General features: G+C 72.4%; 45 protein-coding genes, 1 other RNA gene and 1 pseudogene (1 of these 47 running past the window's edge). 12 read left to right on the top strand and 35 right to left on the bottom strand.

Annotated elements, in window-relative coordinates; translation table 11 throughout:
- The 9 genes from AB0I73_RS10045 to AB0I73_RS10005 form a co-directional block, all read right to left on the bottom strand.
- Nucleotides 1–731, bottom strand: partial view of a molybdopterin cofactor-binding domain-containing protein gene (locus tag AB0I73_RS10045; protein WP_363035642.1) — the beginning only. The gene continues 1585 nt to the left of window position 1, outside the view; 731 of the gene's 2316 nt are visible here — the first part of the coding sequence; the start codon lies at nt 729–731; the stop codon falls past the left edge of the window.
- A complete protein-coding gene (locus AB0I73_RS10040) occupies nt 728–2656 on the bottom strand; it encodes a 2Fe-2S iron-sulfur cluster-binding protein (protein WP_363035640.1) in 1929 nt (642 codons plus the stop codon). The genes AB0I73_RS10045 and AB0I73_RS10040 overlap by 4 nt, the downstream gene beginning before the upstream one ends.
- A complete protein-coding gene (locus tag AB0I73_RS10035) occupies nt 2653–3546 on the bottom strand; it encodes an FAD binding domain-containing protein (protein WP_363035638.1) in 894 nt (297 codons plus the stop codon). The genes AB0I73_RS10040 and AB0I73_RS10035 overlap by 4 nt, the downstream gene beginning before the upstream one ends.
- A 301-nt stretch (nt 3547–3847) precedes the next feature.
- Nucleotides 3848–5500, bottom strand: a complete 1653-nt coding sequence (locus tag AB0I73_RS10030) for a beta-N-acetylhexosaminidase (protein ID WP_363035636.1) — start codon at nt 5498–5500, stop codon at nt 3848–3850.
- 1 nt (nt 5501) lies between these two features.
- Nucleotides 5502–6347: a carbohydrate ABC transporter permease gene (locus AB0I73_RS10025; protein WP_363035790.1), complete on the bottom strand. Its 846-nt coding sequence runs from the start codon at nt 6345–6347 to the stop codon at nt 5502–5504.
- A 29-nt stretch (nt 6348–6376) separates the two neighbouring features.
- Nucleotides 6377–7315 carry a sugar ABC transporter permease gene (locus AB0I73_RS10020; RefSeq protein WP_363035788.1) on the bottom strand — a complete coding sequence of 313 codons (939 nt, stop codon included), beginning with the start codon at nt 7313–7315 and terminating at the stop codon, nt 6377–6379.
- A gap of 28 nt (nt 7316–7343) precedes the next feature.
- Nucleotides 7344–8636, bottom strand: coding sequence for an extracellular solute-binding protein (locus AB0I73_RS10015; RefSeq protein ID WP_363035633.1), 1293 nt, complete (start codon nt 8634–8636; stop codon nt 7344–7346).
- A gap of 261 nt (nt 8637–8897) precedes the next feature.
- A complete protein-coding gene (locus tag AB0I73_RS10010) occupies nt 8898–9191 on the bottom strand; it encodes a DUF3039 domain-containing protein (RefSeq protein WP_363035631.1) in 294 nt (97 codons plus the stop codon).
- Between the two features lie 29 nt (nt 9192–9220).
- Entirely contained in the window at nt 9221–9793 is a 573-nt protein-coding gene (locus AB0I73_RS10005; protein WP_181383489.1) for a YqgE/AlgH family protein, read from the bottom strand.
- A gap of 318 nt (nt 9794–10111) precedes the next feature.
- Here AB0I73_RS10005 and murA point away from each other — a divergent pair, with 318 nt between their 5' ends.
- The gene (gene murA / locus AB0I73_RS10000) at nt 10112–11458 is read left to right on the top strand and encodes a UDP-N-acetylglucosamine 1-carboxyvinyltransferase (RefSeq protein WP_109378326.1); all 1347 of its coding nucleotides are present in this window, start codon (nt 10112–10114) and stop codon (nt 11456–11458) included.
- A gap of 227 nt (nt 11459–11685) precedes the next feature.
- On the opposite strand, the gene AB0I73_RS09995 is transcribed toward murA, so the two are convergent.
- The 8 genes from AB0I73_RS09995 to AB0I73_RS09960 form a co-directional block, all read right to left on the bottom strand.
- Entirely contained in the window at nt 11686–11967 is a 282-nt protein-coding gene (locus AB0I73_RS09995) for an HU family DNA-binding protein (protein WP_003990598.1), read from the bottom strand.
- Nucleotides 11968–12418: 451 nt separating this feature from the next.
- Complete coding sequence (locus AB0I73_RS09990; protein ID WP_363035628.1) at nt 12419–13837, bottom strand: NAD-dependent malic enzyme; 1419 nt, start codon at nt 13835–13837, stop codon at nt 12419–12421.
- A gap of 419 nt (nt 13838–14256) precedes the next feature.
- Entirely contained in the window at nt 14257–16563 is a 2307-nt protein-coding gene (locus AB0I73_RS09985; protein ID WP_363035626.1) for a UvrD-helicase domain-containing protein, read from the bottom strand.
- A 59-nt stretch (nt 16564–16622) separates the two neighbouring features.
- Nucleotides 16623–17387, bottom strand: a complete 765-nt coding sequence (locus AB0I73_RS09980; protein WP_363035624.1) for a zf-HC2 domain-containing protein — start codon at nt 17385–17387, stop codon at nt 16623–16625.
- A gap of 74 nt (nt 17388–17461) precedes the next feature.
- On the bottom strand, nt 17462–18073 hold the full coding sequence (locus AB0I73_RS09975; RefSeq protein WP_363035622.1) for a sigma-70 family RNA polymerase sigma factor: 612 nt from the start codon (nt 18071–18073) through the stop codon (nt 17462–17464).
- 300 nt (nt 18074–18373) lie between these two features.
- On the bottom strand, nt 18374–18970 hold the full coding sequence (locus tag AB0I73_RS09970) for an ABATE domain-containing protein (protein WP_363035620.1): 597 nt from the start codon (nt 18968–18970) through the stop codon (nt 18374–18376).
- A 141-nt stretch (nt 18971–19111) separates the two neighbouring features.
- On the bottom strand, nt 19112–20293 hold the full coding sequence (locus AB0I73_RS09965) for a uroporphyrinogen-III synthase (RefSeq protein WP_363035786.1): 1182 nt from the start codon (nt 20291–20293) through the stop codon (nt 19112–19114).
- 258 nt (nt 20294–20551) lie between these two features.
- A complete protein-coding gene (locus AB0I73_RS09960; RefSeq protein WP_363035618.1) occupies nt 20552–21406 on the bottom strand; it encodes a hypothetical protein in 855 nt (284 codons plus the stop codon).
- Between the two features lie 326 nt (nt 21407–21732).
- Here AB0I73_RS09960 and AB0I73_RS09955 point away from each other — a divergent pair, with 326 nt between their 5' ends.
- Entirely contained in the window at nt 21733–22074 is a 342-nt protein-coding gene (locus AB0I73_RS09955; RefSeq protein WP_363035616.1) for a hypothetical protein, read from the top strand.
- A 717-nt stretch (nt 22075–22791) separates the two neighbouring features.
- Here AB0I73_RS09955 and AB0I73_RS09950 read toward each other — a convergent pair.
- The 5 genes from AB0I73_RS09950 to AB0I73_RS09930 form a co-directional block, all read right to left on the bottom strand.
- Nucleotides 22792–23199 (bottom strand): PPOX class F420-dependent oxidoreductase, encoded by a 408-nt coding sequence (locus AB0I73_RS09950; protein ID WP_202277577.1) that lies wholly within the window; start codon nt 23197–23199, stop codon nt 22792–22794.
- Nucleotides 23200–23437: 238 nt separating this feature from the next.
- Nucleotides 23438–24661: an acyltransferase gene (locus AB0I73_RS09945; RefSeq protein WP_363035614.1), complete on the bottom strand. Its 1224-nt coding sequence runs from the start codon at nt 24659–24661 to the stop codon at nt 23438–23440.
- Nucleotides 24658–26874 (bottom strand): glycosyltransferase, encoded by a 2217-nt coding sequence (locus AB0I73_RS09940; RefSeq protein ID WP_363035612.1) that lies wholly within the window; start codon nt 26872–26874, stop codon nt 24658–24660. Before AB0I73_RS09940 ends, AB0I73_RS09945 begins: the two co-directional genes overlap by 4 nt.
- Nucleotides 26874–28055 (bottom strand): hypothetical protein, encoded by a 1182-nt coding sequence (locus tag AB0I73_RS09935; RefSeq protein ID WP_363035610.1) that lies wholly within the window; start codon nt 28053–28055, stop codon nt 26874–26876. The genes AB0I73_RS09940 and AB0I73_RS09935 overlap by 1 nt, the downstream gene beginning before the upstream one ends.
- A gap of 192 nt (nt 28056–28247) precedes the next feature.
- The gene (locus AB0I73_RS09930) at nt 28248–29216 is read right to left on the bottom strand and encodes a LysR family transcriptional regulator (RefSeq protein WP_363035608.1); all 969 of its coding nucleotides are present in this window, start codon (nt 29214–29216) and stop codon (nt 28248–28250) included.
- Between the two features lie 83 nt (nt 29217–29299).
- Here AB0I73_RS09930 and AB0I73_RS09925 point away from each other — a divergent pair, with 83 nt between their 5' ends.
- Nucleotides 29300–30673, top strand: a complete 1374-nt coding sequence (locus AB0I73_RS09925; RefSeq protein ID WP_363035606.1) for an MFS transporter — start codon at nt 29300–29302, stop codon at nt 30671–30673.
- Between the two features lie 168 nt (nt 30674–30841).
- Here AB0I73_RS09925 and AB0I73_RS09920 read toward each other — a convergent pair whose 3' ends face one another.
- The 7 genes from AB0I73_RS09920 to ftsE all read right to left on the bottom strand — a co-directional run bounded on the left by AB0I73_RS09920 (nt 30842) and on the right by ftsE (nt 38254).
- On the bottom strand, nt 30842–31090 hold the full coding sequence (locus tag AB0I73_RS09920; RefSeq protein WP_363035604.1) for a hypothetical protein: 249 nt from the start codon (nt 31088–31090) through the stop codon (nt 30842–30844).
- A gap of 190 nt (nt 31091–31280) precedes the next feature.
- Nucleotides 31281–31684, bottom strand: a transfer-messenger RNA (tmRNA) gene (ssrA, locus tag AB0I73_RS09915).
- A 146-nt stretch (nt 31685–31830) separates the two neighbouring features.
- The gene (smpB, locus tag AB0I73_RS09910) at nt 31831–32310 is read right to left on the bottom strand and encodes an SsrA-binding protein SmpB (protein ID WP_109378307.1); all 480 of its coding nucleotides are present in this window, start codon (nt 32308–32310) and stop codon (nt 31831–31833) included.
- Between the two features lie 364 nt (nt 32311–32674).
- Nucleotides 32675–34951: a choline BCCT transporter BetT gene (gene betT, locus AB0I73_RS09905; protein WP_363035602.1), complete on the bottom strand. Its 2277-nt coding sequence runs from the start codon at nt 34949–34951 to the stop codon at nt 32675–32677.
- A gap of 437 nt (nt 34952–35388) precedes the next feature.
- Nucleotides 35389–36549 (bottom strand): S41 family peptidase, encoded by a 1161-nt coding sequence (locus tag AB0I73_RS09900; RefSeq protein ID WP_363035600.1) that lies wholly within the window; start codon nt 36547–36549, stop codon nt 35389–35391.
- Nucleotides 36550–36617: 68 nt separating this feature from the next.
- Nucleotides 36618–37535: a permease-like cell division protein FtsX gene (gene ftsX / locus AB0I73_RS09895; protein ID WP_109378303.1), complete on the bottom strand. Its 918-nt coding sequence runs from the start codon at nt 37533–37535 to the stop codon at nt 36618–36620.
- A gap of 29 nt (nt 37536–37564) precedes the next feature.
- Nucleotides 37565–38254, bottom strand: a complete 690-nt coding sequence (gene ftsE / locus AB0I73_RS09890; protein WP_109378302.1) for a cell division ATP-binding protein FtsE — start codon at nt 38252–38254, stop codon at nt 37565–37567.
- Between the two features lie 258 nt (nt 38255–38512).
- On the opposite strand from ftsE, the gene AB0I73_RS09885 reads away from it, so the two are divergent.
- Complete coding sequence (locus tag AB0I73_RS09885; RefSeq protein ID WP_109378301.1) at nt 38513–38704, top strand: hypothetical protein; 192 nt, start codon at nt 38513–38515, stop codon at nt 38702–38704.
- Between the two features lie 128 nt (nt 38705–38832).
- On the opposite strand, the gene AB0I73_RS09880 is transcribed toward AB0I73_RS09885, so the two are convergent.
- The 4 genes from AB0I73_RS09880 to AB0I73_RS09865 form a co-directional block, all read right to left on the bottom strand.
- Nucleotides 38833–39495 (bottom strand): hypothetical protein, encoded by a 663-nt coding sequence (locus AB0I73_RS09880; protein WP_363035597.1) that lies wholly within the window; start codon nt 39493–39495, stop codon nt 38833–38835.
- A gap of 307 nt (nt 39496–39802) precedes the next feature.
- Nucleotides 39803–40909 (bottom strand): peptide chain release factor 2, encoded by a 1107-nt coding sequence (gene prfB, locus AB0I73_RS09875; RefSeq protein WP_361448803.1) that lies wholly within the window; start codon nt 40907–40909, stop codon nt 39803–39805.
- A 100-nt stretch (nt 40910–41009) separates the two neighbouring features.
- Entirely contained in the window at nt 41010–42296 is a 1287-nt protein-coding gene (locus tag AB0I73_RS09870) for a protein kinase (protein WP_363035594.1), read from the bottom strand.
- A 155-nt stretch (nt 42297–42451) separates the two neighbouring features.
- Nucleotides 42452–44119, bottom strand: coding sequence for a serine/threonine-protein kinase (locus AB0I73_RS09865; protein ID WP_363035592.1), 1668 nt, complete (start codon nt 44117–44119; stop codon nt 42452–42454).
- 719 nt (nt 44120–44838) lie between these two features.
- Between AB0I73_RS09865 and AB0I73_RS09860 the strand changes: the two genes are divergently transcribed.
- The 4 genes from AB0I73_RS09860 (at nt 44839) to AB0I73_RS09845 (ending at nt 52382) form a co-directional block, all read left to right on the top strand.
- The gene (locus AB0I73_RS09860; RefSeq protein ID WP_363035590.1) at nt 44839–48459 is read left to right on the top strand and encodes an FHA domain-containing protein; all 3621 of its coding nucleotides are present in this window, start codon (nt 44839–44841) and stop codon (nt 48457–48459) included.
- 239 nt (nt 48460–48698) lie between these two features.
- The gene (locus AB0I73_RS09855; RefSeq protein ID WP_363035588.1) at nt 48699–50126 is read left to right on the top strand and encodes a carbohydrate ABC transporter substrate-binding protein; all 1428 of its coding nucleotides are present in this window, start codon (nt 48699–48701) and stop codon (nt 50124–50126) included.
- A 7-nt stretch (nt 50127–50133) separates the two neighbouring features.
- On the top strand, nt 50134–51480 hold the full coding sequence (locus AB0I73_RS09850) for a sugar ABC transporter permease (RefSeq protein ID WP_363035586.1): 1347 nt from the start codon (nt 50134–50136) through the stop codon (nt 51478–51480).
- Nucleotides 51477–52382: a carbohydrate ABC transporter permease gene (locus tag AB0I73_RS09845; protein WP_363035584.1), complete on the top strand. Its 906-nt coding sequence runs from the start codon at nt 51477–51479 to the stop codon at nt 52380–52382. The genes AB0I73_RS09850 and AB0I73_RS09845 overlap by 4 nt, the downstream gene beginning before the upstream one ends.
- A 366-nt stretch (nt 52383–52748) precedes the next feature.
- On the opposite strand, the gene AB0I73_RS09840 is transcribed toward AB0I73_RS09845, so the two are convergent.
- Entirely contained in the window at nt 52749–53171 is a 423-nt protein-coding gene (locus AB0I73_RS09840) for an organic hydroperoxide resistance protein (RefSeq protein ID WP_363035582.1), read from the bottom strand.
- Between the two features lie 136 nt (nt 53172–53307).
- On the opposite strand from AB0I73_RS09840, the gene AB0I73_RS09835 reads away from it, so the two are divergent.
- The 3 genes from AB0I73_RS09835 to galE all read left to right on the top strand — a co-directional run bounded on the left by AB0I73_RS09835 (nt 53308) and on the right by galE (nt 56598).
- Nucleotides 53308–53835 carry a MarR family transcriptional regulator gene (locus AB0I73_RS09835; RefSeq protein ID WP_363035580.1) on the top strand — a complete coding sequence of 176 codons (528 nt, stop codon included), beginning with the start codon at nt 53308–53310 and terminating at the stop codon, nt 53833–53835.
- A 96-nt stretch (nt 53836–53931) separates the two neighbouring features.
- The gene (locus tag AB0I73_RS09830; protein ID WP_363035578.1) at nt 53932–55554 is read left to right on the top strand and encodes a glycosyltransferase family 2 protein; all 1623 of its coding nucleotides are present in this window, start codon (nt 53932–53934) and stop codon (nt 55552–55554) included.
- A 63-nt stretch (nt 55555–55617) separates the two neighbouring features.
- Nucleotides 55618–56598, top strand: coding sequence for a UDP-glucose 4-epimerase GalE (gene galE / locus AB0I73_RS09825; RefSeq protein WP_363035576.1), 981 nt, complete (start codon nt 55618–55620; stop codon nt 56596–56598).
- Nucleotides 56599–56608: 10 nt separating this feature from the next.
- Here the strand turns inward: galE and AB0I73_RS09820 are convergent, their stop codons facing one another.
- Complete coding sequence (locus AB0I73_RS09820) at nt 56609–57235, bottom strand: TetR/AcrR family transcriptional regulator (protein ID WP_363035574.1); 627 nt, start codon at nt 57233–57235, stop codon at nt 56609–56611.
- 270 nt (nt 57236–57505) lie between these two features.
- Between AB0I73_RS09820 and AB0I73_RS09815 the strand changes: the two are divergent.
- Nucleotides 57506–57671: pseudogene (locus AB0I73_RS09815) on the top strand (ABC transporter permease); the annotation flags it as partial.

The following is a 57671-nucleotide window of genomic DNA, read 5'->3' as shown; positions in this document are numbered from 1 at the left end:
ACCTTGACGCGGTCGGGTTCCAGGCCGAACGCGGCAGCGGCGGTGTCCCGGTCGCCGTGCGGGTCGGTGGAGGCCAGGTACAGCTCGACGCCCCCGTCGGGGCGGGGTACGGCGAGTCCGGCCTCGGCGCCGATGGGGGCGGGGTCCTGGCGGCCGATGCGGTACAGGCCCTCGACGACGAGGTCACCGACCGCGTCCGGGTCGCCGTGGCGCAGCGGGATGTGCCGGATCAGGTTGCCGGCGGGGTGCAACGGCTCGGCCTCGAAGGCCTGTTCCGGGTCGATCACCGGGTCGAGCACCTCGTACTCGACGATGACGGCGGCGGCGGCCAGCCGCGCGGTGTCCGGGTGGTCGGCGGCCACGGCGGCGATGGCCTCGCCGTGGTGGCGTACGACGTCGGAGGCGAAGACCGGGCGGTCGGCGCGGCCACGGCCGTACAGCGGGTCGCCCGGGACGTCCTCGTGGGTGACGACGGCGCGCACCCCGGGCATCTCGCGCGCGTGGGTGGTGTCGATGGACACGATGCGCGCGTGCGGGTGGGGCGAGCGCAACACGGCCGCCCACAACAGGCCCTCGGCCCACAGGTCGGCGGCGTACGGGAAGGTGCCCTCGGTCTTCGCGCGGGTGTCCGCGGCCGGCAGGGAGGTGCCCAGTCCGTGCGGGACCGGTTCCGCACGGGGGGCGTCCTCCGCGGCCCGTGCGGCCTGCACGGTGGCGGCTTCGTTGCTCACGCCTGGCCTCCGTCCTGGCCGTGGGGCCGGTCGTGCGGTCCGGGGGGCGGGAACGCGGCGGGGTTGACGCCGCCGGCGCCCGGTCCGGCCTGGTGCGGGATGCGGGGCTCGCCCGGGTCCGTGCCCGGGTCCGGGTCCGGGTCGGATTCGGTGTGCTCGGCGTGCTCGGTGTACTCGGCGTGCGCCTCGCGTTCGGCGACGACCTCCTGGACCGCCTCCACCACGCCCCGGTAGCCGGAGCAGCGGCACAGGTTGCCGCACAGCGCCTGGCGGGTCTCCAGCCGGCTGGGCGCCGGGTTGCCCTCCAGCAGGTCGTGCACGGTCATCGCCATGCCCGGCACGCAGAAGCCGCACTGCACCGCGCCGCACCGCGCGAGTGCCCGCTGCACGTCCGACGGCTGCCCGTCCTGGGCGAGGCCCTCGACGGTACGGACCTCACTGCCGGCCGTGGTGACGGCCGGGACCAGGCAGGACGCCACGAGCCGTCCGTCGACCTGCACGTTGCAGGCCCCGCACTCGCCCTGCGAGCAGCCGTCCTTGGCACCGGCGAGCCCGAGGCGCTCACGCAGCACGTAGAGCAGCGACTCGCCGATCCAGGCGTCGGTGACGGGCCGGTCGGTGCCGTTGACACTCAGCACGTAGGTGGCGAGGGGGTGGTCGTCGTGCGCGGCGCCGGGGAGCGGTTCGGGTCCGGCTGACGAGCCGTCCGGCGCGGGGGGCACAGGGGGCTCCGACGCCTCCGGGACGCCCGGACCGGCCGGGTCCTCCGCGGTGTTCCCGCTGTCCGGTGCGGCCTCGGGGACGGTGGGCGGCGCGGGGGCGGCGGGCGGAGCGGACGTGTCGTCACCGGCGGGGCGTTCCGGGGCTTCCCGGGCTCCGTGAGGGTCTTCGGGGCTCCGGACGTCCTCGGGTGCCCCGGCGGGTTCTCCGGGCCCGGGAGCGGGCCGTACGGCGCCCTCCGTGCCCGGTTGCGGGTGCTCGCGGAGCTCCGGGGCGGACGGCGTCCCGGCCGCCTCCGGGTAAGCCTCCGGCTCGGCCCGCCAGTGGGGCTCGGCGACGGTCGGCTGCGGCAGGCCGGTCGACCGGGGCCCGGCGGGTGACGGCGCCGCGGAGGCGGACTGCCCCGGCGCGGGCGCGCCCTGGCCGTGCTCCGCTCGCCAGTCGGGTTCCGGGCCGTCCTGCTCCCGGCCGGAACCGGGCTCGGACCCGGTCTCGGGGTGGCTCGGGTCCACGCCCGGCACGCCGGGTCCCCACGGCTGTCCGATGGACTGCGTGGCCCAGGGCGCGGGGGCGCCGCCCGGAAGGGTGGCGGGCGGGGTGACCGGTGGGGTGGCGCCCCACTGCTCGGCCAGGGCGGAGGTGGTGAACTCGCCGGACTCGTCCGGGAGATCGCCCTCGGCCACGGGGATCGACCACTGGCCGGTCACGTCGGAACCCGGCGCCGGGTTCCCGGCGGCGGGCGGCTCCTCGAAGGCCCACTGCCCGGAGGCCCCGGGGTCGTACGTGAACCGGTCCTGCCCGCTGTGCCCCTGCGCGGCCCCCGCCCCGGGACCGCCCTGCCTTGACTGGTCGGCCTGCCCGGACTGGTCGGCCTGCGGGTCGTACGGGGACTGCGGGTCGTACGGGGCGTGCCACTGGGTGCCGTCGGCGGGCGCGCCCGGCACGGCGGCGCCCGGCACCGCCCAGCCGCCGGCGGCCGCCGGGTCGGTGCCCGAGGTGGCGGGGGTGACGGTGATCGGCGGCGGCACATAGCCGTGGCCGGGCGCGGCGAGCGGGCTCTCCATCGAGTCCAGCAGGGCGTCGATGCCCCCCTCGGGGAGGTTCACGAAGGCCGTGGCGCCGTCGTCGTAGTCCCCCTGGGGCAACGGGTCCCAGCGGCTTCCGCCGCCCTGGGGCGTGCCCTCTCCGTGCTGGTCGTCGGTCACGACAGCGCCCTCCCCAGTGCTCGTCGGGCCAGCGCGGCGACGGTGCGCCGCAGATGCAGTACCGCGGGGGGCAACGGCGGGACGGAGCCGTCCTCCTCGGGGACCGGGTCGGGGATGCAGGCCGCGGCGACGTACTCCCCGAACGCGTTCAGCGCCTCCGGCACGATCGCGCGGTTGTTGTCCCAGTCGATGAGCTGGGCGACCCACTGCTCGGCGTCCAGGGGCCGCAGCGCCATCGGCGCTATGGCGCCCACCGCGCAGCGGACGCCGCGCCGGGCGGGGTCGAGCACCAGGGCGACGGACGCCATCGCGCGGCCGGGGCCGGTGCGGCCGGTGGCCTTGAGGAACACCTGCGGGGCGTGCAGCAGCGGCACGCGCACGTAGCCGATGAGTTCACCGGCGCGCAGCATGTCCATCCCGGCCAGCAGGTGTGACACCGGGATCTCCCGGCGGGCTCCGCCCGGGCCCGCGATGATCAGCGTCGCCTCCAGCGCGGCCAGCACGGGCAGCGAGTCACCGGTGGGGGCGGCGGAGGCGATGTTGCCGCCCAGGGTGCCCGCGTTGCGGATGTGCGGCGGTCCGGCGGCACGCGCGGAGGCGGCGAGCGCCGGAATGAGGGCGGCGAAGTCGGGGCGGCCCATACGGGCGTGGGTGAGGCCCGCGCCGAGCAGCGCGTGGCCGTCCTGGTACTGCCAGCCGCGGATCTCGCTGATCTTGCCGAGGCCGACCAGCGCCGCGGGCCTGAGCTGCCCGGAGTTGACGGCGGCCATCAGGTCGGTGCCGCCCGCGACGGGCACGGCGGCGGGCACGGCGGTGAGCGCCGCCACCGCCTCGTCCAGCGTCGTGGGCAGCGTCACGGCCTGCGCCGCCTGCGGTGCGTGCGTGCTCAAAACCGGCTGCCCCTTCCCGCGGCCCCACCTGGTCCCACCTGTCGCAGCCGTACGGTACGACCTGACAGGGCGGACGTGGCAACTCTGGCACATCTTCGCGGGCGTCGAAGACAGGGGTCCACTAGGAGGCATTCGCCCACTTCACCGGGCACGACCCGATTTGGCGGGACATCGCCGGTGCAGTCGAATGACATTCTTCAGCGCCCCTTGTGCCCTTTTTTCACGACCTGTTCGGAGTTGGGTGGACTTCATGGCATGGCCGGATCGCTCACCCCCGCACCGGCGGTGTCGGGGGCACGCGCTACCGGTGCGGGGGCGGACCGTCGAGGGGGCGGCCCAGCACTCCGGGGCGCCGCTGCCAGGGGAGCGGTCCGGTGGGCGGGCGGTGGGCGACGCCGAGGGCGTCGAGACGCCGGCGGTGGGCGGTCATCCGCCGTTCGAAATCGGCGAAGTCCCGTTCCGCGGGGGCCGGCAGCGCGCTCCAGGCGACCTCGGCGAAGGCGGCCAGCCGGGGAAAGACCTGGTAGTCCACCCGGTCCTGGTTCTCCATCACCTCGGACCACGCGTTGGCCTGGGCGCCCAGGACCCGCCCGGCCTCCTCGGCCGTCAGTTCCGGCGGTACGGGTTCGAACCGGTAGACGTCCTCCAGGGTGCGCACGTACCCGATCGGCACCGGCTCGTCGGGGCCCGCGTCCTGCCGGTGGTCCAGGTAGACGTGCTGCTCGGGGCACATGACCACGTCGTGCCCCGCGCGGGCGGCGACGACCCCGCCGGCGTAGCCGCGCCAGGACGACACGGCGGCGCCCGGGGCGAGCCCCCCCTCCAGGATCTCGTCCCAGCCGATCAGCCGACGCCCCCGCGCGGCGAGCCAGGTGGCGAAGTGCCCGATGAACCAGGACTGGAGAGCGTCCTCGTCGGCCAGACCGAGATCCCTGATCCGCTGCTGCGCGACGGCCGACGCACGCCACTGGTCCTTGGGGCATTCGTCGCCGCCGAGGTGCACGAACCCCGAAAAGGGGGTGCAAGGGCCGGCGTCCGCGGGGAACAGTTCCAGGACTTCCTCGAGCACCCCTTCGTAGAAGCGCAGGGTGTTGTCGGTGGGGGCGAGTACGTTCGGATTGATCCCCCAGGTGTCCCAGACGGTCAGGGAGGCGGTGTCGATGACATCGGTGTTGCCGAGTTCCGGATACGCGGCGATGGCGGCCTGCGAGTGCCCGGGTACGTCGATTTCCGGTACGACGCTGATATGCCGCTCGGCGGCGTAGGCGACGATCTCGCGGATGTCGTCCTGCGTGTAGTGGCCACCGTGCGGCGTGTCGTCCCACAGCGGTGACGCGCGGTGCCCGACTTTCGTACGGGCCCGCCAGGAACCGACCTCGGTCAGCTTCGGATACCGCTTGATCTCGACGCGCCATCCCTGATCATCGGTCAGGTGGAAGTGGAGGACGTTGAGTTTGTGCGCCGCCATCAGATCGAGATAGCGCAGCACGCCTTCCTTGGGCATGAAGTGCCGGGCGACGTCGAGCATGAGTCCGCGCCAGCGGAAGCGGGGGGAGTCCTCGATCGTCACGTGCGGCACCGCCCACACCCGGTCGCGGCCGAGCGGGGCCCTGCGGTACGCGTCGGGGCCGAGGAGCTGCCGCAGCGTCTGGGCGCCCCGGAAGACACCGGCCGCGCTGCCGCCCTCGATCAGGACACCCGTCCGGTCGCTGACGAGGCGGTGCTCCTCGGGGCCGAGCCCGGGGTCGAGCCGGAGCCCGACACCGTCGCCGTCCGCATCGTCGAGCTCCCGCTCCTCGCGCAGCGGCAAGCCGGTCGCCTGCCAGAGGACGGCGCGCAGCCATCGGCCGACCCCCTCCGTCCCGGGACCGGACTGAAGACGGGAGCGCGCCGTCAGCCGCACCTCGCCGGAACCGGCGACGACGCTGCGGGGCGCTGGAATCAGTTCGGTCACATCAGTCCTTCACCGCACCGCCCAGTCCGGAGACCAGGCGCCGCTGTACGAGTACGAAGAAGACCAGCACCGGGATCGTCATCACGGTGGACGCCGCCATCACGCCGCCCCAGTCCGGGTCGTCCGGCTTGTAGAAGACCAGCAGGGCCATCGGCAGCGTCGACTGCGAGATGTCGCTGATGATGAAGGACTTGGCGAACAGGAAGTCGTTCCAGGTGGAGATGAAGGAGAACACACTCGTGGCCACCAACCCCGGCAGAACGAGCGGGAAAAGGATCTGCCACAGGAACCGCGCGCGGCTCGCGCCGTCGATGTACGCGGCCTCTTCCAGCGCCTCGGGAACGGCTTTCACGAACCCCCGCAGCATCCAGATCGCGAACGGCAGCGAAAACGCGATGTGCGGCAGGATCAGCGACCACAGCGTGTTCAACCGACCGAAGTCCCGCATGAGGAAGAAGAGCGGAATCGTCAGCGCCTCCACGGGCACCATCTGGGCCACCAGAAACATGATCAGCAGGGTGGTCCGCATACGGAACCTGAATCGCGTCACGGCGGTCGCCGCGAGAAAGGCGATCAGCGCCGAGGCGATCACCACGGCGACCGCGACGACCACGCTGTTGACGAAGTACCGGCCGAATTCCTGCTGCCCGAAGACCCGTCGGAAGGAGTCCAGGGTGGGTGTCAGGGTCCACGGCCGGGGCCGGTCCGACTCGATCTCGCCGGCCGGTTTGAAGGCGCCCAGCACCATCCAGTAGAGCGGGAAGGCCACCACCGCCGCGACGAGCAGCGCCGTCGCCTCGGCCGCGAGCCGCCACGGACGCCGTACGAACCGGCGCACAAGATTCACCCGGCGTGCCCCGTCCCGGCCCACGAGACTCACAGTTCCTCCCCCTGGCGGCGCAGCAGCCGCAGGTACACCAGCGTGACCGCGAGCAGGATCAGCAGCATCACCACGCCGATCGCGGCGCCGAGGCCGTACTGCGAGGACGCGAACGCCTTCTGGTAGGCGTAGACGTTCAGGACCAGGTTCTGGCCGGCGATGCCGCCGCCGCCCGTCATGACGTAGATCTGGGTGAAGACCTTGAAGTCCCAGATCACCGACTGGATGGTGACGACCACCAGGATCGGCCGGAGCACCGGGGCGAGCACCGAGCGCCAGACGCGCCACTGTGAGGCGCCGTCCAGGGCGGCGGCCTCCAGCACCTCGGCGGGTACGGCGCGGATGCCGGCGTAGACGGTGACCATCACGAACGGGAAGGAGCACCAGACCACTTCGAGCAGGACGAGGAAGAAGGCGCTGTACCGCCCGTACGTCCACGAGTGGTCGCCGAGGCCCAGCACCCGGTTCACCGGGCCGAAGTCGGCGTCGAAGAGGAACAGCCACACCGTGGAACCGGTGACGGCCGGGGTCGCCCAGGCGCCGAGCGCGGCCAGCATCAGGGCGAGCCGGGGCACGGCGCGCACCCGGGTGAGGAGCACGGCGAGCGCGCAGCCGACGGCCAGGGTGGACACCACGCAGGCCGCCGCGAACAGCAGGGTGGCCAGCAGCACCTGCCAGAACTGGTCGTCGGCGAAGAGCTCGGTGTAGTTGCCGAACCCCTGGAAGGTGGTCGGTTCGCCGCCGCTGACCTGTGCCTGGGTGTAGTGGAAGAGCGAGATCAGGCCGAGTTGACAGACCGGATAGGCGAGCAGTCCCCCGAGGACGGCGAGGGCGGGTGCGAGGTAGAGCCAGGGAGTGAGGCCGCCCCTGCGGCGCCGGGGACCTCGTGACGTGTGGGGGGCGGGAGCCGTGAGGAGCGCGGGGCGCTTCCGCACGGCCACCGTGTCCTGTACGGCCACTGGTTCAGCCCACCGAGCCGAACGCCTCGTTCATCTTCTTCGCGGCGCTCTCCGACGCGGCCCCCACGTCCTTCTTGCCGCTGACGACCTCCTGGAACATCGTCGGCAGTACCAGCGAGGAGTCGATCTGCGCCCAGGCCGGTGAGGCCGGCACGAACTTGGTGTCGGCGGCGAGGGTCTCGACGAACGGCTTCAGGAACGGTTCCTCGGCGGCCGCCCGCTGCCGCACGTCGGAGAAGGTCGGCAGGAAGCCCATCGCGTCGAACAGTTCGCCCTGCGCCTTCTTCGAGGCGAGCCGCCGCATCAGGTCGACGGCGAGGGTGCGGTGCGAAGTCGACTTCAGGACGCCCAGGTTGTTCCCGCCCGCGAAAGCGGGGGCGATGGACCCGGGCCGCACTCCCGGCAGCGGCACCACCGCGTACCTGCCCTTCACCTCGCCGGCCTCGACGGCCGCGTGGCTGAAGTCGCCGCCGATCGCCATGGCGGCCTTGCCCGCGGCGAAGGCGGTCACCGTGTCGTTGCCGCCCATGCCGGCGCACTTGGCGGCCGGGCAGTTGTCGTCGCCGAAGAGGGAGGTGTACGCCTCGATGCCCTTGCGGGCGGCGGGGGTGTCGATCGCGGAGGCGTACGAGCCTCCCTTGCCGGTGGCGAGTTCGCCGCCGTGGGCCCAGATGAAGGGCATCGCGCCGTAGGTGTAGGCACCGCCGACGGCGATGCCGTACAACTCCGGCTTCGCGGCGCGGATCTCCCGGGCCGTGGAGATCAACTCGGCCTGCGACGTGGGCGCTTCGAGGCCGAGTTCCGCAAAGACGTCGGTGCGGTAGTAGAGCGCGCGGACGCCGACGAAGTACGGCGCCCCGTAGACCCTGCCGTCGACGGTGACCGACTGCCGGGCGGTCGGATCGGTGTCCTTCGCCTCGTCCCAGGCGCCGAACTCCTCGGTGACGTCGGCGAGTCCGCCGTCCTTCACATATCCGGCGGTGTCCGTGTTGCCGTACTCGACGAGATCGGGCGCGGACTTCGGGTCGTTGAAGGCGGCCTTGATGCGCTGGGCGCGGGTCTCGACCGGGATGTACTCGACGGTGACCTCGGTGCCGTCGTGCGCCTTCTCGAACCCGGCGACGACGGACTCGACGACCTCTTCCTTGGGCGCGTTGTTGACTTCCTGGAAGAGCCAGACCCGTAAGGTCCCGGTCTTCTCGTCCTTGGCCGAGGAGGAGCCCGAGGAAGTCTGGGGCGCGCAGGCGGCGGTGGCGAGGACGGCCGCGAGTGCGACCAGGCGGACGGACAGCTTCATGGACTGCTTCCTCCGATGAGGTGTTGCACCATACGCAATGAAGGTTTCGCCGTGCACAACAACAACGGAGGTTAGGGACTGGGTGAACCGGCCCACAAGAGGTCTCGACCACTCTGTGACCGGCAGACGCACTCCGCGCAACGCGCGGGCGGTACAAAGGCCCCCGGGGCGCACAAAACGCGCCCGGGGGCCCTGGACGATCCGACCGGCTCGCCGTCCGGACGGCTGAGCGGTCCGGACGACTCCGCGGGAGGGCGGTGGCTACTTGCCGCCCTTGCCGCCCTTCCCGCCCTTGTCGTCGTCGCCGCCGCTCATGGACTCGTAGATCTCCTTGCACATGGGGCAGACGGGGTACTTCTTCGGATCCCGGCCAGGCACCCACACCTTGCCGCACAGCGCCACGACGGGCGTGCCGTCGAGTGCGCTCGCCATGATCTTGTCCTTCTGGACGTAGTGGGCGTAGCGCTCGTGGTCGCCGTCGCCGTGGGAGGTCTGCGGCGTCGGCTCTACGAGGGTCCCCGTACCAGTCCCGCGCTCGGGCTCAAGAGTGCTCATAAGGCAAAGGGTACTGAAGCTCACGCGCATCAGTTGAGCGAAGGGTCGTCCGGATACGTGGCAACCATCGCCAGCTCACCCCTCTGGCGGCGCAGCACCTCGCGCCAGAGCCGCTCGGGCACCGGGGACGAGACGTCGCCGGGCTCCGACTCGACGACGTACCAGGCGCCGTCCGCCAGCTCTTCCTCCAGCTGGCCGGGGCCCCAGCCCGCGTATCCGGCGAAGATGCGCAGCGAGCCGAGGGCGGAGGCGAGCAGCTCGGGCGGCGCCTCCAGGTCGACCAGCCCGATCGCGCCGTGCACCTGGCGCCAGCCCAGCGGTGCGGCCCGGTTCCCGGCCCCGCCGGGGACGACGGCGACGCCGAGGGCCGAGTCCAGCGACACCGGGCCGCCCTGGAAGACGACCCCCGGTTCGCCGGCCAGGTCCCCCCAGCCCTCCAGGATGTCCGCCACGTCCACCGGGGTCGGGCGGTTGAGGACGACACCCAGGGATCCCTCCTCGTCGTGGTCGAGGAGGAGCACCACCGCACGGTCGAAGTTCGGGTCCGCCAGGGCGGGAGTGGCCACGAGCAGCCGCCCTGTGAGCGAGGACACCTCGGTCATGCCAGACATGATCCCGCATCTTCCCTTTCCGTGGGGAGGCAATCGGGGGTATGCGGGTGAACCGGGCCGCGCGGCGGCGGAGCCGCCTGGTGGAGCCGTGTTCCGAGCGGCCGGCGGCCGGGGGCCGGGGTCCGGCGGGCGTACGGGAGCACCCCCGGCGCACAGGACGACGGTGACCCCGAGTGGCCGCCGGGGGACTGCTCGTGTTGTGGGGCGGTGGGACGGCGGCCGGGTCGCACACGGGCTGACAGAGCCCGGGGTGAGGGCGACTACGCTTGCCTTTCTGGCCCCTGCCCCCCTCCACGGAACGCGAGATTCATGACCGTCAACGGAACTGAAGACGTACTGCTTGTCCACGGCGGAACCCCGCTGGAGGGTGAGATCCGGGTCCGCGGCGCGAAGAACCTCGTGCCGAAGGCCATGGTCGCCGCCCTGCTGGGCAGTGAGCCGAGCCGGCTGGGCAACGTCCCGGACATCCGTGACGTCCGGGTCGTGCGAGGGCTGCTGCAGCTGCACGGTGTGACGGTGCGTCCGGGCGACGAGCCCGGTGAACTGGTGCTCGACCCGACGCGGGTGGAGAGCGCCAACGTCGCCGACATCGACGCCCACGCGGGTTCGTCGCGCATCCCGATCCTGTTCTGCGGACCGCTGCTGCACCGTCTCGGACACGCGTTCATCCCCGGTCTGGGCGGCTGCGACATCGGCGGCCGGCCGATCGACTTCCACTTCGACGTGCTGCGGCAGTTCGGCGCGACCATCGAGAAGCGGGCGGACGGCCAGTACCTGGAGGCCCCGCAGCGGCTGCGCGGCACGAAGATCGAGCTGCCGTACCCGTCCGTCGGCGCGACGGAGCAGGTGCTGCTGACGGCGGTCCTCGCGGAGGGCGTCACCGAGCTGTCCAACGCGGCGGTGGAGCCGGAGATCGAGGACCTGATCTGCGTCCTGCAGAAAATGGGCGCGATCATCGCGATGGACACCGACCGGACCATCCGCGTCACCGGTGTGGACAAGCTCGGCGGCTACAACCACCGCGCCCTCCCCGACCGCCTGGAGGCCGCCTCCTGGGCGTCCGCGGCGCTGGCCACCGAGGGCAACATCTACGTCCGCGGCGCCCAGCAGCGCTCGATGATGACGTTCCTGAACACCTACCGGAAGGTGGGCGGTGCCTTCGAGATCGACGACAAGGGCATCCGCTTCTGGCACCCCGGCGGGCAGCTCAAGTCCATCGCGCTGGAGACGGACGTCCACCCGGGCTTCCAGACCGACTGGCAGCAGCCGCTGGTGGTCGCCCTGACGCAGGCGACCGGGCTGTCCATCGTCCACGAGACGGTCTACGAGTCCCGGCTCGGCTTCACCTCGGCGCTCAACCAGATGGGCGCGCACATCCAGCTCTACCGCGAGTGCCTGGGCGGCTCCGACTGCCGTTTCGGCCAGCGCAACTTCCTCCACTCGGCCGTCGTCTCCGGCCCGACCCGGCTCCAGGGCGCCGATCTGGTCATCCCCGACCTGCGCGGCGGCTTCTCCTACCTCATCGCCGCCCTCGCCGCCCAGGGCACGTCCCGCGTCCACGGCATCGGCCTGATCAACCGCGGCTACGAGAACTTCATGGAGAAGCTGGTCGAGCTGGGCGCGAAGGTCGAACTCCCGGGCAAGGCCCTCGGCTGATCCGCTCCCCCGGCCCCCGGCCCCGACCGGCTGGGTGCCCGGGGGTCGCCCCCGGGCAGACACAGCGTGGAGAAGCTGGTCGAGCCGGGCGCGGAAGTCGAACTCCCGGGCAAGGCCCTCGGCTGGCTTGATCCGGGCTCGTCACAAGGGCGGCCACCCGTTCGGGTGGCCGCCCTTGTGACGTCACTGTGCGTCGTACGCCGTCCCGGGACGTACGAACGGCAGGATCACTTGCCCTTGGCGGCTTCCTTGAGCTTCGAGCCCGCGGAGACCTTCACGCTGTAGCCGGCCGGGATCTGGATCGGCTCACCGGTCTGCGGGTTGCGCGCGGTGCGAGCGGCACGGTGGGTGCGCTCGAAGGTCAGGAAACCGGGGATGGTGACCTTCTCGTCCCCCTTGGAGACGATGTCGCCGACGACGTCGGCGAACGCGGCCAGCACGGCGTCGGCGTCCTTGCGGGTCACCTCGGCGCGGTCGGCCAGCGCGGCCACCAGCTCACTGCGGTTCATGTTGTTACTCCCGTGTTCTTCTTGCCGTTGAGGCGTGCCACGCGGCGGGGCCGCACGTAGGGCACGGCCAAGCCGATGCTGCCAGGGTCCTCGGTGAGGGCCCGGACCCGGGTCCGTGTCGGGCCCGCACGCCCCTGGAGGTGCTGCCCCCTGGACGTTGTCCTGGTGCAGCATCCTGCCTCTACCTGCGGCGGTAACGCCAATCCGGCACCCGCAGGAACCGTGAGAACACCCGTGGGAGTCACCCATGGGGGTCACACGGGGAACGCGACGGCCTGATGTCGGTGACACTGCGTCCGCTTCCGGCAGCAGAGCGCGGGAGCCGGGGGCGGAACCCTTGGTGTACGGCCGCCACGATAGAGCGCGGCCGTACACCAAGGGTTCCACGACGCGCCGGTCGCACACCTACCGTGGTGATGGTCACAGCGCTGCCGTCCGGCCCCGGGAGGCCCTAGGAGGCGGAGCTCTGCGTCAGCTTCGCCGCCTCCCGCACGGCGTCGGCGACCGCGCCCGCGACCCTGTCGTTGAACACGCTCGGGATGATGTAGTTCGGGTTCAGCTCGTCCTCGGTGACCACGTCGGCGAGGGCCTGCGCGGCGGCGAGCATCATCTCCGTGTTGACGGTGCGGGACTGGGCGTCCAGCAGGCCGCGGAACACGCCCGGGAAGACCAGCACGTTGTTGATCTGGTTCGGGAAGTCGGAGCGGCCGGTGGCCACCACGGCGGCGGTCTCGCGGGCGACGCCCGGGTCCACCTCGGGGTCGGGGTTCGCGAGCGCGAAGACGATCGCACCCTCGGCCATCGCGGCGATGTCCGCACCGTCGAGGACGTTCGGGGCGGAGACGCCGATGAAGACGTCCGCGCCGCGCACGGCCTCCTTCAGCGTGCCCGTCAGGTTCTCCGGGTTGGTGTGGTCGGCTATCCAGCACAGCGGGGAGTCGGCGGGGGCGTCCACCAGGTCCGCGCGGCCCGCGTGCACCACGCCGTGGATGTCGGCCACGACGGCGTTCTTCACACCGGCCGCGAGCAGCAGCTTCAGGATGGCCGTGCCGGCCGCGCCGGCGCCGGACATGACGACCCGGACGTTCTCGATCGCCTTGCCGGTGACCCGCAGCGCGTTGGTCAGGGCCGCCAGGACGACGATCGCGGTGCCGTGCTGGTCGTCGTGGAAGACGGGGATGTCGAGGGCCTCGCGCAGCCGGGCCTCGATCTCGAAGCAGCGCGGTGCGGAGATGTCCTCCAGGTTGATGCCGGCGAACCCCGGGGCGATGGCCTTGACGATCTCGACGATCGCGTCGGTGTCCTGGGTGTCGAGGCAGATCGGCCAGGCGTCGATGCCGGCGAACCGCTTGAACAGGGCGGCCTTGCCCTCCATCACGGGGAGGGCGGCCTTGGGGCCGATGTTGCCCAGGCCGAGCACGGCGGAGCCGTCCGTCACGACCGCAACGGAGTTGCGCTTGATGGTGAGGCGGCGGGCGTCCTCGGGGTTCTCGGCGATCGCCATGCAGACGCGGGCCACACCCGGCGTGTAGACCATGGAGAGGTCGTCACGGTTGCGGATGGGGTGCTTGGACGCCATCTCGATCTTGCCGCCGAGGTGCATCAGGAACGTGCGGTCCGAGACCTTGCCCAGGGTGACGCCCTCGATGCCGCGGAGCTTCTCCACGATCTCTTCGGCGTGTCCGGTGGAGGTGGCCGCGATGGTGACGTCGATCCGGAGCCGCTCGTGCCCGGAGGCGGTGACGTCGAGGCCGGTGACCGTGCCACCGGAGGACTCCACTGCGGTGGTGAGCTGGGAGACGGAGGTCCCGCTCGACGGCACCTCCAGCCGGATGGTCATCGAGTAGGAGACGCTGGGCGCCGTTGCCATGGCCGACTTCCTCTGCTTTCACCGTGTCGCTGTTCGTGCCGTCCGATCGTCGCACCTACCCCTGAGTACGCGGTAGTCGCCTCCTATTGCGAACGTTTTGTTCGCACGGAAAGCGGGTATCTGCGGCAGCTTTCGGAAAGGCTGTTCCACCATACGAGAGGCGAGGGGCAGCGTGTAAGGCGCTGCGCGGGGGCCGCCCCGGAGCCGGCACGGAAGCAGCGACGCGAGAGGCCCACGTCACCCGGAAGTGACGTGGGCCTCTCGGTCGTTCAGTGACACCGACCCGCCATGCTCGCCTCGCGGCAAGTGGTCGCTCGTAGCGACGAAGGTTGGGCCCGGGGGCTTGGATCGGGCCGGTGTCACTTGCCAGGCTAACAAACGGATGCCGCAGGGCCATTCCCCGAGAACTTTTTCCGGGTTCAGTCCCGGAGCAGGTCCGGCACTCCGGCGGCGTCCGGCTCGTCCCGTTCCGTCGAAACGACGGTGAGCTGCTGGGTCGCCCGGGTCAGGGCGACGTACAGGACGCGCAGGCCGGCCGGGGACTCGTCGGCGATCTCGGCCGGGGAGACCACGATCGTCGCGTCGTACTCCAGGCCCTTGGCCTCCAGGCTGCCGAGGGCCACCGCGCGGTCCCCCAGCCCGTCGAGCCAGCGCCGCGCCTCCTCCCGGCGCTGCATGGCGACGACCACACCGACCGTGCCGTCCACCCGCTCCAGCAGCCGGGCCGCCTCCACGCGCACGGTCTCGCCCAGCGCGCCCTCCGCGACGACGAACCGCGGCTCGACGCCCGTGGAGCGCACCGCCCTCGGCGACTCGGCACCGGGCATGGCGAGCGCCAGCACCTTGGCGGCGAGGCCGGCGATCTCGGCCGGGTTGCGGTAGTTCACGGTGAGCTCGAAGCGGCGGCGGGGCCTGCTGCCGAGGGCCTCGTCGCGGGCCTGGGCGGCCTCGTCGGGGTCGGACCAGGAGGACTGGGCGGGGTCGCCGACGATCGTCCAGGTGGCGTGCCGGCCGCGCCGGCCGACCATGCGCCACTGCATCGGGGTGAGGTCCTGGGCCTCGTCGACGATGACATGGGCGTACTCGGTGCGCTCCTGGGCGAGGCGCTCGGCCCGCTCGCGCTGCGACTCCTCGCGCACCGGCATCAGCTCCTCGAGGCCGGTGAGCTGGTCCAGCGGGTCGAGCTCGCGCTTGCGCCGGGGCCGGGCGGGGGCGCCGAGGACGGCCTGGAGTTCGTCGAGCAGTGCGATGTCGTGCACCGAGCGGCCGTCCCGCCGCAGCGAGCGGGCGACCCTGCGGACCTCGCCCGGGTTGAGGACCCGCCGGGCCCAGCGGCCGAGGCGCCGCTCGTCCGCCATGGCGTCCAGTACGGCGGCCGGGGTCAGCTCGGGCCACCAGGCGTCGAAGAAGGAGAGGAAGTCGTCCTCGGTGGTGATGTCCTCGTCGAAGGAGGAGCGCAGTTCGGCGGCGAGCTCCGGGTCGGTGTGCCGGCCGGCCGCGCCGGAGCGCTCCCACAGCGCGTCCAGCAGCAGCTTGCGGGCACGGGGACGCAGCAGGTTCACCGGTGCGGTGCCGCCGAGGGCGGTGCGGCGGACGGCCGCCAGCTCGTCCGCGTCCAGCTCGATCCGCCGGCCGAAGGCGACGACCCGCAGCCGGGTCGGCGTGCCGCCGTGCTCCAACGCGCCGCGCGCGGCCTTCCTGAGCACCTTGAGCATGCGGTACGAGCCCTTGGCGCGGGCCACGGCCGGGGCGTCGTACAGGGTGGCCCCGGTGCCGGGTGCGTCGTCGGTCAGGGAGCCGATGGCGCGGATGGCGACCTGGCCCTCCTCGCCGAGGGAGGGCAGCACGCCCTCGGTGTAGGCGACCAGCAGCGGGGTGGGCGAGACGATCAGGATGCCGCCCGCGTACCGGCGCCGGTCCTGGTAGAGCAGGTAGGCCGCGCGGTGCAGGGCGACGGCGGTCTTGCCGGTGCCGGGGCCGCCCTCGACGTAGGTCACGGAGGCGGCGGGGGCGCGGATCACCAGGTCCTGCTCGGCCTGGATGGAGGCCACGATGTCCCGCATGCTGTGGGTGCGGGCCTGGCCGAGCGCGGCCATCAGGGCGCCGTCGCCGACCGCGGGCAGCTCGTGGCCGTCCAGGGAGGCCGTCAGCTCGGGGCGCATCAGGTCGTCCTCGACGCCGAGGACCCGGCGGCCCTTGGAGCGGATGACGCGCCGGCGCACCACCCGGCCCGGATCGACCGGGGTGGACCGGTAGAAGGGGGCGGCGGCGGGCGCCCGCCAGTCGATGACCAGCGGGGAGTACTCCTCGTCGAGGACACCGATGCGGCCGATGTGCAGGGTCTCGGCGATGTCGGCGGTGTTGTCGGGGCGGACGGCGCCCTCGGCGGGCTCGACGGCGGTGTAGGCGCCGTCGGGTCCCTTCTTGCCGTCCTTGCCCTGGAGCAGGTCGATCCGGCCGAAGAGGAAGTCCTCGAACTCGTTGTTCAGCCGGTTGAGGTGGACGCCGGCCCGGAAGACCTGGGCGTCCCGCTCGGCGAGTGCGCCGGGTGTGCCGACCTGGCCGCGCCGGGCGGCGTCGTGCATGAGGAACTCGGCCTCGTGGATCTTCTCCTCGAGCCGCCGGTACACCCGGTCGAGGTGTTCCTGTTCGACGTTGATCTCCCGGTCGCGAACGGAGTCGTGAACCGGATCGACCGCGGTTTCCTGCTGTGCCTGAGCGGCCACCGGGCCCCCTTCTGACGTGCTGGGCAGCCGTCAACCGTACGCGAAGGGGGCCCGTGAGGCTACGCGTCGACCTCGACCAGCTTCTCGCCGCCGAAGGTGACGACCTCGAACTTGTCGATCTTGTTGAGATCCAGCGACGCGCCGCCCTGGACGTAGAGCGGCTGCCTGGCCTTGTCCGTCTTGGCGTCCGGCAGGCCGTAGCCCCACTCCGGAACGGACCAGGTGGTGACGGTCTCCCGCTCGCCGTTCTTGCCGATGGCGATCAGCACGCACTTCTCGGGGCCCTTGACGTTCGTCAGCTGTGTGACGACGCCGGTGCCCCAGTCCTTCTTCTGCAGCGCCAGGGTCACGGACACCTTGGTGCCCGGGTCGGTGGCCGTGATCTTGTCGGGGATCTGCTCGAAGAGGTCCTCCGCGGGGTTCGCGGAGAGGGTCTGGCTGGTGCCGTTGCTCCCGCCGCCCCCGCCGTCGTTGCCCCCGTTCGCCGCGACGGCCACGAAGGGACCGCTGACGATCAGGGCACCGGCGGCGGCCACCATGTAGAAGTTGCGGCGGCGCTTCTTGGCGCGGCGCTCGGCGACCTCGTCGACCAGCTTCTCCACCACGCGCGGCGCCGGCTTGGCCGACAGCGACTCGCCGAGCGACGGTGTGCCGGTGCCGGGCAGGTCCGCGAGGGCGGCCAGCATCGGCTCCATACCGGCGAGTTCGTCGAGCTGCTGGGCGCACCACTCGCAGCTCGCGAGGTGCGCCTCGAACGCGGTCGCCTCGGCATCGTCGAGGATGCCGAGAGCGTAGGCACCGACGGTCTCATGCTCGTTCGGCACCGGTGATCCCTGCATGACACCAGACATACCCGAACCACCCGCGCCGAATCCCTGGTTTCCCCCGTACCCGCTCATCACGCCGTCACCCCCCGCTCCTCCAGTGCCAGCTTCATCGAACGCAGGGCGTAGAAGACCCTGGAGCGGACCGTGCCGCTGGGTATCCCCAGTGTCTCAGCCGCCTCATTGACCGTACGTCCCTTGAAGTACGTCTCGACAAGCACCTCCCGGTGAGCCGGGGTCAGGTCGTCGAGTGCGTCCGACAGCGTCATCAGCCACAGCGCCTTGTCGATCTCGTCCTCCGCGGGGATGACCTCCAGCGGCGACGGATCGACCTCCTGCGGCCGGGCCTGCCGGCTGCGGTGGCCGTCGATGACGATGCGCCGGGCGACCGTCACCAGCCAGGGGCGTACCGAACCGGTGGCTCGATTGAGCTGACCGGCGTTCTTCCAGGCACGGATGAGCGTCTCCTGCACTACGTCCTCGGCGCGTTGCCGGTCTCCGGCGACCAGGCGCAGGACATAGGCGAGCAAGGGTCCCGCGTGCTCTCGATACAGCGCGCGCATCAACTCCTCGTCAGGCTCACTCGACGAAGAAGAAGACGATGGGGACGATGAGGACGCAGACATGCGATGTCGGGCCCTCGCTCCACGTTCATTGGCCACGGCCGCATCCTTGCGCACGCCCACCTCCGGTGTCCGGGGGATCCCCCAGTCGGTCGCTCGACAACCGGTACGGACGGGGTGGGTTGGGTGTTCAACGCGCGACGAGAGTTTTCTGCGGAGCAGGGTGAAGACCGGGACATGGGAGCACATTCTCCCCGCCTCTTCTTCACATTTCCGCCACAGCCGCCGGATCGGCCGGGCTGCCCGCGCGACACGGAGGCCAAACGGGGTGTAAGCGAAGTCACTTCACGGAGCGGAGAATGAAAGCCGCATACGGGACAGCGTAGTTGGGGGGAAGGAGCGAAAGAGTCGGGTGAGGGCGGGTCAGGCGCGGGTGAGGGCGGCGGCCCGGCGGCGGTGGCGGGCCACCCGTTCGCGGTTTCCGCAGATCTCGCTGGAGCACCAGCGCCTGCGGCGGCCGCGCGAGGTGTCCAGGTACACGATCGGGCAGTTGTCGCCCTCGCACTGCCGCAGGCTCGCGCGCGCGAGCGGGTCGGTGAGCAGATCCACGGCGTCCCTGGCGATCACCGCGAGCAGGGCCGCGCTGCCGGGCGGCGCGTCCAGCCGCCGCACCAGCGCCCCGTCGTCACCGGGCACCGCCCGCGGCGCCGGGGGCGCGGCGCGGGCGAGGTCGTTGACGCGGGCGAGCGCGCGGGCGTACGCGGGGGTGCCGGGCGCCGGCCGGCCGCGCACCAGGCGGGCGAGGTGCCCGCGCAGTTCGCGGAAGGCGGCCGGCCAGGAGCCGTCGGCGTGGGCCAGCGGGGTGCCCGCCGGGACGAGTCCGGAGCCGGTGATCCAGGCGCGCACCACCTCGACGGAGCCGAGCCGTTCCTCGGGATGCGTGGTCGCGAGGAGATCCAGACAGATCCGCCCGGTGTCGAACCGCAGCTCGTGGAGTGCCGTGACCGTACCCAGTGCCATGTGCCTGTCACCGCCTAGGGTTCGCCCCGGTCGCGTGGGGGCCGGTGCGGAGCGGGTGCGGAATCCGTTCCGGAAACCCGCTCCCTCCTACAGTGCCTGCCCACTTCCCCGCCCGGAACCCCTCGGCCCCGGTCGTCGGCCTCAGTCGTCCGCGTACGTGGACTCCGCGTGCGGGTCCAGGGCGAGGCGGTAGCCGCGTTCGGCGACCGTCTGGATCAGTCTCGACGTGCCGAGGGCGGTGCGCAGGCGGGCCATCGCGGTCTCCACCGCGTGTTCGTCGCGGTCGGCGCCCCGCAGCGCGCGCAGCAGGTCCGCGCGGGCGACGACCCGGCCCGGGCGGCGGGCCAGCGCCCGCAGCAGCGACATCCCCGCGGGCGGTACGGGGCGCAGCTCACCGTCCACCACGACCGCGTGCCCGCGGACCTCCACCCGGTGTCCGGCGACCGGCAACGAGCGGGCCCGGCCGGGCAGTTCCCGGCAGAGCAGCTGGACGAGCGGGCCGAGCCGGAAGCGTTCCGGCTGGACGGTGTCGATGCCCCGGTCCTGCAGCGGCAGCGCGGTGACCGGGCCGACGCAGGCGGGCAGGACGTCGTGGCCCAGGGCGGCGAGGACGTCGTCGAGCATCCCGCGCCGCTCGGCCCGGGACAGCAGGGACACGGCGGCGGGCGCGCTGGTGAAGGTGACCGCGTCCAGGGTCCGGGCGACGGTCGCGTCCAGCAGCCGGTCGACGGGACCGATGTCCTCGGGCGGCATCCACCGGTACACCGGCACCCCCACCACCTCCGCTCCCCCGGCCCGCAGCGACTCCACGAACCCGGGCAGCGGTTCACCGTGCAGCTGGAGGGCGATCCGCAGTCCGTCGACGCCCTCCGCCAGGAGCCGGTCGAGCACCTCGGCCATCGACTCCGACGACGGCGACCACTCCTCCGTCAGCCCGGCCGCCCGGACCGCGCCCTTCACCTTCGGTCCGCGCGCCAGGATCCGCGCCCCGCGCAGCTTCGCCAGCAGCTCCTCGCCGAGCCCCCAGCCGTCTGCGGCCTCGACCCAGCCGCGGAAGCCGATCGCCGTCGTGGCGATGGCGATGTCCGGGGCCCGTTCGATGATCTCCTTGGTGGCGGCCAGCAGCTCGCTGTCGTCGGCGAGCGGCACGATCCGCAGGGCCGGGGCGTGCAGCACGGCGGCGCCCCGCCGCTGGAGCAACGCGCCCAGCTCCTCGGCCCGGCGTGCGGCGGTCACCCCCACGGTGAAGCCCGCGAGGGGCCCGTGCCCGGGGTCGGGTTCCGGCTCGGAGGGCTGGTCCGGGGTCTGCTGTTCGTCGTACATGATCCTCGTCCCGCACTCGGGTCGGTGTGCTGTGTGAGACACGGCTCGACCTCCTGTCGACCGGGCCTTTGCCGTGCTCCCCGCCCTGTGGGACGGGGTTCCCGTGCTCTCCATGGTGCGGCGGACGGTTGCCTCGAGGTGCTGATCCCGAAGGTGGGGGGAGCGTTTCCGGGCTGTGGCGGCGGGTGACCGGAAGGAAACGTCGCTCTTTCCCATGGCGGGGCCGGGGTGAGAGGTGCCGGGCACATCCTTCGGGTGTCAGTTCCGCGGGGGCTGCCAGTAAGGGTTCTGCTGCGGGTACTGGGGTGCCTGCTGCTGGGGGTACGGAGGCTGGGCGGGCGGCTGCTGGGGCTGGTACGGGGTGCCGTACGGGCCGGGCTGGGCGGGCGGCGCGTACGCCCCGGGCGCGGGCTGGGCAGGCGGTGAGGCGTACTGGGGCTGCTGACCGTAGGCGGCCGGTGCCGGCATGCCGGGGTGCGGGCCGGCATGGGGGACGCCCCCGAAGGGGTTGCCGTGCCCCGGCGTCCCTGCGCCCGGCGGCAGGTAACGCACCCGGCCCGTCTCGTCCGTCACCGGGGAGAATCCGGCCGCCTGGAGCCGGGCCGCGAACTTGGCGTTGCGCCTGCGGTTGACGAGGAGGCCGGTACCGAAGGCGGCCATGAGCACCAGCCAGATCACTCCCACCACGCCGGACGGCACCCCGTCGGCCCGGTAGGCGAGGACCGCGCAGCCCATGGAGCCACCGAGCGCCGCGAGGCCCATCCGCTTCTCGGCACCCTTGCCGGTGAGGTCGAAGTTGATCCGGGCCTTGAGGAGTTCGAACGCGTCCGGCACCACGGGCGGCACCGAGACGCCGTCGTGCGCGTTCGGGTACTGCGCCCAGTTCTGCGCGGCCCGCGCCCGGGCCTGCGGGCTGGGATCGGGCACGATCAGCATCCTCAGCGCGCTGTTCCGCCCGCTGCCCTGTCGTACGTCGGCGTACTCGTACCCGAACTGCTGGACTGTGAAGGCGAGTCGGGCCAGCTTCTTCACGGACGCCATCGCGCTGGTGAGCTCGACCGGCTCCCCGCTCGCCATCAACCGCAGCATCTTCTGCGTCTGCCGCTTGCTCATCCCACCCACTCCCCTGTTCACGGCCGCAACCGGGGCAGTCTTGCACGACCGCATGTCTTGTCCATCACGCCGGGCCCCGCCGCCCGCCCGCCTCGAACCACAGCAGCTTTCCCGCACTCCGCCCCGGCACACCGTCCCCGAGGGCCCGTCCGCCCCAACTGGCCGCGTACTCCTGGACCAGGCGCAGCCCTCGTCCGGATTCGGCACCGGCCGGGGCGAGCGCGACCCGGTCCCGGGAAACCCGTCGAACGGCGCGGGAACGTGCGGACGGCTGTCCCGCATCCCGACCCGCAGCCGCCCGCGCCCGGCTCCAGCACCTGCTGGACATGAGCGGGTTCGGCCATGTCACCGTTCGGATCATCCCGTTCGGCAAGGGCTCCTTCCCCGGGACGGGGCAGTCCATCGACCACCTGCCGGGAGCTGTCCCACGGCTCTGCACCGTGCAGTTGGACACCCACCATGGGGGTGAGTTCCTCGGCGCAGGGTCACGGCCGGCCCCCGGCTCGGCCCCTCCCGTGCCACGTGGGGTGCCTTCCTCTCTCACCTCACGAAGTGAACGTCGGGGCCACTCGCTTCTCGGCCAGTGTCGTGCTTCCACGACCCGAGTGAAGGGCGCTCCGCTACCGCTCCGCGTCGCCTGCGGCGATGGCCCTCCGGGCCACCCGTGACTCGGCTCGCTCCAGCACGGGTGAGAAGCGAGCAAGCGGCCTGGAGGGACGGGTGGCCAGGCATGCCTGCGGTCTGCCGTCGGTCGCGCGGCTGCCCGGCGCTGACGGTACGCACTGGCGCCTCGCCTGCACGCCGGGAGGGCTCGGCGGCTGTCGGCGGGTGGGGAGAGGGCGGGGGCGCGGTGGTGGTACGCCGTCCGGGATCGTCGGCGGCTGCCGGACCGTGGCCGGAACCGAGACGCTGCCGCGGAACCCCGCACCGGGCCTTGGCAGAAGAAATGAGGTGTCCCGCCGGGTGGTGTGGGGGATTTTTGCGGTCCCGGAGCTGCGGGGTCGGAGACGGGTGCCTCGCGGAAAACCGTGAGCAGTCGGCGGGCATGTGTCACTTATGCACTCAAATGAGCGGCAGCAGGACAGTGGTGGCCAAAATGCTCACGGTTTTGGGGCGGTGTGTCCTCCTCGGGGCGTGGGCAGATGTTTCGGCATCGGCCGCGTCGAGGCCGCCGGGCAGCACGACCGGCCCCGACCGTCGTCCTGGTGCGCGACTCGGAGAACGCAGCAGGACCGCTGCTCGACCTCTCCCGTTGACCACCGGGCCACTGGCTTCTCGGCCGGTGGGTCTCTCCCACCTGGCCGGGCACAGGAAGAGGCGAAGCCTCGGGTGGGCGGGTTGCCGATCAAGAGCAACCCGTCCGCCCGGGGCTTCGCGTGCTTGTCCTAGAGCGAGCCGACGACCTTGCGCGGGGTGACCCGGACGACGACGCGTGGGGCGTCGTCGGCGGAGGCCGGGTTGAAGTCCGCGTAGGCCTTACCCGTGTACTTGCGCGAGAGCTCCTCGATCAGCTCCGGGCCGCCGTCCGTGCCGAGCGTGGCCGTACCGCGCACCTCGGCGTAGGTGTACGGCGCGGTGGACGGGTTGATCATCACGGTGATCCGCGGGTCGCGGCGCAGGTTCTGCTCCTTCCTGCGGCCCATGGTCGTGGAGATCAGCAGGTCGTCGCCGTCGCGCTTGATCCAGGTCACCGTCAGCTGCGGGCTGCCGTCGGGCTGGAGTGTGGCCACTGTCGCGAAGACAGGGGTGTCGTCGATGAGCTTCTTGAGGTCGTCGGAGAGTTCGGCAGACACAGGAACGGGCCCTTCCACGTGGACGTCCCGCACCCGTGGCACGGGACTCGACAACGGCTGGCACCGCCTCACGTTAGCTCCACAGCACGGCGTCCCGGGATATGACACGGACTCGGCGGGCGCTGTCGGTTCCCGCCCCGCGATCACCCCGTGGCGGGTTTCCGGCGTATCCGGGTCATGCCCCTTCGCGCAGGTCCGGCGGGTTCTGCGCAACTCGCCCACCGGACAGTCCTCGGCGTCAGCCTCGGTGTGCTGCCGCGCCGGCCCTGCTGCGGCGGCCGGTGGAGCGCTTCGTGCCGTTCGGCCACAGGCGGGGTTTCCGTTTCGCCGCGAGGTCCTCGACCCAGCCGACCGCGAGGACCGCCAGGCCGATGAGCGGCCAGATCAGGGCGAACATCCACAGCGTGTACGTGCTGCTGAGGGCCTCCGCCCCGCGCTCGCTCTGCATGAAGGGGAGCCGGTACAGCAGGTCGACGAGCGGGACCGTCGCCATGATCAGCATGTTGTGCCACAGGTAGATGGTGACCGCGCGGTTGTTGGAGAGGGTCACCAGTTTGTCCCACTGCGCCAGGCGTCCCGGGAGTTCCTGCCACGACGGGGAGTACTGGAGCAGGATCACCACGAAGCCGAACGACCAGGTGGCCTGGGCCAGCGGGATGTCGTTGAGGTCCCAGCCGTCGGAGCCCAGGTGGTTCGACGCCCACCACAGGCCGAAGGCCATCACCAGGGACGCGCAGGAGACCGAGACGTAGCGCGGGATCTGCTTCAACAGGCCGTCGTGGTGGGCGAAGCCCAGCACCCAGCAGCCGCCGTAGACCGCGAAGTCGGTGATCGCGCGGCCCGTTTCACCGGGGATGGTCACCAGGCCCGTGCCGACGATCGCCGTCAGGCCCAGCGGGGCGAGCAGCGTCGGCCAGGGGGCCCGGCGGAACGCCCACAGCAGCAGCGGCGACGCGATGACGAACCACAGGTAGGCGCGCAGGTACCAGAGCGGGCCCGCGGCCTGCACCGCCCAGGTGACGTCCAGCAGGCCCGACGGGGAGCCGAGTTGCCACGGGTAGGGCGGGGCGCCGATCGGGATGATGTAGTTGACCAGCCCGATCAGGCCCCAGGTGCCGTCGTCCTTCGCGGGGTTCCAGCCGTTCACGAACATCATCGTCAGCACGACCGCGGCGAACGCCCACAGGGGCGGCAGGAGACGGCGGATCCGGCTGCGGATCACGCTCGCCGCCGGGCGCTTCAGGGAACGCGCCATCAGCGAACCCGCGAGCGCGAACATCACGCCCATCGACGGGAACAGCACCGTCAGCCAGGCCCAGCCGAACAGGTGGTAGACCACGACGCGGACCAGGGCGATGGAGCGCAGCAGGTCGAGGTACCGGTCGCGGCCCGGCTTCCCGGTGCCGGCGGCCCGGGCGGCGGGCTCCGGTACGGGTGCGGGCTCGGTCGTGCGCTGGGTCATGCCACGGGCCTCCGGTCATCGTTGCTCTGCGCACGCTGGCCGGGCACGGAGCCGCCGGGCGCCTCGACGACGCCGGTGCGCCGCAGCTTCTGCCAGCGCAGGCGGCCGCCGGTGAGGGCGGTGATCCAGGACTGGAGCAGCACGACGTACATGAGCTGGCGGTAGAGGACCTGCTGCAGCGGCAGCGAGATCAGATGGGTCATGCGTTCGCGGTCGAGGCGGAAGGCGAAGGCCGCGCAGACCGCCTGGATGGCCAGGACGCCCAGCCACGCCATGATCGTCTTCTGGGTCGGGCCGAAGACGATGCCGTAGAGCAGGAAGACGTCGATCAGGGGGGCCAGCAGCGGGGCCACGATCATGAACAGGGAGACGAAGGGCAGGCCCACGCGGCCGAAGCGGCCCGAGGGGCCCTTCTCGATCACGGAGCGGCGGTGCTTCCAGATGGCCTGCATGGTGCCGTACGACCAGCGGTAGCGCTGGGACCACAGTTGCTGGACGGTCTCCGGGGCCTCGGTCCAGGCGCGGGCGTTCTCGGCGTAGACCACGCGCCAGCCGGCGCGGTGCAGCGCCATGGTGACGTCGGTGTCCTCGGCGAGCGTGTCGTCGCTCATGCCGCCGATCGGGACCAGCGCCGAGCGGCGGAAGGCGCCGACGGCCCCCGGGATGGTCGGCATGCAGCCCAGGATGTCGTACATCCGGCGGTCCAGGTTGAAGCCCATCACGTACTCGATGTGCTGCCAGGCGCCGATGAGGCTGTCCTTGTTGCCGACCTTCGCGTTGCCCGCCACGGCTCCCACCTTCGGGTCGCCGAAGGGCTGGACGAGTTCGCGGACGGTGGACGGCTCGAAGACCGTGTCGCCGTCCATCATCACGACGATGTCGTAACGGGCGTTGGCCAGGCCCCGGTTGAGCGCCGCCGGTTTGCCCGCGTTGAGCTGGCGGATCACCCGGACGTTGGGCAGGCCCATGGCCTCGACGATGCGGGCCGTGCCGTCGCTGGAGCCGTCGTCGATGACCAGGACCTCGATCGGGTGGTCGCTGTCCATCAGGGAACGGACGGTGTTCTCGATGCACTTGGCCTCGTTGTAGGCCGGGACCAGCACCGTCACCGGTTCGGTGACCGGTGGACCCCAGCCGAAGCCCCGGCGGCGCACCCGGCGGGCGTGGACGCCGGAGAGGACGAGCATCAGCACGAAGCGGCCGATGACCAGGGTGCCGACGATCGCCAGGCCCGCCGCCAGACCGCCGGTGACCTTCTCCGAGGCCTGGACCAGGAAGACCCACGCCTTGCCCTTCCACAGCTCGGGGCCGGTCACCTGGCTCATCGCGCTGGGCGCGTCCAGGGCCTCGGTGAGGTTGTCGAACTCGTAGCCCTTCTCCTTCAGGTCGGGCAGGAACTTGTCCAGCGCCGCGACGGTCTGGCTGCGGTCGCCGCCGGAGTCGTGCATCAGGACGATGGCGCCCTCGCCGTTCTCGGGCGTGGCACGGCGGATGATCTCGTCGACGCCGGGCCGCTGCCAGTCCTCGCTGTCGGTGTTGTTGACGACGGTGATGTAACCGCGGCTGCCGATGTACTCGGTGACCGGCCAGGACTTGTTGTCCATGGCGGCGGAGAAGGAGGAGTACGGCGGGCGGAAGAGCGAGGTGCGGATGCCGGCCGCGCCGGTGATCGCCAGCTGGTTCTGCGACAGCTCCCAGTCGATGCGCCTCTTGGACTGGAGGGAGAGGTCGGGGTGGTTGAACGTGTGCAGGCCGATCTCGTGGCCCTCGTCGACCATGCGCTGGACGAGGCCCGGGTAGCGGGAGGCCATGGTGCCGGTGACGAAGAAGACCCCGTGCGCGTCGTGCTTCTTCAGCACGTCCAGCACCCTCGGCGTCCAGACCGGGTCCGGACCGTCGTCGAAGGTGAGGACCAGCCGGTGGTCGGGCACGCTCAGGCTCTCGGTGCGGCCGCCACGGGCGTCGATGACCGGGCCGCCCTCGAGGATCTTGTCCGGCACCTTGTCGGTGGGCGCGGGCGGCTGGACGCGGTGGTCGGCGAGGATCTCGCTGTGCGTGTATCCGCGCAGCATGAGCATCGCCGCCAGGGCGACGAGCACGAGCAGCGGAAGCAGCAGGCGCAGGGGCAGACGGCGACGCCTGGGCTGACTGCGACGCCGGGAGCCGCCTCGGGCTCCGGTCGCGGACCCGGGGCGGTGGGAGTGGGATGCCATCAGAGGACGTGCTCCGGGGACGGTGCGGCGGGGTCGGTGGACGGGGCCGGCTGTGCGGCGGGGCTCTCGGCGGCCACGACCGGCCGGTCGGCGGGCGCCTGGGCGAGTTTGTCGGTGCCGGCGGGTTCCTCGTCGCCGGGGTCCTCCCCGGCGGGGGGCGGGGCCGGAGCGGTGCTGGTGCCGCCCGAGGGGGTCGTCGGGGCGGCGGGCTCCGACCCGGCCGGGGGGCCTGCCGGAGCGCTCGGGGAGGCGTCGGCGCCGGTGCCCGGCTTCGGGGTGGTCCCGGTCGGCGGCGTCGGCGTCGGGGCGGCGGGCTCGACGGCTCCGTCCCCGGCGGCGGCCCCGCCACCCGCGGGGAGGCCGGCGTCGGGCGGGGTGACGGGGTCGGGTTCGCCGGCGGTCGGCTCGGTGCCCGGCTCCGGGGTGGCATCGGCGTCGGGGGACGCGTCCGGTTCGGCGGGCTGCGGCGAGGTGTCGACCTTCTCGGCGGGCTTCTCCTGCTCCTGGCCGTGGACGGGCACCCAGGGGGCGTCGGAGTTGCCGGACAGCAGCGTGGCGACGATGACGACGGCGTACGCCGCGCAGGCGAGACCGACGACCAGGCCGATACGGCGGTAGCGGCGGACGCGGCGGCCCGACTCGTCGACGAAGACGGGCCCGTCGGAGGGCTCGTGCGCTGCTCTGCCGCCCGGCCGGTCCGGTGTGCCGAGCAGCATCCCGTTCCCGATCTGCACGGCGTCGAGCTGGATCGTCACCTCGTGCGGGTCATGGGTCTGCCCGGCGGAGTCGTCGGCGTCGGCTGCGTTGTCGACAGGCACGTCGTCGGTGAGCGCGTCGAGGACGGGAACGTCGGCGGCGGGGGCCGCGGGAGCGGGAACGGTGGGCAGGACGGCCGTCGCCGGGGCGTCCTCCTGCCAGGGGTCGCGCGGCATTCCTTCCGGTCCGCGCTGTACGGGCATCCTGCGCGTGCCGTCCGCGGCGGGCGCGCCGTCCATCGGGCGCGTCGCGGCGCTCGTGTCGTACGGGTAGGGCCAGTCGTCCCTGCTGGAGGCGTAGGGTCTGTGCTCCGGCTCGGCGGCGCGGCCGGCCGTGCCCCGGGAGAACCAGTCCCCGTGGTCGCCCTCGGGCGCCGACACGGTCTCGGACCGCTCCGGTTGGGCGTCTTCTCGCCACTTTTCCACGCGCACGCACTTCCCCCCACGGGACTGTTCCGGGGTGCGCTCGCGGCCCGAGCACTCGCCGTCGGATCCGGGCCCCCCACCCGCTCCGAGCGCCCCGTCTATCACACCGTGCTCGAGCATCGAATGTAGCGCACGCGGAGGTTCTGTGTTCCCCCGGTGCCGTTTCGTGTCATTCGCGAGACATCCGAGACATCAGGGAGAACTCATGACAACAAGATCACCGTCCGAAACCCACCCGTTCACAGGGCGCCGCAGCCAACCCTCATCGGCGGCGATATCGGCCGCAGCCCTGCGAAGTCCGTCCAGAGCGGGGTGAATTCTTCCTTTCCGCCATATCAGCGACACGGGTGACAGCGGAACGGGATCGACCAGCGGGCGCACCACCATCGAGGTCAGCGCGGGGAAGTCCACCACGGCGAGGATCGGACGACGCGTCCTGGCCATGATCCGCTCGAACTCCTCCTCCCCGACGGCCAGGGGTTCCGGCGGCGCGAGGGCGATGTCCCGCCCCTCGAACAGCAGCAGGGCGAGGTCGGTCCACTCCGGTGTGCGCGGATTGCCCGCCCCGGCGTACACCGTCTCGCCGGCCATCGCGGCGAGCGGCACCTCCTCCAGTGCGGCCAGCCGGTGGTCCTCGGGCAGCACCACCGCCATCGGCTCGTACCGCACGGGCTGCTGGTCGAGCCCGGCCCGCAGCACCTCGGGAAGCCCCGCGAACCGCCCGAAAGACGCGTCCAGCCGCCCCGCGAGCACCTCGGCCGCGGCCCAGGTCAGGCCGCTCTCGTAGCGGGCCATCAGCTCGTGGCCGGGGGTGAGTTCGCGGGCCCGGTGCAGGACCCGGCGCGGGGTCGGCAGGCCCGGGGAGTTGAGGTCCACCAGCAGCGGGCGGGTCTGCCCGGCGGCGGCGATCAGGTCGTCCTGCGCCTGGAGGACGCGGCGGGCGTACGGCAGCAGGTGTTCGCCGTCGGCGGTGAGCGCCACCTGGCGGGTGGTCCGCACGAACAACTCACTGCCCAACTCCCGCTCCAGCCGCCGCACATCACGGCTGAGCGCCTGCTGGGCGACGTACAGGCGGGTGGCGGCGCGGGTGAAGTGCAGTTCCTCGGCGACGGTGACGAAGGCGCGCAGGAGGCGGGGGTCGAGGTGGGCGGGGGCGGACACCCGGTGAACCTACAACGCCGGTGCGTGAATCGGTACCGATCAGGTGTTGGACCGGTGCCGCGGGGGCGGGCGACGGTGAGTCCATGCCTCAGTCGACCTTCCGCAACCGCCGCGCGACCTCCCGGGACACCCCGCTGTTCACCGTCACGGCCGACACCCTGGTCGTCGTCGACTTCGCACCGCGTGGGCGGCCGGACGGCTCCCGCGGCCGGGCGCCGGGCCCGTACCGCCGTCTGTTCGCCCTGCCCGGCGCCCGCGCGTTCACCGTCTGGAACCTCGTCGCCCGGCTGCCGATGGGCATGTTCAGCGTGAGCGCGGTCATGATGATCGCCGGGGCGCGGGATTCGTACGCCCTCGCCGGTGCCGTCGTCGCGACCGGTCTGGCGGCGACCGCGGTGGTCGCCCCGTGGACGGCACGGCTGGTCGACCGGTACGGGCAGGCCCGCGTCGCCCTGCCCGCGACGGTGTTCGCCGTGCTCGGCTCCCTCGCGCTGCTGCTCTGCGTGCGCCACGGCACCCCCGCCTGGACCCTTTTCGCCGCCTACGCCGCCACCGCCACGACGCCCAACACCGGCGGGATGTCCCGGGCCCGCTGGGCCCACCTGCTGAAGGGCCGTGCCGACGCCGCCGAAGGGCTGCACACCGCGAACTCCTTCGAACAGGCCGCGGACGAGCTGTGCTTCATGCTGGGCCCGGTGCTCGCGGCCTTCCTCTGCTCGGCACTCTTCCCGGAGGCGGGCACGCTGGTGGGTGCGCTGCTGCTGCTGACGGGCGTGACCCTGTTCGCCGCCCAGCGCTCCACCGAGCCGCCGGCCGAGCGGCGCGCCCAGGGCCGGGCTCCCTTCCACGCGCCCGGGATGCGCCCGCTGCTCGTCGTCTGCCTGGCGACCGGTGAGGTGTTCGGCTCGATGGAGGTCGTCACGATCGCGTTCGCGGACGCGCAGGGGCACCGCTCGGCGGCCGGCGCGGTGCTGGCCCTCCAGGCGGCCGGCTCCTGCGCGGCGGGCCTCGCCTACGGGGCGGTGCGCCCGGCGGGGTCCGCCCGGTCCCGACTGCCCCTGTGCCTGGCCGCGATGACCGCGCTGATGGTCCTGCCGCTGCTCGCGGCGGCCCTCACCGGCTCGCTCCTGCTGCTGGCGGGGGCGCTTCTGCTGGCCGGGATGGCCACGGCGCCGACGATGGTCACGACGATCACGCTGGTCCAGCGCCGCACCCCCGAGGGCCGGCTGAACGAGGGGATGACGCTCGCGGTGACCGGCCTGCTCGGCGGGATCGCCTGCGGCAGCGCGGCCGGCGGCTGGGCCGTGGAACACGCCTCGGCGGCGGCCGGGTACGGGGTTCCGGTGACGGCGGCCGGGACGGCCCTGCTGACGGCACTGGCCCTGCCCGGACCGCTGAGCCCCCGCTCACCGTTCGGTCCGTCGAACCGCTCCGCCGATTCCCGCCCGCCCCATTGACGGCCCCCGGCTCGCACACCTTCACCGGTCGAAGCGCTTCGACACGCTTTGCCCACCCGCTCTGCCTCCCGCCCCCTCCCCCGCGAACCGTGTCAGTGGAGGACCCCCGACGTCGAAGATCGCGGATGCGGCCCGGCGCCGCGTCCGGAACGCCGGTCGCGAGCCGGGCTACCGGACGCGCCCGCCCGTACCCTTGACGCCGCCGTCCGGGGCGGCTTCCGGGTCCTGGCACCGGTGGTCCCGGCGCGCTCCGGGGAACCGCTCCCACAGCCATGCCCCGGCGAAAAGGACTGCCGAGCACGCGAACGGGGCCATGGCGTTGAACCTGTCCAACATGGCCCAGACCACGATCCCCGTCAGGAAGTTGACGCAGCCCAGGAAGGCGAACATGACCGAGTACCTTTTCGCCTCACTCATCCCCACTCCTCATACTCTTGACGGGCCGTAGCCGGCGCCGTACCGCGACGGCGTAGGACCCCCTTCCCTTACGGACGGTCGCCGTCCTCCACCCGCGAGGCCAGGGCCTCGCGTGCGACCCATGGGGAGGTCGGCCGCGCATGGCAAAGGCCCCGCCGCTGCAGCGGCGGGGCCTTTGCCCACATGGGAATTGTGGAGATGGCGGGAATCGAACCCGCGTCCAACGGTGCGGAACCAGGGCTTCTCCGTGTGCAGTCCGCTGTGCTTTTCTCGGCCCCGGAGATCACGCGGACAAGTCTCCGACGGGCTCAGTCACTGTTGGTTTTCCCTCTTCACCCCGTGACCGGGATCAAGGTTTAGTCCCCTGAATGATGCCAGGATCCGGGTCGGGAACATCCCCGGGCTGACACTCCCTTTAGTAGGAGAGCTGCTGCTCGCTACCTGAAGATCAGGCAGCGAGGGCGAGCTCGCCCTGGGAGATGGATCGCTTGGAATTGGCGATTATTTTTTTCGGCCTGTGGTTTACGAGATCATGGCCGCTTCCTCGACACGCTTCCCCTGCCTCGACAGCCGCTGTCGAAACCGATCATCCCCATGTTTTCTTCTCAAGGTGCGCACCCACTGTGGGGTGCTGTCGCCATCGTACGTGACCAACGCGGGTCGGTGCCAGCGTATTCCCGTGCGACGGGTCCGGACCGGTCCGGGCCCCCTCACGCACGGCCGTCCGCCGCGGACGGGCGCTACGCCCGCTGCTTGCGGCGGACCGCCGAGATCGCCCGCTCGGTCTCGCGGCGGTCCTGCTTCTCCCGGAGCGTCTGGCGCTTGTCGTACTCCTTCTTGCCCTTCGCCAGCGCGATCTCCACCTTCGCGCGGCCGTCCTTGAAGTACAGGGCGAGCGGCACGATGGTGTGCCCCGTCTCCTGGGACTTGGACTCCAGCTTGTCGATCTCCGCGCGGTGCAGCAGCAGCTTGCGCTTGCGCCGCGCGCTGTGGTTGGTCCAGGTGCCCTGGCTGTACTCGGGGACGTGCACGTTGTGCAGCCACGCCTCGTTGCCGTCGAGCTGGACGAAGCCGTCCACCAGCGAGGCCCTTCCCTGACGCAGCGACTTCACCTCGGTCCCGGTGAGGACCAGGCCGGCCTCGTAGGTGTCGATGATGAGGTAGTCGTGCCGCGCCTTCTTGTTCTGCGCGATCAGCTTGCGCCCTTTTTCCTTAGCCATAGTGCCGCCCATTTTGGCACTACGGAGGGGGTCCGCGGGAAACCGGTTTCGGGGGCGGGGCGTGGGGTCCGGCCGAAGGGCTCCGGGCGCAAGGCGATGCACGTGCACGGCCGCACCGGCGGGAAGCTGCCGGCGGACCGGAGGACGTCGAAGTTCCTCGAGTGGACCCGCCGAAAGCCCGAGCCCTCCGGGTTCCAGCCGCCCCTGAGCCGACGCCGTCCGTGATGTCGACGGGGTCCCCGCGTGGGAACGCGCGTTTCACGGACGGCGTTTCCGAGTGCCGGCGCCGGGAAGCGGTGGCGTGGTGAGGCGGTGGGGGTGCGAAGCGGGTGGCGCGGGCACCGGCCGTCCGGTGGAACGGCGCCTACGCCTTCAGCCCGCTGCCCACCGTCTTCGCGTCGGCGTCGTCCTGCGGCTCCGCGGGCGCCACCACCGGGACGGCGCCCGTGGTGGTCATGACCGGCGGCGTGAGCACCGAGGCGTAGTCGTGCTGGGTGGAGTAGGTGAGGAAGCCCAGGTGCGCCTCGTAGCGGTCCAGGACGTCGTCGATCACCTGCTGGTGGGACAGGCCCATGAGGTCGTAGCCCTCGGAGCCGGTCTGGGTGAACACCTCGACCCGGTAGTAGACGTCCGTCTGGCGGGACATGCGTCCGCCGAACATCGGCACCGGGGCCTCGACGGCCTGCACCTGGTAGTGGAAGTCGCGGTGCTCGGGGATCGTGACCACCAGCGCGTGGCCGGCGATGCCGGTGTCCTCGTTCGGGACCAGGTCCAGCGTGGCCTGGTAGCCCTGCTTCCCGAATTCACGGACCACGTCGGCCAGCGCCGGCTGCACGGTGCGCTCCGTGAACTGGGCCACCTGCCTCTTCGAGGGGTAGGAGCGCATCCGCTCCAGCCGCTGGCGCCAGGTGCGCTCGGGCACGTGGCCGCCGTGCGCCGCCGTCGACTGCCGGCGCAGGACCCGGCCCTCGCGCTCGGCCCGCTCCATGCGCAGGACCTTGGAGAAGGAGGCCATCACCAGCCAGGCGATGACCGTCACCGGCAGGGCGAAGATGAGTGTCGCGTACTCCATGGTGGTGACCCCGCCGGCCACCAGCATCGCGATGGTCAGCACCGCGGTGAGCACCGCCCAGAAGACGCGCAGCCACTTCGCCCCGTCCTGCGACGGTTTGGGGATCGAGGAGGAGAAGTTGGACATCACCATGGCGCCGGAGTTGGCGCTGGTGAGGTAGAAGAGCAATCCGGACAGCGTGCCGAGGCCGATCAGGAAGCCGGCGCCGGGGAACATCTCCAGCAGCGCGAACCAGCCCTTCTCCGGACTGTCCACAGCCTGTTGGGCGAACTCCTCGTTCCCGTTCAGGACCTGGTGCATGGCGCTGTTGCCGAAGATGCTCACGAGCAGGAAGTCGCAGAGCACCGGGGCGGTGATGGCGGCGATGACGAACTCGCGCAGCGTGCGGCCGCGGGAGATACGGGCGAGGAACAGGCCCACGAACGGGCCCCAGGCCAGCCAGAACGCCCAGAAGAACAGGGTCCAGCCGCCCATCCACTCGGAACCCCCCTCCTGGTAGGCGAAGGTCTGCAGGGTCCGGTCCGGCAGCGAGAAGACGAACCGGCCGATGTTCTCCACCAGGGCGTTGAGCAGGAACGCCGACTCTCCGGTCACCAGGATGTACAGCAGCATGGCCGCCGCGCCCCAGATGTTCAGCTCGGAGATCAGCCGGATCCCCCTGTCCAGGCCCGAGGTGCAGGCGACGATGGTCATGATCACTGCCACGACCACCAGCGCGATCTGCAGGGCCAGGCCCTCCGGGAGGCCGAACAGCAGGGAGAAGCCGACGTTCAGCAGCACGACGCCGATGCCCATGGAGGTGGCGACGCCGAAGACGGTGCCGACCAGGGTGACGATGTCGATGGTGTCGCCGATCCCGCCGCGGACGCGCTTGCCGAGCAGGGGGTACAGGGCGGCCCGGATGGACAGCGGCATGCCCCAGCGGTAGGCGAAGTAGCCCATGGCCATGCCGAGCAGCGAGTACATGGCCCAGCCGGCCACACCGTAGTGGAACATGGTCCAGACCACGGCGTCCTGAGCGGCCGCGGCCGTCTGGCCCTCGCCGGCCGGTGGAGCCATGTACTGGGAGATGGGCCCGGTGACGGAGTAGAAGAGCATGTCGATGCCCACGCCGGCGGCGAACAGCATGGCCACCCAGGTGAAGAGCTTGTACTGCGGCCGGGAGTGGTCGGGGCCGAGCCGGACGGAGCCCTGCTTGGACAGCGCGACCCAGAGCACGAACACGATCACCACGGTGACGGTCAGGACGTAGAACCAGCCGAGGTTCTCCGCGATCCAGGCCACCATGCCCCGCATGGTGCCGGCGGCGTGCCCGGGCGCGAACATGGCCCAGAGGGAGAAGGCGACGATGATGGCCGAGGCGATGACGAAGACGCGCCAGTTGACCTTGGGGCCGGGCTCCTCGATGAGTTCCGCGGGGGCCTTGCTGAGCTCCTGGCGGGAGACGGGAGGACGGTTCTCGGCCTCCTGGCCGTGGCGCCGCCGTTCGGTGCCGCCGAGGTGACGGCGTTCGATCGGGGCCTTCGGCTGCTCGTTCCCGGGGCGGGGCGTGTCTACGGCTTCCGGCATGCGTTCCTGTTCCTATCGGCGACAAGTTCGGGCGGGCGTCAGCGTGGGCAGAGGTCCGCGGCCTCGATCCCGAAAGAAGGGGGAGAGGCTGTGCGCAGGGGGCACAGGGGGGCACTCCGTCGTACGCCCTATCTGGCCATGTTAGCCCCGATGTCGGATATGCCCCGGGTGGCGGCTCACGAGGGCAGGGGACCAGGGCGCCGCGCGGGGCCCTGTCCGACGCATACCCGTCGTCCGCCCGGAGGGCGGGTTCGGCGGCGCGCCGGGGGTCGCTCCTCCCCTCTGCTCATGGGGGTTTCCCCTGTTCGAGCGGAGCCGAGAGGGGGAGGAGCCACGTGGGCGTTTCGGCAACGCGGCTGGGGTCCCCCCTGCCCGAAGAACTCGGGGGAGGGTGTGCCGAACGTCACTGGGCAGACGGGGGGTCTGCCGGCCAGGACCTAGCGGCCGAGGCCGGCGAGGACCGTGCCCGCCTGCTGGAGCGCTTGCTCCTCGGCCTCCAGGTCGGGGGTGATGCCCCGGCCGTCGACGCCCCGGCCGGACGGGGTGCGGTAGTGGCCGACGGTCAGTTCGGCGACCGAGCCGTCGGGCAGCCGTCCGGGCATCTGCACGGAGCCCTTGCCGAAGGTGCGGGAGCCCACCACGACCGCCCGGCCCCGGTCCTGGAGGGCTCCGGTGAGCAGTTCGGCCGCGCTCATCGTCCCACCGTCGACGAGCGCGACCAGGGGTCTGGTGGTGTCGCCGCCGGGCTCGGCGTGCAGGGCGCGCTGCTCGCCCTCGACGTCGTAGGTGGCGACCAGGCCGCCGTCGAGGAAGGCGGAGGCCGCGGTGACCGCCTCGGCGACCAGGCCGCCGGGGTTGCCGCGCAGGTCGAGGACGAGGCCGGCGTCGGCCGGCGCCTCCTCCACGGCGGCCCGGACCTCGTCGCCGGAGCCCTTGGTGAAGGCGCCGACCTTGACGACGGTGATCCGGCCGGGGAGTTCGTCCACGGTGACGGTGTCCCGGGACAGCCTGGCCCGGCGCAGGGTCTCGCTCCACGTGCGCGTGCCGCGTTCCAGGCCGAGGCGGACGGTGGTGCCGGCGGACTCGGCCGCGTCGTCACCGCGGAGCAGGGAGACGACCTCGGTGACGGGCCACCCGTCGACCCGCTCGCCGTCGACGCTGCGCAGCCGGTCGCCCGCGCGGATACCGGCGTCGGCCGCGGGGGTGTCGCTGCCCACCCTGGTCACCTCGATACGGCCGGACCGTTCGCGGGCCCACAGACCGACGCCGGTGTACCGGCCGTCGAGGGCGTCCTCGAACTCCTCGTACTCGCCCGGGGAGTAGACGGCGCCCCACCGGTCCCCGCTGCGGCTGACGGCGCGCTCGGCGGCCTCCACGGGGGACGTGCCGGCCTCCATGGCCTCCTCGGCCGCCTCGGCGACCTCCGCGTGGCGTCCGGTGGGGGCGGCCGCCTGGGTGGGGCGCGCGGCGGGCTTCCGGTCGGTCGCGGGCAGGCTGCCGGTGGCCGCGCCGGCCACGAGCACGCTCGCGAACACCAAGGTCAGGGCGGATCCGCGACGGACGCGGCGGGGCTGACAGAACAGGGCACGACCTGACATGCCGGCGAGTCTAGGACAACGCGAAGGGGCGCACGGCCGGTTGACCGTACGCCCCCTCTTGGCAAGAGTCACACCTTCAGGTACTTGCGCAACGCGAAGAAAGCAGCCAGGGCAGGCATCAGCAGACTGGTGGCGAGGATCAGCGGAAGCTTCGTCAACACCGCGTCCCAGCCGATGAAGTTGATCAGATTCAGCTTCTCCGACAGCGCCAGTCCGTTGTCGATGATGAAGTACCGGCCGACCAGCAGGAATCCGCAGGCGAGGGTGCCGCCGATGAGTCCGGCGACCGCGGCCTCCATGATGAACGGCGCCTGGATGTAGAAGCCCGAGGCGCCGACCAGACGCATGATCCCGGTCTCCCGCCGACGGCTGAACGCCGAGACGCGCACCGTGTTGACGATCAGCATCAGGGCGACGACCAGCATGAGCGCCATCACCGCGCGGGCGGCCCAGTTCATGCCGTTCAGCAGCCCGAAGAGGTTGTCCAGGATGCCCTTCTGGTCCTGCACCGACTGCACCCCGTCCCGCCCGTCGAAGGCGGTCGCGACGACCTGGTACTTCTCCGGGTCCTTCAGCTTGATGCGGTACGACTCCTGCATCTGGTCCGGGGTGAGGGAGCTGGCCAGCGGGGAGTCGCCGAACTGCTCCTTGTAGTGCTTGTACGCCGCGTCCTGGGACTCGTAGGTGACCGAGTCGACGACCGACATCTTCTCCAGGTCGCCCTTGATCTGCCCCTTCTGGTCCTCGGTCACCGCGCCCTTGGCGCAGTTGGGGTCGGACTCGGCGTCGCTCTTGTTGCACAGGAAGATGGAGACGTTGACCTTGTCGTACCAGTAGCCCTTCATGCTGCTGACCTGGTCGCTCATCAGGAGCGACCCGCCGAACAGGGCGAGCGACAGGGCGACGGAGACGACGACGGCGAAGGTCATCGTCAGATTGCGGCGGAGACCGACACCGATCTCCGACAGAACGAACTGGGCGCGCATGGCGTGGGGTTAAGCCTTTCCGTTCCTCGTCAGTGCTGGTAGCCGTAGACGCCGCGTGCCTGGTCGCGGACGAGGCGGCCCTTCTCCAGCTCGATGACGCGCTTGCGCATCTGGTCCACGATGTTCTGGTCGTGCGTCGCCATCACCACGGTGGTGCCCGTCCGGTTGATGCGGTCGAGCAGCTTCATGATGCCCACCGAGGTCTGCGGGTCGAGGTTGCCGGTGGGCTCGTCGCAGATGAGCAGCTTGGGCCGGTTGACGAAGGCCCGCGCGATGGCGACGCGCTGCTGCTCACCGCCGGAGAGCTCACCGGGCATCCGGTCCTCCTTGCCACCGAGCCCGACGAGGTCGAGCACCTGCGGCACGGACTTGCGGATCTCGCCCCGGGACTTGCCGATGACCTCCTGCGCGAAGGCCACGTTCTCGGCGACCGTCTTGTTGGGCAGCAGGCGGAAGTCCTGGAACACCGTCCCCAGCTGGCGCCGGACCTGCGGCACCTTCCAGTTGGAGACGCGCGCGAGGTCCTTGCCCAGGACGTGCACCTGACCGTGGCTGGCCCGCTCCTCGCGGAGGATCAGCCGCAGGAAGGTGGACTTGCCGGAGCCCGAGGACCCCACGAGGAACACGAACTCGCCCTTCTCGACCTCCAGGGAGACATCTCGGAGGGCAGGACGGTTCTGCTTGGGGTAGGCCTTGGAGACGTTGTCGAATCGGATCACGGGTGCACCACGGGTCGCCGGGGGTAGATGTGCGTGACCTTACGCGAAGCGGAAGCCCGACCGCAGTCACCGGAGTGGGTTGCGCGCCACTTGCGCGCTTTATGCCGGATGTGCGGCGGGCCCGCCGGCCCGGGGTCGGGGGTGGGCAGGATACGGGGGCCGCGCCGATTTCCGGGGAACCTGGCACAGTGGTGGGGGGAACGTTCGCGCCGCCGCGGGCGTTGTACTGACTGGAACCGGTGCGAGGAAGGAGAGCGGATGACGTACGACCGGCTGGTGTGCGCCAACTGCGCCGCACCCGTGAGCGAGGGCCGGTGCCCGGTGTGCCGTGCGAGCCGCGAGCGGATGCAACAGGTGAACTTCTTCGCGGGCCTGAACCCCATGACGCTGATCGCGCTGCTGGCTGTCCTGGTCGCGGCGGTGGCGCTGCTCGCCCACCAGACCGTCTGACCGTCGCGGATCCGCCGTCCGGCGCGGAGAACCCCGAGCACGCCCGAGGGGCCCGGAGCACATGTGCGCTCCGGGCCCCTCGGCCTGTGTCCCTGCCCTGCGTACGGTGCGTACGCGCGGCGTCACCGTCAGGCGGCGGCGCCACCGCGGCCGGTCATGAGGCGCGGCAGCACGCGGAAGCCGATGCCGCCGGCGATCATCGTGGCGGCGCCGATCACCAGGAAGGTCATCTCGGCGGCGCCGGTCTCGGCGAGCTCCTGGCCGTTGCCCTGGGCCGACGTGGCGGGCTCGTCACCCGTGTCGGTGAGGGCCGAGGAGCCCTGCTCCTGGGTGGAGACGTCGGAGCCCCCGGCGGGGTTGGCGGCGTTGCCGCCACCGCCGTTGCCCTTGCCGTTACCCGGGGTGCTCGGGGCCGTCGTGGGGTCCTCGGTCGGATCCGTCGTGGGGTCCTCGGTCGGGTCCTCCGTCGGGTCCTCGGTCGGATCCGTCGTGGGGTCTTCGGTCGGGTCCTCCGTCGGGTCCGTCGTGGGGTCCTCGGTCGGGTCCGGGTCGGTCGGAATGGTGGGCTCGGTCGGGTCCGGCTCCGTCGGGTCCGTCGGCTCGGTCGGCTCGGTCGGGTCCGCGTCCTCGAGGTTCACGTTGACGCCGACGTTGGCGCCCTGGCTCCCGACACCGGCGTTCACGCCTATGCCGAGGGCGGAGGCCGCGCCGGCGGCGGTCAGCGAGGCGCCGCCCGCGATCACGGCAGCGGCCGCGATCCGTGCGACACGGATACGCGTCTTCTTGGTCATCTGGTTGCTACCCCCAGTAGCTCATCGTCAATGAGGCGGCGCTCGGGGCCGTGATCAACGGGGGTCACTGCGGTGAAACGCCCCCCGGTTCACATGCGCCCCAGAGATACGCATGCCGCGCCTCACCCTTCCCACTTTTCAAATCGACGTCAAGGCCGTTGCGTACGCGATGTCCACCTCCGCACGGTTTGCCGGTCGTCGAAGCTGTGAGTGTGATGCAAAACCCCGACATCCTCGACATGAGAAAGGCAACTGCCGCCCCGAGGGCGGCAGTTGCCTTGTCGACAAAGCGCTGTCAGCGCGGGGATCACTTCTCCCGCTGCTTGCGCCAGCGAATTCCGGCCTCCAGGAAGCCGTCGATCTCACCGTTGAACACGGCTTCGGGGTTGCCGACTTCCTGCTCCGTGCGCAGGTCCTTGACCATCTGGTAGGGGTGCAGCACGTACGAACGCATCTGGTTGCCCCAGGAGTTGCCGCCGTCGCCCTTGAGGGCGTCCATCTTGGCCTGCTCCTCCTGGCGGCGCCGCTCCAGCAGCTTGGCCTGGAGGACGTTCATCGCGGTGGCGCGGTTCTGGATCTGGGAGCGCTCGTTCTGGCAGGAGACCACGATGCCGGTCGGGATGTGCGTGATGCGCACCGCGGAGTCGGTCGTGTTGACGCCCTGGCCGCCGGGGCCCGAGGAACGGTAGACGTCGACGCGCAGCTCGCTCTCGTCGATGTCGACGTGGTCGGCCTTCTCGACGACGGGGAGCACCTCGACGCCCGCGAACGAGGTCTGGCGCCGGCCCTGGTTGTCGAAGGGCGAGATGCGCACCAGTCGGTGCGTGCCCTGCTCGACCGAGAGGGTGCCGTAGGCATAGGGCGCCTGCACGGCGAAGGTGGTCGACTTGATGCCGGCCTCCTCCGCGTACGACGTCTCGTAGACCTCGGTCTTGTAGCCGTGCTGCTCGGCCCAGCGCAGGTACATCCGCTGGAGCTTCTCCGCGAAGTCGGCGGCGTCGACGCCACCGGCCTCCGCCCGGATGTTGACGAGCGCCTCACGGGCGTCGTACTCGCCGGACAGGAGGGTACGGACCTCCATCTCGTCGAGCGCCTTCCGGACGCCCTCGAGCTCGGCCTCGGCCTCCGCGCGGGTGTCCGGGTCGTCCTCCTCCTCGGCCATCTCGAAGAGAATGGCGAGATCGTCGATCCGCCCGCGCAGCGTCTCCGCCTTCCTGACCTCGGCCTGGAGGTGGGAGAGCTTGCTGGTGATCTTCTGCGCCGCCTCCGGGTCGTCCCACAGGGAGGGCGCGGCCGCCTGCTCCTCGAGCACGGCGATGTCTGCCCTCATCCTGTCGAGGTCCAGAACGGCCTCGATCGACTCCATGGTCGAGGAGAGGGACTTGAGCTCTTCGGATACATCGACGACTGCCACACCCCCAGCGTAACGGCTCGCTCGAGCCGCCCCTACCGAACACCGGGCCGGAATCCCCACCGGCGGTGTCAGTGCGGGTCACGCGTGGGGCGGGTGCGACTCAAGGGGTGGCTGGGGCCGAGTTGTTGCTGTCGTTGCCGCCCTTGGGGTTCGTTCCCGGCTCGTCGTCCGAGGTGGCCAGCCAGGCACCGGCGCCCACCGCGGCCAGCAGGGTCACCGCCAGCACGGCCAGGGTCAGCCGGCGTCGGCGGGCGAGCGCGCGGTTGCGGGCCGAACCGGGGCGGCGGGCGCCGCTCGCGCGGGGGGCGCGGGCCGTGCCGCGGGCGCCGCCGGCCAGCTCGTCGGGGCTCGGTACCCGCATCGAGGTGTGGGTGTCCCGGTTGGAGTCGGCCGGCCTCGCGCCCGGCACCAGCGGGACCGCGCCGCGCCGCCGCACGGGCACCCCGGTGCCCGGTGCCGGGCCGGAGGCCGGGGTGCCCCCTTGCTCCGGCCTCTCCGTCCTGTCCGGCCTCTCCGGCTCCACCGGGTCCGTGCCCGGCTCGTCCACGTCCAGCGGCGGCATCCCCGCCAGCATCGGCAGCAGCTCCCGCAGCCGTGTCCCCAGCTCCGAGGCACGCAGCCGCGAGGCCGGCGCCTTGGCCAGGCACTGCACGAGCAGCTGCCACAGCTCGTCGGGGATGCCGGGGAGCGGGACCACCGACTCGGTGACGTGGCGGCGCAGCACCGCCCCGGGGTGTCCGCCGCCGAACGGCGTGAAGCCCGCGAGCAGCTCGTACAGGACCGTGGCGAGCGCGTAGATGTCGACCGACGCGCGCGGCGGCAGGCCCTCCACGATCTCCGGCGCCAGGTAGTCCGGCGTCCCGATGATCTTCGTGACCCGGGTGCGGCGCGGGGTGTCGATGAGTTTGGCCACGCCGAAGTCGGTCAGCAGGGCGCGGTGCGAGCCGCCGGGGCCGAGCGGGCCCTGCATGTCCAGCAGCACGTTCTCCGGTTTGACGTCCCGGTGCACGACCCCCGCCGCGTGCGCCGCCGCCAGGCCGTCCGCGATGTCGGCGACGATCGTCACCGCGGCCTCCGGCGCGAGCCTGCGCTCCCGGTCGAGCCGGGTGCGCAGATCCGTGCCGCGGACCAGGTCCATGACCAGGGCGAGATCGTTGCCGTCGACCACCAGATCGCGCACCGAGACGATGTGCGGGTGCTCCAGACCGAGCAGGGCCGTCCGCTCCCCCACGAAACGCCCGACGAGCTCCTGGTCGGAGGAGAGGTCCTCGCGCAGCAGCTTGATGGCGACGGGGCCTCGCGGCCCTTCGCCGAGCCACACCGTGCCGGCGCTGCCCCGGCCCAGGATCTGGTGGGCGGTGTACCGGCTGCCGATCTTCCGTGCCAAGACTGCTCCTACCGACGCGTGTTGCCGCCAAAGCTACGCGCCTCGAAAGCCGACGTTCACCGGGGACGGCGAATTCACCCGCCGGGTGTCGACAAATCGGCAAACAAGTCGGAACCGCCCCCGGAAGGGGGCGGGCGTCCCTTTCGGCCGGGGCTCTAAGGCGCCCCGGGTCCGCCCAGGTCCTGGATCCAGTCCGTCGCCGTGCCGAACCAGTCGGTGAGCTGGTCCCAGTAGCCCTTGCCGCTGCCGATCCAGCCCTGCAGCGGGCTCAGCTCCCAGATCAGCCAGCCCGCGACGAACAGGATGATGATCGTGAACAGGCAGCCCTTCAGGCAGCCGAGACCGGGGATGCGCATCGGGTTGGCGCTGCGCTGCCGCTGTCGGGGCTCGCGCGCGGGACGCCGCGGCTCCGGCGGCGGGGTGTACCGCTGCGGCTCCGGCTGCCGCGGTCGCTGCGGCGGTGGCGGGGCGTACTGCTGCGGCTGCTGGTACTGCTGCGGCTGCTGCCCGTAGCCGGGAGCGGGCTGGTGCTGCGGGCGGCGCTGCTGCGGCTGCTGCGGCGGCCGGGCGACCTGCCGCTGGGGACGGCGGCGCAGCGGGTCCTCGCCCGGGTCGAGGTACTGGACCTGCGTCTGCTCGTTGCGGTCGCGGGCCGCGCGCAGCTGGTTCTGCCAGGGGTGCGGGTCGTCGGGGCCGCCCTGTCCCTGGCCGCCCTGGCCGGGCGGGCCCGGTGGCACCGGGGGCATGACGGCGGTCGGGTCGGCGGCGCCGGAGGGCCCGCCGGTGTGGGCACCGGTGTGCGGCAGGACGCTGGTCGCGCCGTCGGGGTCGTACACGCCCCCGGTGTGCGGCAGCACCTGCGTCGGGTCGGCGGCACCGGGCGCGCCCGGCGTGCCGGGCACGGGGGCGGGCGCGGGGTCGGGCATGAGGAGCACGCCGACGTTCTCCGCGGCGGCGATCTGCGCGGAGTTCACGTGCACGCCGATTCCGTCGGCGACGACGCGCAGGCCGCGTGCGAGGTTCTCGGCGCTGGGCCGGTGCTCGGGTTCCTTGCTGAGGCAGCGCTCGATGACCGTCCACAGCGGGTCCGGGACCGTGGAGGGGCGGCGCGGTTCGGCGCTCAGGTGCTGGTGCAGCACCTCCAGGGCGGAGCCGCCGGAGAACGGCGGGCGGCCGGTGACCAGCTCGTACAGCAGGATTCCGGCGCCGTAGATGTCGACGGCGGAGGTCTGCGGGCGGCCCTCGGCGGACTCGGGCGCGATGTACGCGGGCGTGCCGACGAACTCGTGGGTGCGGGTCAGGCCCGGGGAGTCGGCCAGCCGGGCGATGCCGAAGTCGGTCAGCATCGGGTGCATCTCGCCGCCGTCCTGCTTGAGCAGGACGTTGGCGGGCTTCAGGTCGCGGTGCACCACGCCGTCGGCGTGGCTGGCGGCGAGCGCGTCGGAGATCTGGGCGGTCAGCAGCGCGGCGGCGACGGGGGTGAGAGGGCCGTTCTCCCGCAGGTAGCGGTGCAGGTCGGGGCCCTGGACGAGGTCCATGACCAGAGCCAGCAGATCGCCCTCGACGACCAGGTCGCGGACCCGGACGATGTTGGGGTGGGTCAGCCTGAGCAGGACGGAGCGCTCCCGCAGGAACCGCGTCACGATGTCCGCGTCGCTCGCGAGCTCCTCCTTGAGGACCTTGATCGCGACGGTCTCACCCGGCTGGCCGGGCACCGCCGCCTCGGCCCCCGCGGTCTCCCTCTGACGGCCCCGCCAGACGGTGCCCGTGGCGCCGCGTCCGATCTGCTCCTCGAGCAGGTACTTGCTCCCTACCGGCCGCACGTCATGCGCTCCCTGCTGCTTGCTTGGCTGGCGTACACCGTGGTTCGTCGTACCGCGGAACGGAATTGCTCCGCCCCACTGTAGGGCCTGGCCGGTGAATCCCCGCCTGCTCTGTGACGCCTGGCACGCACTCCCCCAAGCTCTCGGCTCCGCTCGAGCGGGGCCCCATCGAGGACCTTCCGGCGCCTTGCGATCGCACGCACCGGACGCCCCGGAGCCCGCCCTCCCCCGGGCGGACGACGGGGATGTGCCGGACAGGCCCGGTGCCGCCGCACGGGACACCGGCCTGTCGACTTCGGCGTCTTCCCGTCTCTTCCTGTCGGGTCCTTGTCGGGTCCTTGTCGGATCCGTGCCGGCTTTCCGCCCTGTGCCGGGTTCCCCGGGGCTGGGGTTTCCTCCGTACGGTTCCCCGTCCGTGTTCGACGGAAGACGCTCGACTCGGTCCGTTTGGTTGCCGGACACCGGACGTGACCGATCTCAAGTGGCGCTGAAACGATCACCCGCGGCGCATTGGGCAGGTACTTTTGAGGGCAGAGCCGACCAATCAAGATCATTTGATGCCGGGGGGCGGGCACGTTGCCGGTGTCAGGTGCGAGGATGCCTGCAGTACTGGCCGTACGTGCGCGTGTGGTGGTGGGGGAAGTCCGCGGTGGGGGACCGCGGGGCCGCTTCGTCCCCCTGTGCCGCGGGCGCCCGCGCAGAAGGGACCGCTCCCGGCGATGCAGATCCGGCTGACCGTCGTAGACCCGCTGGGCCCGCCCTCCCCCACGCGGGGCCACGTGGTCGTCACCGCCCCCGCCGGTACGGCCCTGGCGGCGGTGGCCGCCGCACTGGTCTCCGCGGTGTCCGGCGGCGACGGGGGATCCGGCTCCTCCTCGGGCTCGGGCGCCCCGGTGCTGTACGCCGGTGACCAGCGGCTGGACGCCCAGCGCTGCACCCTCGGCGAGCCTCCGCTGATCGACGGCGCGGTGCTGGCCGTGGGCGCCCCGGGCGAACCCGAGCCGCATCCCGAGCTGGACGACACCCCGACCCGGCTCCATGTCGTCGCCGGCCCCGACGCGGGGGGCGTCCACCTGCTGCACGGCGGCGAGATCCGCATCGGCCGCTCGGCCGACGCCGATGTGCCGCTCGACGACCCGGACGTCTCCCGGCTGCACTGCGCGGTGACGGTCGGCCCGGACGGCAGGGTCTCGGTCGCCGACCTCGGTTCCACGAACGGCACGACCCTGGACGGCCGACGGGTGGGCCCCCGCCCGGTCGCTCTGGCACCGGGCGCGCTGCTGCGGATCGGCGAGTCGGCCCTGCGCCTCACCCCGGCCGCCGGGCCGGGGGCGTGCGCGCGGACGACCCCGGACGGGGAGGGGCACGTACGCGTGCCGAATCCACGCGCGGGCGAGGACCGTGTCGGTGGTGGCAGCGGGGAGCCGGCCGGGACGACGTCGGGGACGGGGACGCTGGGGCCGGGGTACGCGCGGGTACCGGCCGCGCATCCGGTGCAGCCGGGTCGTCCGACCCACCACGGCTACGGTTCCGCACCCTGGGCCACCGCCTCCGACGGGTACGGGGCGGGCGCGGGAGAACGCCCGCCGGTCCCCGGCCGGGGCGGCGCACCGGGGATCGAGCACCGCGAGGCGGACCCCTCCGGTCCCGGCGGGCGCACGGTGCACGTCGCTCCCCGGGGCGAGCTGCCGCGGGTCCCCAAGGGGCGCCGGGTGTCGCAGCCGAGGCCCGCCGACGGCGACCCGGACACCGGGCGCCCGGGCGACACGTACCGCGACCCGTACGACGGGGCGGCCCCAGAACCCCCGGCGCCCCCCACCGGGGTCACCCACTCGGGCACCGGCGGCCCCGGGGCCCCTCTCCCCACCAGCCGTAAGGGCACCCCGCTGCGCGGCACCGACCTGGACGGCGCCGGACTCACGCAGCAGCCTTCCGGCGCCCGCAGGCGCGGCGGGCTCTCCGCCTGGGCGCGGCGCCTGGCCGGAGGACGCCAGGGACCGGAGAGCGCCGGGGCGGACAGGCCCGACGGGGAGGCGGCCGGCGCCGTCCCGCCCGAACGGGCCGTGGCCGCGCCGGGTCCGCCCGAGACCTGGCCCGACCCCGCCGCCCTGCTGCTGACCGCGCTGGGCCCCGGGCCCCGGCTGTGGGAGCGCGGGCCCGGCCATCCGGAGACCCTCGCGATACGCCTCGGCACGGCCGACCGGGCGGTGCCGGGCGGCTCGGGTCTGCTGCCCGCCGTACCGATGACCTCGGGACTGCGCGAGGTGGGCTCGCTGGGCCTGGCCGGCCCGCGCGAGCGGCTCACCGGGCTGGCCCGCGTGGTGCTGGCCCAGCTCGCCGCGCTGCACTCCCCCGACGCGCTGGAGATCGTCCTGATCACCGCGGACCGCTCCCGCCCCCTGGAGGAGCGGACCGCCGAATGGGCCTGGCTGGGCTGGCTGCCGCACGTACGCCCGAGGCACGGCCAGGACTGCCGGCTGCTCCTCGCCCACGACCGCGAACAGGCCGCGGCCCGCACCGAGGAACTGCTGCGCCGCCTGGCGGACCACGACCACGCGGCACGGACCTCGCCCACCCGACCGGCCCCGGCAGCCCCGCTCATCCCGGAGCAGCCCCGGCCCGCCGACGCCGACCGGAGCGAGCACCGGCGTCCCTCCTGGGCCGCGGGCGACGGCGCCGGTCCGGCGGACGGCTTCGCGGGGCCGTACACCGTGGTCGTCGTGGACGGCGACCCCGATGACTCCGGTGCCCCCGAGGTGCGCGACGCGCTGGTGCGGCTGGCCGTGGAGGGGCCGCGGGCCGGGATCCACCTGGTGTGCCTCGCCGAGACGTCCGCCGCCTCCGCCGCGTCCCCGGTCACACGGACGTACGAGGCGGCCTGCGCGGTGACCCCGGCGTTCCGGGAGTGCGGTGCCGTCGCCCTGCTCAGCGGGGACGTGGCGACCACCCTGCGGCTGCTGCGGGTGGCCGGCACCGGCGCCGGTACGGGCCCGGTGCCGGCACCGGGCCCGGTCGGTCACGGCACGGTCGCCACGGTCGACGCGGTCTCCCCGGCGTGGGCCGAACGCTTCGCGCGGGCGCTGGCACCGCTGCGCCCGGAGGGTGTCCCCGGCCCGGTGCACACGCGCGTGTCGGCGCCGCTGCCCCAGTCGGCGCGGCTGCTGGACGAGCTGGGGCTGGCCCGCGCCACCCCGGCCTCGCTGATGGCCCGCTGGGCGGACGCGGCCGACGACAGGGAGAGCACCGGCGGCCGGGTGTCCGCGGTGCTGGGTGCCGGTCCCCGCGGCCCGGTCGCCGCCGACCTCGCGGCCGAGGGGCCGCACCTGCTGGTGGAGGGGCCGTCCGGCAGCGGCCGTACCGAACTGCTCCGGGCCGTCGTCGCCTCCCTGGCCGCAGCCGAACGGCCGGACCGGCTGGGCATCGTCCTGGTGGACGGCCGGTGCGCCGCCGCGTCGGGCGGCGGGCCGGGCGACGGACTGCGGGTGTGTACGGACGTACCGCACGTCACCACGCACCTCAGCGCCAACGATCCGGTGCGGATGCGGGAGTTCGCCCAGTCGCTGAGCGCCGAGCTGAAGCGGCGTGCCGAACTGCTCGGCCGGTCGGACTTCGTGGAGTGGCACACCGGGCGCGAACTGTCGGACCGTATGGTCGCCCAGCGCACGACCGCGCCCCGCGGCCAGGCGACCGCCGGCGGTGAGCACTCGGGGGACCTGGACGCCCCGCCCAGTTCGACGCTGCGGCTGCGGCCCGGGGCGGCGCGGCGCAGGACGGAGGCCCCGCCTCCGCTGCCCCGGCTGGTGGTGGTCGTGGACGACCTGGACGCGCTGGTCTCCCCCGCGCTCGGCTCGCCGGGGCGGCCCGCCGCCGGGTCGGTGCTGCGGGCGCTGGAGGCGGTCGCGCGGGAGGGCGAGCGGCTGGGCGTGCACCTGGTGGCCGCCACCGGCCCCTGCGCCCGCACGACGGAGACCGAGCCGGCGAAGCGGGCGACCCTGCGCGTGACACTCGACCCGCCCGCGCCGGGCGGCCGTGGGGACACCTCCCCGTTCGAGCAGGGCCGGGACAACGGAGGAGAACCGGCGCCGGGACGCGGGCGGTTGGCCCACCCGGACGGCACGGTGACCACGTTCCAGGGCGGGCGGGTGACTGGCCGCATCCCGCGCACGGCGACGCTGCGGCCCACGGTCGTACCGCTGGAGTGGCACCGCATGGGCGATCCGCCGGCCCGCCGCCCGGTCCGGGAACTCGGCAACGGCCCGACCGATCTCGCGCTGCTCGCCAGCGCGCTGGAACGCGCGGCCCGTCAGGTCTCGGCCACCGAGGTGCCGTCCCTGCTCTGACCTGACCCCGAGCCGGCTGACCCCGCGTCACCCGGCCGCTCGCCACCCGGCACGCGGCACGGACACGCCCCGCCCCGGCACGCCCCGCTCCGGCGCCCCACGGCCCCGGAGAGTCACGACGCGGTCACGATCCCGGACTTGACACGCGACGCGGTCTTGCCGCCCCCGTCCTCCCGGGCGTACACAGGGCCCACGGGACAGCGCTCGACGTTCGACGAGGTACGAAGAACGGGGCAGTGATGCGCAGGACGAGCAGAATCATCCGGATACGCAGGTCGCCCGGCACACCCGCGGAAACGACGACTCCCCGCGCCCGCAGGGCCGCGAGAACCTCGGCCGCCGTCGTCGCGGGTGTCCTCGCGGCCTCGCTCACCGCGTGCAGCGGGGACGACGACGGCGGCACCGCCGACGGCGCGGGCGGCACCGCCGACGAGACCGCCGCCACCGTCACGCTTCCCCGGCTGGACGGTGAGAGCCTCGAGGTCGCCGCCGTGTGGACCGGCACCGAACAGGCCAACTTCAAGAAGGTCCTGGCGGAGTTCGAGAAGCGCACCGGAGCGAAGGTGACCTTCGTTCCCGCCCAGGATCCCATCATCAACTTCCTCGGTTCGAAGATCGCGGGCGGCGCCCCGCCGGACGTGGCGCTGCTGCCGCAGCCGGGCGCCATCAAGCAGGCCGTCGACAAGGGCTGGGCCAAGCCGCTGGGCGCCGAGGCGACCAAGGAGCTCGGCGAGAACTACTCGCAGGGCTGGCAGGACATCGGCAAGGTCGGCGGCAAGCAGTACGGCGTCTACTACAAGGCCGCCAACAAGTCGCTGATCTGGTACAACGCCCAGGTCTTCGAGAACGCGGGAGCGGCCGAGCCCAAGACCTGGGACGAGCTGCTCACCGCCGCGCAGACCGTGTACGACTCCGGCGTCACCCCGTTCTCGGTCGGCGGCGCCGACGGCTGGACGCTGACCGACTGGTTCGAGAACGTCTATCTCTCCCAGGCGGGCCCGGAGAAGTACGACCAGCTCGCCGCGCACGAGATCAAGTGGACGGACCCCTCCGTGAAGGAGGCGCTGACCACGCTGGCGGAGATCTGGGGCAAGGCGGACTACGTGGCGGGCGGCCCGGGCGGCGCGCTGCAGACCGAGTTCCCGGCCTCCGTGACGCAGACGTTCACCGGCGGCGACCAGCCCAAGGCGGGCATGGTCTACGAGGGCGACTTCGTACAGGTCAACATCGGTGAGACCAAGGCGAAGGTCGGCACGGACGCGAAGGTGTTCCCGTTCCCCGCGGTCGGTGACAGCCCGCCCGTGGTGTCCGGCGGCGACGCGGCCGTGATCCTGGAGGACTCCAAGGCGTCGCAGGCCCTGGCGACCTTCCTCGCCTCCCCGGACGCGGCCGGCGTCCAGGCGAAGCTGGGCGGCTACCTCTCGCCGAACAAGAACGTGCCGAACACGGCATATCCGAACGCGGTGCAGCAGAAGATGGCCAAGGCGCTCATCGACGCCGGTGACGACTTCCGCTTCGACATGTCCGACCAGGCTCCGCAGGCGTTCGGCGGCACCCCCGGCAAGGGCGAGTGGAAGGCGCTGCAGGACTTCCTGAAGAACCCGGAGGACATCGCGGGAACGCAGGCCCGGCTGGAGGCCGACGCGGCCGCGGCGTACGGGGACTGAGCCGGCGATGGCGTCGGACACGGCGGCAGGGGTCCCCGAGGCCCCTGCCGCTCCCCAGTCGCGCAGGAGCGTCACCGGCACCCGCAGAACCGTCGCGGCGCTGTTCCTGCTGCCCGCGCTGCTGCTGCTCGGTGCGCTCGTGGTCTACCCGATCGGGTATTCCGTCATCCGCAGCTTCTACGACCAGTCCGGCGACGGCTTCGCCGGATTCGACAACTACCGGGCCCTGTTCACCGACGACGGCATCCGCACCGCCCTGAAGAACAACGTCATCTGGGTGGTGTTCGCGCCGACGGTCGCGACCGCGCTCGGTCTGGTCTTCGCGGTGCTGACCGAACGGATCCGCTGGGGCACGGCGTTCAAGCTGGTCGTCTTCATGCCGATGGCGATCTCGATGCTGGCGGCGGGCATCATCTTCCGCCTGGTGTACGACCAGGACCCGGACAAGGGCGTCGCGAACGCGGTGTGGGTGGGGGTGCACGACACCTTCGCGGAGTCGTCGGCGTACCCGAAGGCGCATCCGGGCCGCGAGTCGCCGCTGGAGGCGGCCGGCGGGGGCGCCTTCGTCACCAAGGGGACGGTGCGCGTCGGGGACGCCGTCACGCTGCCGCTGGTCGGTGTCGCCCCGGACCTGATCCCGGAGGACGCCGAACGGGCGGCCGCGCCGAAACCGGAGCCGGACCGGATCACCGGCACGACCTGGCAGGACTTCACCCGCGGCAAGGGCGTCGGCACGCTGAACGGCGTCGACGCCGACGAGTTGGGCTACCCCGGCATGAGGATCGAGGCGGTCAGGGACGGCACGGTGGTGGAGACGGCCACGGCGGGAGCCGACGGCACGTTCTCCCTGTCGTCCAAGGCGGACGGGGCTCGGCTCCGGCTTCCGGCGAGCAACTTCAAGGAGCCGTACAACGGCCTGGACTGGCTGGGACCGTCGTTGGTCACGCCCGCCGTCATCGGCTCGTACATCTGGATGTGGGCGGGCTTCGCGATGGTGCTGATCGCGGCCGGACTCGCGGGCATGCCCCGGGAGTTGCTGGAGGCCGCGCGGGTCGACGGTGCCAACGAGTGGCAGGTGTTCAGACGGGTCACGGTGCCCCTGCTGGCGCCGGTGCTCGCGGTCGTCACCGTCACCCTGATGATCAATGTGCTGAAGGTGTTCGACCTGGTCTTCATCATCGCCCCCGGCTCCTCCCAGGACGACGCCAACGTCCTCGCGCTGGAGCTGTACCGCAAGGGCTTCTCCGAGGACCAGCCGGGCATCGCCAGCGCGATCGCGGTGTTCCTGCTGCTCCTGGTGATCCCGGTGATGTGGTTCAACGTGCGGCGGCTGAGGCGGGAGGTCAGGCGATGAGCCCACGTCTGCTGAAGGCGCGAACATCGGTCAAGTCGCTTCCTCCGGGCTCCCGTTCGCTCGCCTCCCGGCTCGCCGACCGGGTCGGCGGGGGGCTGGTCCAGGCGTTCCTGATCGTCGTCGGGCTGTTCTGGCTGGTCCCGACGATCGGGTTGCTGCTGGCCAGTCTGCGCACTCCCGAGGACATGGCCGCCGACGGCTGGTGGACGGTGTTCACCGAGCCCTCGCAGCTCACCTTCGGCGCCTACGAGGCCCTGTTGGAGAACGGCGACATCACCGGCTCCCTGCTGAACACGGCGTACATCACCGTCCCGGCGACGGTACTGGTGGTGGTGATCGGTTCGCTCGCCGGATACGCCTTCGCGTGGATGGAGTTCCCGGGCCGGGACTGGTGGTTCCTCGGTGTGGTGGGGCTGCTGGTGGTGCCGGTGCAGGTGGCGCTGATCCCGATCGCCGAACTCTTCGGCAGCCTCGGCATCTTCGGTTCGCTGGCCGGGGTGGTGCTGTTCCACGTCGGCTTCGGTCTGCCGTTCGCGGTGTTCCTGCTGCGGAACTTCTTCGCGGAGATCCCGAGGGAGCTGCTGGAGGCGGCCCGGCTGGACGGCGCGGGTGAACTGCGCCTGTTCGCCCGGGTGGTGATGCCACTGGCCGGGCCGGCGATCGCCTCGCTGGGCATCTTCCAGTTCCTGTGGGTGTGGAACGACATGCTGGTCGCGCTGATCTTCACGGACTCCGGGAGCCAGCCGATCACCGTCGCCCTGCAGACGCAGGTACGGCAGTTCGGCAACAACATCGACGTGCTGGCGCCGGGCGCGTTCATCTCGATGGTGATCCCGCTGGCCGTGTTCTTCGCCTTCCAGCGGCAGTTCGTCTCCGGCGTGATGGCGGGCGCCGTGAAGTGAGCTGCACGGAGGAAGAGGTGGCGGACGGGTCCGGGGCTCCGCACAAAGGGCCCCGGACCCGCTCCTTCGGGTGACGGATGCCCCGGATGCCGCACACGGCGTAACCCGGGCGGCCCGGCGGCCGTTCCCGGGCCGAACCCCCCGTGCCGACCGTTGGATGTCCCTTGCCCAGGTCCCGTGTCACCGTCCCCGCGCGCCCGGGGTGGGCGCACCCGCCGCACCGGGTCCGGGTGCACCGGGCCGTCCGCCCGGCGCGGCCCGCTCCGACCCGGCCGCCCACCTGGCGGCCCTCGGGACGGCCTTCGGGGCGCCCCGGCCGGTGAGCCCGGGGCGGCTGTCCGCCTGCTCGATCACTCGAGCACTCGATCACTCGATGACGAGCTCGACCGGGATGTTGCCGCGGGTGGCGTGGGAGTAGGGGCAGACCTGGTGGGCCTGCTCGACCAGCTTGCGGCCGGTCTCCTCGTCCACGGTGTCGGGCAGCTCGACGCGCAGCGTCACGGCGAGCGCGAAGCCCTCTCCGTGCTTGCCGTGCTTGCCGATGCCGACCTCGGCGGTCACCGCGGCCTCGCTGACGTCGACCTTCGCCGCCCGGCCGACCAGGCCGAGGGCGCTGCCGAAGCAGGCCGCGTAGCCGGCGGCGAACAGCTGCTCCGGGTTGGTGCCCTCGCCGCTGCCGCCCAGCTCCACGGGGGCGCTGAGACCGAGGTCCAGCTTGCCGTCGGAGGTGACGGCGCGGCCCTCGCGGCCGTGGGTGGCGGTGGCGACGGCGGTGTAGAGCGCGTCCATGGGGAACCTTCCCTCTCGAGTCGTGGCCGGGCGGCCGGCCCTCTGCCTCCGGGGCTCCGGCCGCCGCACGACCACAAGTAGAGCACGCAATTAAATTGCACACAACTTAATGGCGTGAAAGGGCTACCCTGGAGCCATGACACCGCCCCCGAACCCCCCGCCGGGTCCGTCCCCGGCGCCGGCCACGGACCCGGCCGGTGCCCCGCCGCCCGGTTCCGCCGACGACTGGCTCCGCCTCGACCGGCAGATCTGCCTCTCCCTGCACGCCACCTCGCGCGCCTTCAACGGCGTGTACCGCGTGGTCCTCAAGGACCTCGGCCTCACCTACCCTCAGTACCTGGTGATGCTGGCCCTCTGGGAGCACGGCACCCTGCCCGTCAAGAAGCTCGGCGAACACCTGCGGCTCGACTCCGGCACCCTCTCCCCGCTGCTCAAGCGGCTGGAGACGGCCGGCCTGGTGCGCAGGGAGCGCAGCACGCTCGACGAGCGCTCGGTGGAGGTGCGGCCCACCGAGGAGGGCACCGCGCTGCGCGAGCGGGCCGTGGACGTCCCGCGCCGGATCGTCGCCGCGACCGGCTTCGAGATCGACGAGATCCAGTCACTGCGGGCCCGCCTCGACCGGCTCACCGCCGCACTGGACACGGCGGCGGCGAACGGCGCCTGACGGCTGCGGCGCCGCCGCAACGGACACGGGGGTACGAAGCACCTGTCAGCGGGCAAAAGGTCAGTAACCCATTCACCCGAGCCCCAGGGGACGCCTATGCACCCCCACCGCCCCCAGGCCGCCGCCGGCGGCGCCCCCGGCATCACCGTCGTGGTCATAGGCCACGACGACGCCGCCCATGTGACCGACGCCGTGCGCTCGGCGCTCGGGCAGGGACCGGCCGTACGCGAGGTCGTGGCCGTCGACGACTGCTCGACGGACGGCAGCGCGGGCCTGCTCGCCCGGCTGGCCGGGACCGAGCCCCGCCTCCGGGTGATCCGGCACCGCGCCAACAGCGGCGGCTGCGGCTCCCCGCGCAACACCGGGCTCGACGCGGCGACCTCGCCGTACGTGATGTTCCTGGACAGCGACGACGTCCTGCCGGCCGGTGCCGTGGACGCGCTCCTCGGCGCGGCGGGCGCGGCGGACGCGGACGTCACCGGCGGGCTGTGCGTGCGCCGCGAGCTGCCCTCGGGACGCGAGGTGCCGTGGCAGCCCGGCCTGTACGCGGCGCCCCGGATGCTCGCGCACCCCGCCCGGCGCCCCCGCCTGGTGCACGACACCCTCTGCGTCAACAAGCTCTACTCGACGGCCTTCCTGCGCGCGCACGGCATCCGCTTCCCCGAGGGGCACTTCCCCTACGAGGACTTCGTCTTCACCGCACGCGTGTGGGCCGCCGTCCCGCGCGTCGCCCTGGTCCCGGACCGGGTCTACGTCTGGCAGGTGCGCCGGTCCGCCCGGCGGCTGTCGATCTCGCTGGACCGCGCGGGCCTCGACAACTGGCAGGACCGCACGCGCGCGTGCCGCACGGCGTACGAGATCCTGCTGGCCGCAGGGCAGAAGGAACTGGCACGGGCGGCGCGGGCCAAGTTCCTCGACCACGAGCTGCGCATGTACGTGCGGGAGCTGCGGCTGCACGACGCGGAGTACCGGCACGCGTGGTGGGCGCACACGCGCGCGTTCCTCGCCGAGTACGACGCGGCCGACTGGGCCCGCGACCCGGTCGCGCCCGGCCGGCTGATCGGGCGGGTCCTGCTGGCCTCCCCCGAGCCGCGCGACCTGCCCCGCCTCCAGGAACTGGCGGGCCGCCCGGCGCGGCTATGCCCGCCGTACCCCCGCGCGGCGGACGGTACGCCCTGCTGGTCCGCCGACCTGCCCGGGGTCACCCTGGAACCCCTGCTGGCCCGTCCCGTGACCCGGCTGCCGCTCGCCGTCGACGCGGAACTGCGCCCCCGCACCCGTGCCACCCGGCTGCGCCTGCGCCTGCACGAGCTGTACGGCCTGCTGGAGCGGGCGCGCCCGGTGGAGCTGGAGATCGAGTGGCGGCACCGGGACGGCGGCGGCAGGAGGGTGTGCACGGTGCCGCTGCGGGCGGCTGCCGGGGGCGGCTGGTCCGCGGAGACGACCGTACGGCCGGCCCGGCTGGCCGCACTCGGCGCCGGCGCCTGGGACCTGCGCCTGCGGGTGCGCTTCGGCGACGGCTCGAGCCGCGAGGTCACCGCGCACGCGTGTGCGGGCCCCGGTCTGCTGCGCCGCCGCGCGGTGCCGAGCGTCCGGCACGGCGTGGTGCTGGTCCGGCCGTACGCCACCCACTCGGGCGCGCTGGCGCTGCGGGTCGCACTCGGCGTACGCGGCGCCGCCTCCGTCGTGCGCGGGAGACTGTGGCGCCTGCTTCACTAAGATCCGGGAGAGCGGCGGGAACCGACCACCCGCCGCGGGCCAACGACGAGGGGACGTCCGCACATGACCTGGTTGATCACCGGCGGCGCCGGCTACATCGGGGCGCACGTCGTACGGGCTATGACCGAGGCGGGCGAGCGGACGGTGGTGTACGACGACCTGTCCACCGGCATTCCCGACCGGGTGCCGGACGGAGTGCCTCTGGTGGTCGGCTCGACCCTGGACGGCGAGCGGGTGGCCCGCGCCCTCGCCGACCACGAGGTCACCGGCGTCGTCCACCTGGCGGCGAAGAAGCAGGTCGCCGAGTCACTGGAACTGCCCCTGCACTACTACCGGGAGAACGTCGAGGGCCTGCGCGTCCTGCTGGAGGCGGTGGCGGCGACCGGTTCCGTGTCGGCCTTCGTCTTCTCGTCCTCGGCGGCGGTGTACGGCATGCCGGAGACCGCCGCCGAACTCGTGACCGAGGACACTCCCTGCGCGCCGATGTCCCCGTACGGGGAGACGAAGCTGGCCGGCGAGTGGCTGGTCCGTGCGGCGGGCCGGGCCACCGGTCTGTCCACGGCCTCCCTGCGCTACTTCAACGTGGCGGGCTCCGCGAGCCCGGAGCTCGCCGACACGGGCGTCCACAACCTCGTCCCCATGGTCTTCGAGAAGCTCACCGAACAGGCGCCCCCGCGCATCTTCGGCGACGACTACCCGACCCCGGACGGCACCTGTGTCCGCGACTACATCCACGTGGTCGACCTGGCCGAGGCCCACGTGGCCGCGGCCCGCGCCCTGCGCGCCGCCCCCGGCCGGAACCTCACCCTCAACATCGGCCGCGGCGAGGGCGTCTCCGTCCGGGGCATGATCGACCGCATCAACGCCCTCACCGGCCACGACCTGCCGCCCGCGGTCGCCCCCCGCCGCCCCGGCGACCCGGCGAGCGTCGTCGCCTCCGCCGACCGCGCCGCCACCGAACTCGGCTGGAAGGCCCGCCACACCGTCGACGACATGATCACCTCAGCCTGGAAGGGCTGGCTCCGCCTCCACCCGTCGGCGTGACCGCGCCCGCTCACAGCGCCCTGAGCGCCGCCGTCGTGGCTCTGGCCAGGGCGGGCAGGTAGCCCTTCGGCAGTTTCGGGTTGCGGATGACCACCGAGCGCCAGTACAGGGGTCCGGAGATCAGGTCGAGGGCCAGGGCGTGGTCGACGTCGGGACGTACCTCGCCCCGTTGCTGCGCCGCCGTGACGACGCCCCTGGCGACCCCGTCCTGGCCCTCCCGCAGCGCCTTCTGGATCGCCTCGGCGATGTCGGGGTTGCGGGCGGCCTCGGCCTGGAGGTCGGGGAGGATCTGCGAGGCGACGGGGTGGCGCAGGGCGCGTGAGGTGACCTCGTACAGCAGCCGCAGGTCTCCCTCCAGGGAGCCGGTGTCCGGCGCGGGCAGCCCCTGCACGGCGATGGCGGAGACCAGGTCGAGGACCAGGTGCAGTTTGGAGCGCCAGCGGCGGTACACCGCGGTCTTGCCGACGCCCGCGCGGCGCGCGATCCCCTCGATGGACATCCGCGCGTAGCCGACGGCCGCGAGTTCCTCGAAGACGGCCGCCCGGATGGCCTCCGTCACGTCCTCCCGCAGTACGGCGGCCCCGGCGGGGGCCCTGCGGCGCGGACGCGGCTGGGGCTCGTCGGCGTTGGTCGTCATGCGGCCCAGCATAGGGCGTGACGACGATACGGGCCCGTTCTGACGCCGACACGTACACCGATCCGGCACAGACCGGCGCCGCCCGCCTCGGTCGTTGCGACGAAACGGTTGCGTTCCGACGCGCGTTCGCCCTACGCTCACGTTGCGACGATACGGTGCCGTCCCGACGTAAGTGAACGCGCGAAGACACGCGGGGAAACACCGGGCGGAACACGACATCGCACCGCCCCGCCGCCACCCCCACCCCTCCCCCTAGCGAAAGAAGCGGATGTGAGTCAGGCCCTCCACACACCGCCTTCCCCACCGGTCCACCCGGTCCCGGCCGAGGACGACCTCCCGGCGCTCGCCGCCCGGTACGGGCTGACGGTCAGCGGCGCCCGGCCCTCGCTGCCCGAGTACGTCCGCCGGCTGTGGGCGCGCCGGCACTTCATCCTGG

It is taken from the genome of Streptomyces sp. NPDC050388 (assembly GCF_040655635.1).
Taxonomy (GTDB): Bacteria; Actinomycetota; Actinomycetes; order Streptomycetales; family Streptomycetaceae; genus Streptomyces.
This window is presented reverse-complemented; position numbering and strand designations above follow the sequence as displayed.

What these genes read in the sequence shown, in the direction of transcription:
- AB0I73_RS10015 (WP_363035633.1), bottom strand. Translation starts at nt 8,636, where the DNA reads ATGAAGCTGTCCGTCCGCCTGGTCGCACTCGCGGCCGTCCTCGCCACC.
- AB0I73_RS09945 (WP_363035614.1), bottom strand. Translation starts at nt 24,661, where the DNA reads ATGACCCAGCGCACGACCGAGCCCGCACCCGTACCGGAGCCCGCCGCC.
- AB0I73_RS09835 (WP_363035580.1), top strand. Translation starts at nt 53,308, where the DNA reads ATGACACCGCCCCCGAACCCCCCGCCGGGTCCGTCCCCGGCGCCGGCC.
- AB0I73_RS09880 (WP_363035597.1), bottom strand. Translation starts at nt 39,495, where the DNA reads ATGACCAAGAAGACGCGTATCCGTGTCGCACGGATCGCGGCCGCTGCC.
- AB0I73_RS09830 (WP_363035578.1), top strand. Translation starts at nt 53,932, where the DNA reads ATGCACCCCCACCGCCCCCAGGCCGCCGCCGGCGGCGCCCCCGGCATC.
- AB0I73_RS09995 (WP_003990598.1), bottom strand. Translation starts at nt 11,967, where the DNA reads ATGAACCGCAGTGAGCTGGTGGCCGCGCTGGCCGACCGCGCCGAGGTG.
- AB0I73_RS09960 (WP_363035618.1), bottom strand. Translation starts at nt 21,406, where the DNA reads ATGAGCAAGCGGCAGACGCAGAAGATGCTGCGGTTGATGGCGAGCGGG.
- AB0I73_RS09860 (WP_363035590.1), top strand. Translation starts at nt 44,839, where the DNA reads ATGCAGATCCGGCTGACCGTCGTAGACCCGCTGGGCCCGCCCTCCCCC.
- AB0I73_RS10010 (WP_363035631.1), bottom strand. Translation starts at nt 9,191, where the DNA reads ATGAGCACTCTTGAGCCCGAGCGCGGGACTGGTACGGGGACCCTCGTA.
- AB0I73_RS09855 (WP_363035588.1), top strand. Translation starts at nt 48,699, where the DNA reads ATGCGCAGGACGAGCAGAATCATCCGGATACGCAGGTCGCCCGGCACA.
- AB0I73_RS09850 (WP_363035586.1), top strand. Translation starts at nt 50,134, where the DNA reads ATGGCGTCGGACACGGCGGCAGGGGTCCCCGAGGCCCCTGCCGCTCCC.
- murA (WP_109378326.1), top strand. Translation starts at nt 10,112, where the DNA reads ATGACCGTCAACGGAACTGAAGACGTACTGCTTGTCCACGGCGGAACC.
- ftsX (WP_109378303.1), bottom strand. Translation starts at nt 37,535, where the DNA reads ATGCGCGCCCAGTTCGTTCTGTCGGAGATCGGTGTCGGTCTCCGCCGC.
- AB0I73_RS09955 (WP_363035616.1), top strand. Translation starts at nt 21,733, where the DNA reads ATGAGCGGGTTCGGCCATGTCACCGTTCGGATCATCCCGTTCGGCAAG.
- smpB (WP_109378307.1), bottom strand. Translation starts at nt 32,310, where the DNA reads ATGGCTAAGGAAAAAGGGCGCAAGCTGATCGCGCAGAACAAGAAGGCG.
- AB0I73_RS09925 (WP_363035606.1), top strand. Translation starts at nt 29,300, where the DNA reads ATGCCTCAGTCGACCTTCCGCAACCGCCGCGCGACCTCCCGGGACACC.
- AB0I73_RS09900 (WP_363035600.1), bottom strand. Translation starts at nt 36,549, where the DNA reads ATGTCAGGTCGTGCCCTGTTCTGTCAGCCCCGCCGCGTCCGTCGCGGA.
- AB0I73_RS09970 (WP_363035620.1), bottom strand. Translation starts at nt 18,970, where the DNA reads ATGGCACTGGGTACGGTCACGGCACTCCACGAGCTGCGGTTCGACACC.
- AB0I73_RS09820 (WP_363035574.1), bottom strand. Translation starts at nt 57,235, where the DNA reads ATGACGACCAACGCCGACGAGCCCCAGCCGCGTCCGCGCCGCAGGGCC.
- AB0I73_RS09845 (WP_363035584.1), top strand. Translation starts at nt 51,477, where the DNA reads ATGAGCCCACGTCTGCTGAAGGCGCGAACATCGGTCAAGTCGCTTCCT.
- AB0I73_RS09940 (WP_363035612.1), bottom strand. Translation starts at nt 26,874, where the DNA reads ATGGCATCCCACTCCCACCGCCCCGGGTCCGCGACCGGAGCCCGAGGC.
- AB0I73_RS09840 (WP_363035582.1), bottom strand. Translation starts at nt 53,171, where the DNA reads ATGGACGCGCTCTACACCGCCGTCGCCACCGCCACCCACGGCCGCGAG.
- galE (WP_363035576.1), top strand. Translation starts at nt 55,618, where the DNA reads ATGACCTGGTTGATCACCGGCGGCGCCGGCTACATCGGGGCGCACGTC.
- AB0I73_RS09885 (WP_109378301.1), top strand. Translation starts at nt 38,513, where the DNA reads ATGACGTACGACCGGCTGGTGTGCGCCAACTGCGCCGCACCCGTGAGC.
- AB0I73_RS09965 (WP_363035786.1), bottom strand. Translation starts at nt 20,293, where the DNA reads ATGTACGACGAACAGCAGACCCCGGACCAGCCCTCCGAGCCGGAACCC.
- betT (WP_363035602.1), bottom strand. Translation starts at nt 34,951, where the DNA reads ATGCCGGAAGCCGTAGACACGCCCCGCCCCGGGAACGAGCAGCCGAAG.
- AB0I73_RS09990 (WP_363035628.1), bottom strand. Translation starts at nt 13,837, where the DNA reads ATGGCAACGGCGCCCAGCGTCTCCTACTCGATGACCATCCGGCTGGAG.
- AB0I73_RS09920 (WP_363035604.1), bottom strand. Translation starts at nt 31,090, where the DNA reads ATGAGTGAGGCGAAAAGGTACTCGGTCATGTTCGCCTTCCTGGGCTGC.
- AB0I73_RS10005 (WP_181383489.1), bottom strand. Translation starts at nt 9,793, where the DNA reads ATGACCGAGGTGTCCTCGCTCACAGGGCGGCTGCTCGTGGCCACTCCC.